This window comes from Pseudomonas sp. TKO26, from assembly GCF_003225665.1.
GTDB classification, from domain to species: domain Bacteria; phylum Pseudomonadota; class Gammaproteobacteria; order Pseudomonadales; family Pseudomonadaceae; genus Aquipseudomonas; species Aquipseudomonas saponiphila.
This window is the reverse complement of sequence record NZ_QKLN01000024.1, coordinates 1-40,795: the sequence shown is the minus strand read 5'-3', so window position 1 is coordinate 40,795 and position 40,795 is coordinate 1. Positions and strand designations below refer to the sequence as shown.

Annotated in this window: 34 protein-coding genes and 2 pseudogenes; 15 read left to right on the top strand and 21 right to left on the bottom strand. The window is 64.2% G+C overall.

What is annotated here, in order from left to right; translation table 11 throughout:
* Positions 1–225: pseudogene (locus DNK59_RS23875) on the top strand (hypothetical protein); the annotation flags it as partial.
* A 15-nt stretch (positions 226–240) separates the two neighbouring features.
* On the opposite strand, the gene DNK59_RS23870 reads toward DNK59_RS23875, so the two are convergent.
* The 3 genes from DNK59_RS23870 to DNK59_RS23860 all read right to left on the bottom strand — a co-directional run bounded on the left by DNK59_RS23870 (position 241) and on the right by DNK59_RS23860 (position 4,609).
* Positions 241–1,998: an FAD-dependent oxidoreductase gene (locus DNK59_RS23870; protein WP_110724868.1), complete on the bottom strand. Its 1,758-nt coding sequence runs from the start codon at positions 1,996–1,998 to the stop codon at positions 241–243.
* 260 nt (positions 1,999–2,258) lie between these two features.
* The gene (gene ppnN / locus DNK59_RS23865; RefSeq protein WP_092315619.1) at positions 2,259–3,632 is read right to left on the bottom strand and encodes a nucleotide 5'-monophosphate nucleosidase PpnN; all 1,374 of its coding nucleotides are present in this window, start codon (positions 3,630–3,632) and stop codon (positions 2,259–2,261) included.
* A 227-nt stretch (positions 3,633–3,859) separates the two neighbouring features.
* Positions 3,860–4,609, bottom strand: coding sequence for an NAD-dependent deacylase (locus DNK59_RS23860; RefSeq protein WP_110724867.1), 750 nt, complete (start codon positions 4,607–4,609; stop codon positions 3,860–3,862).
* A gap of 181 nt (positions 4,610–4,790) precedes the next feature.
* Here DNK59_RS23860 and DNK59_RS23855 point away from each other — a divergent pair, with 181 nt between their 5' ends.
* A complete protein-coding gene (locus DNK59_RS23855) occupies positions 4,791–5,195 on the top strand; it encodes a response regulator (RefSeq protein ID WP_110724866.1) in 405 nt (134 codons plus the stop codon).
* 33 nt (positions 5,196–5,228) lie between these two features.
* Here the strand turns inward: DNK59_RS23855 and DNK59_RS23850 are convergent, their stop codons facing one another.
* Positions 5,229–6,098 carry an oxaloacetate decarboxylase gene (locus tag DNK59_RS23850; RefSeq protein WP_060838771.1) on the bottom strand — a complete coding sequence of 290 codons (870 nt, stop codon included), beginning with the start codon at positions 6,096–6,098 and terminating at the stop codon, positions 5,229–5,231.
* A 405-nt stretch (positions 6,099–6,503) separates the two neighbouring features.
* Here DNK59_RS23850 and DNK59_RS23845 point away from each other — a divergent pair, with 405 nt between their 5' ends.
* The gene (locus DNK59_RS23845) at positions 6,504–7,631 is read left to right on the top strand and encodes a saccharopine dehydrogenase family protein (RefSeq protein WP_110724865.1); all 1,128 of its coding nucleotides are present in this window, start codon (positions 6,504–6,506) and stop codon (positions 7,629–7,631) included.
* A 7-nt stretch (positions 7,632–7,638) separates the two neighbouring features.
* Here the strand turns inward: DNK59_RS23845 and DNK59_RS23840 are convergent, their stop codons facing one another.
* The 3 genes from DNK59_RS23840 to DNK59_RS23830 all read right to left on the bottom strand — a co-directional run bounded on the left by DNK59_RS23840 (position 7,639) and on the right by DNK59_RS23830 (position 11,022).
* Positions 7,639–8,964: a YncE family protein gene (locus DNK59_RS23840; RefSeq protein ID WP_110724864.1), complete on the bottom strand. Its 1,326-nt coding sequence runs from the start codon at positions 8,962–8,964 to the stop codon at positions 7,639–7,641.
* Positions 8,965–9,081: 117 nt separating this feature from the next.
* Positions 9,082–10,029 carry a diguanylate cyclase gene (locus tag DNK59_RS23835; RefSeq protein WP_092315609.1) on the bottom strand — a complete coding sequence of 316 codons (948 nt, stop codon included), beginning with the start codon at positions 10,027–10,029 and terminating at the stop codon, positions 9,082–9,084.
* 3 nt (positions 10,030–10,032) lie between these two features.
* Positions 10,033–11,022, bottom strand: coding sequence for a response regulator (locus DNK59_RS23830; protein WP_092315607.1), 990 nt, complete (start codon positions 11,020–11,022; stop codon positions 10,033–10,035).
* Positions 11,023–11,537: 515 nt separating this feature from the next.
* Between DNK59_RS23830 and DNK59_RS23825 the strand changes: the two genes are divergently transcribed.
* The gene (locus DNK59_RS23825; protein WP_110724863.1) at positions 11,538–12,074 is read left to right on the top strand and encodes a DUF4174 domain-containing protein; all 537 of its coding nucleotides are present in this window, start codon (positions 11,538–11,540) and stop codon (positions 12,072–12,074) included.
* A 42-nt stretch (positions 12,075–12,116) separates the two neighbouring features.
* Here the strand turns inward: DNK59_RS23825 and DNK59_RS23820 are convergent, their stop codons facing one another.
* On the bottom strand, positions 12,117–13,292 hold the full coding sequence (locus tag DNK59_RS23820) for an aspartate aminotransferase family protein (RefSeq protein ID WP_110724862.1): 1,176 nt from the start codon (positions 13,290–13,292) through the stop codon (positions 12,117–12,119).
* A 102-nt stretch (positions 13,293–13,394) separates the two neighbouring features.
* Here DNK59_RS23820 and DNK59_RS23815 point away from each other — a divergent pair, with 102 nt between their 5' ends.
* The gene (locus tag DNK59_RS23815; protein ID WP_110724861.1) at positions 13,395–14,342 is read left to right on the top strand and encodes a LysR family transcriptional regulator; all 948 of its coding nucleotides are present in this window, start codon (positions 13,395–13,397) and stop codon (positions 14,340–14,342) included.
* On the opposite strand, the gene DNK59_RS23810 is transcribed toward DNK59_RS23815, so the two are convergent.
* From DNK59_RS23810 to DNK59_RS23800, 3 genes are read right to left on the bottom strand one after another with little or no spacing between them, the layout of a single operon-like run.
* On the bottom strand, positions 14,294–14,800 hold the full coding sequence (locus DNK59_RS23810) for an NUDIX hydrolase (RefSeq protein WP_060843260.1): 507 nt from the start codon (positions 14,798–14,800) through the stop codon (positions 14,294–14,296). The two genes, DNK59_RS23815 and DNK59_RS23810, sit on opposite strands and share 49 nt — an antisense overlap.
* Positions 14,801–14,808: 8 nt before the next feature.
* The gene (locus tag DNK59_RS23805; protein WP_110724860.1) at positions 14,809–15,516 is read right to left on the bottom strand and encodes an NUDIX hydrolase; all 708 of its coding nucleotides are present in this window, start codon (positions 15,514–15,516) and stop codon (positions 14,809–14,811) included.
* Between the two features lies 1 nt (position 15,517).
* Complete coding sequence (locus DNK59_RS23800) at positions 15,518–16,063, bottom strand: adenylyltransferase/cytidyltransferase family protein (RefSeq protein WP_092315597.1); 546 nt, start codon at positions 16,061–16,063, stop codon at positions 15,518–15,520.
* Between the two features lie 181 nt (positions 16,064–16,244).
* Between DNK59_RS23800 and DNK59_RS23795 the strand changes: the two genes are divergently transcribed.
* From DNK59_RS23795 to nadE, 3 genes are read left to right on the top strand one after another with little or no spacing between them, the layout of a single operon-like run.
* Positions 16,245–16,892 (top strand): nicotinamidase, encoded by a 648-nt coding sequence (locus DNK59_RS23795; RefSeq protein ID WP_110724859.1) that lies wholly within the window; start codon positions 16,245–16,247, stop codon positions 16,890–16,892.
* Positions 16,893–16,901: 9 nt separating this feature from the next.
* The gene (gene pncB / locus DNK59_RS23790) at positions 16,902–18,131 is read left to right on the top strand and encodes a nicotinate phosphoribosyltransferase (protein ID WP_110724858.1); all 1,230 of its coding nucleotides are present in this window, start codon (positions 16,902–16,904) and stop codon (positions 18,129–18,131) included.
* A 1-nt stretch (position 18,132) separates the two neighbouring features.
* A complete protein-coding gene (gene nadE, locus DNK59_RS23785) occupies positions 18,133–18,972 on the top strand; it encodes an ammonia-dependent NAD(+) synthetase (protein ID WP_110724857.1) in 840 nt (279 codons plus the stop codon).
* Positions 18,973–19,191: 219 nt separating this feature from the next.
* Here nadE and DNK59_RS23780 read toward each other — a convergent pair whose 3' ends face one another.
* The 7 genes and pseudogenes from DNK59_RS23780 to DNK59_RS23745 form a co-directional block, all read right to left on the bottom strand.
* A complete protein-coding gene (locus tag DNK59_RS23780; RefSeq protein WP_110724856.1) occupies positions 19,192–19,659 on the bottom strand; it encodes a hypothetical protein in 468 nt (155 codons plus the stop codon).
* Positions 19,652–20,062, bottom strand: coding sequence for a GFA family protein (locus DNK59_RS23775; protein ID WP_110724855.1), 411 nt, complete (start codon positions 20,060–20,062; stop codon positions 19,652–19,654). Before DNK59_RS23775 ends, DNK59_RS23780 begins: the two co-directional genes overlap by 8 nt.
* A 256-nt stretch (positions 20,063–20,318) precedes the next feature.
* Positions 20,319–21,632, bottom strand: coding sequence for an FAD-binding oxidoreductase (locus DNK59_RS23770; RefSeq protein WP_110724854.1), 1,314 nt, complete (start codon positions 21,630–21,632; stop codon positions 20,319–20,321).
* Between the two features lie 137 nt (positions 21,633–21,769).
* Positions 21,770–23,134 (bottom strand): glutamine synthetase family protein, encoded by a 1,365-nt coding sequence (locus DNK59_RS23765; RefSeq protein ID WP_110724853.1) that lies wholly within the window; start codon positions 23,132–23,134, stop codon positions 21,770–21,772.
* A 630-nt stretch (positions 23,135–23,764) separates the two neighbouring features.
* Positions 23,765–24,414 (bottom strand): annotated as a pseudogene (locus DNK59_RS23755) (isoprenylcysteine carboxylmethyltransferase family protein).
* 171 nt (positions 24,415–24,585) lie between these two features.
* Positions 24,586–28,314 carry a calcium-binding protein gene (locus DNK59_RS23750; protein WP_158288761.1) on the bottom strand — a complete coding sequence of 1,243 codons (3,729 nt, stop codon included), beginning with the start codon at positions 28,312–28,314 and terminating at the stop codon, positions 24,586–24,588.
* A gap of 145 nt (positions 28,315–28,459) precedes the next feature.
* The gene (locus tag DNK59_RS23745) at positions 28,460–29,356 is read right to left on the bottom strand and encodes a LysR family transcriptional regulator (protein WP_110724851.1); all 897 of its coding nucleotides are present in this window, start codon (positions 29,354–29,356) and stop codon (positions 28,460–28,462) included.
* A 161-nt stretch (positions 29,357–29,517) separates the two neighbouring features.
* On the opposite strand from DNK59_RS23745, the gene DNK59_RS23740 reads away from it, so the two are divergent.
* The 4 genes from DNK59_RS23740 to DNK59_RS23725 all read left to right on the top strand — a co-directional run bounded on the left by DNK59_RS23740 (position 29,518) and on the right by DNK59_RS23725 (position 33,609).
* Positions 29,518–30,159, top strand: a complete 642-nt coding sequence (locus tag DNK59_RS23740; RefSeq protein WP_092315577.1) for a hydrolase — start codon at positions 29,518–29,520, stop codon at positions 30,157–30,159.
* Between the two features lie 90 nt (positions 30,160–30,249).
* Complete coding sequence (locus DNK59_RS23735; protein WP_110724850.1) at positions 30,250–31,077, top strand: alpha/beta fold hydrolase; 828 nt, start codon at positions 30,250–30,252, stop codon at positions 31,075–31,077.
* Positions 31,078–31,149: 72 nt separating this feature from the next.
* Entirely contained in the window at positions 31,150–31,728 is a 579-nt protein-coding gene (locus DNK59_RS23730; RefSeq protein ID WP_110724849.1) for an antibiotic biosynthesis monooxygenase, read from the top strand.
* Positions 31,729–31,758: 30 nt separating this feature from the next.
* Positions 31,759–33,609, top strand: a complete 1,851-nt coding sequence (locus DNK59_RS23725; protein ID WP_110724848.1) for an amidohydrolase — start codon at positions 31,759–31,761, stop codon at positions 33,607–33,609.
* 147 nt (positions 33,610–33,756) lie between these two features.
* On the opposite strand, the gene DNK59_RS23720 is transcribed toward DNK59_RS23725, so the two are convergent.
* Positions 33,757–34,086 carry a hypothetical protein gene (locus DNK59_RS23720; RefSeq protein WP_092315570.1) on the bottom strand — a complete coding sequence of 110 codons (330 nt, stop codon included), beginning with the start codon at positions 34,084–34,086 and terminating at the stop codon, positions 33,757–33,759.
* Between the two features lie 569 nt (positions 34,087–34,655).
* Between DNK59_RS23720 and DNK59_RS23710 the strand changes: the two genes are divergently transcribed.
* Entirely contained in the window at positions 34,656–37,016 is a 2,361-nt protein-coding gene (locus DNK59_RS23710) for a DNA polymerase II (protein ID WP_177431292.1), read from the top strand.
* Positions 37,017–37,022: 6 nt separating this feature from the next.
* Here DNK59_RS23710 and DNK59_RS23705 read toward each other — a convergent pair whose 3' ends face one another.
* Positions 37,023–37,352: a DHCW motif cupin fold protein gene (locus DNK59_RS23705; protein ID WP_092315566.1), complete on the bottom strand. Its 330-nt coding sequence runs from the start codon at positions 37,350–37,352 to the stop codon at positions 37,023–37,025.
* A 41-nt stretch (positions 37,353–37,393) separates the two neighbouring features.
* Positions 37,394–37,738, bottom strand: coding sequence for a hypothetical protein (locus DNK59_RS23700; RefSeq protein ID WP_256596612.1), 345 nt, complete (start codon positions 37,736–37,738; stop codon positions 37,394–37,396).
* A 233-nt stretch (positions 37,739–37,971) separates the two neighbouring features.
* Between DNK59_RS23700 and DNK59_RS23695 the strand changes: the two genes are divergently transcribed.
* Positions 37,972–39,411, top strand: coding sequence for a serralysin family metalloprotease (locus tag DNK59_RS23695; protein ID WP_110724845.1), 1,440 nt, complete (start codon positions 37,972–37,974; stop codon positions 39,409–39,411).
* 137 nt (positions 39,412–39,548) lie between these two features.
* Positions 39,549–40,163, top strand: coding sequence for an SUKH-3 domain-containing protein (locus DNK59_RS23690; protein ID WP_110724844.1), 615 nt, complete (start codon positions 39,549–39,551; stop codon positions 40,161–40,163).
* Positions 40,164–40,795: the final 632 nt, after the last annotated feature.

Sequence of the window (40,795 nt, the reverse complement as noted above, 5' to 3'; positions counted from 1 at the left end):
TCGGTGGGGGTGGCCGGGGTCCGGGCGCTGGTCCAGGACCATGACCGGGAGGGCTTGCAGGCCCAGACCCGACGGGACCTGGGGGCGGCCTTCGATCAGGCCTGGTCCCGGCAATTGCATGACCCCGAGCATGGGGTCATGGCCGGGGTGTATTACCTCGGCCGGCAGATCGAGAGCCAGCTGCAGGCGCCGGGTGAGGACGCCGCTGGCGTCGAGTCGCCCTGAGCGTAGCGGGGACGATCAGACCGGATCGGCCACGGATGCCAGCGGCACCTCATAGGCATCGACCCCGGCCGCATGGCGCCCGGCGATGTAGCCGAAGGTCATGGCCGGGCCCAGGTTGATGCCGCCGGAGGGATAGAACCCGCCCATCACGCTGGCCATGTCGGTGCCGACGGCATACAGCCCGGGGATCGCCGCGCCGGCCTGATCCAGCACCTGGGCCTGGGCATTGGTCTTGAGCCCGGCAAAGGTGCCGAAGCTGCCGGGCAGCACTTTAACCGCGTAGAACGGCCCCTGTTCGATAGGCGCCACGCAAGGGTTGGGGCCGGGGTGCAGGGCGTCGCCCTGCTTGCGGTTGTAGGGGGTCGAGCCGCGGCCGAACTCGGGGTCCTGGCCGTGGCGGGCGTGCTGGTTGAACTGCTGCACCGTGGCCGCCAGCGCCTGTGGGTCGATGCCGCATTGGCTGGCCAGGGCCTGGATCGAGTCGGCCCGCCGCAGGTAGCCGCTGCGCACCAGCGGGCCAACGGGGAGCGGGAAGGGGCGGGCATAGCCCAGGCCGTAGCGGCGCTGGAAGCGATGGTCGCAGATCAGCCAGGAGGCCACTTCCTCGCCCGCCGGGACTTTTTCGACCATGGCCGCGGTGTAGTCGTAGTAGCCGTCGGCCTCGTTGACGAAGCGCTTGCCGTTGGCCAGCACGCCGATCAGTCCGGGCTTGGCCCGGTCGATGATGTGGGGAAAGTGGCCGACGCTGCCGTCGGCGTGGCGCACCCGCGATACCGGGGCCCAGGCCACCGGGCTGGCGAGGTCCGTGGCCAGGACTGCGCCGGCGGTTTCAGCGAGGCGGATGCCATCTCCGGAGCAGCTCGGGGGCGGCAGCGCCAGATGCTCATCGACACCCGGCGCCCGGGGAAACAGCGCCTGGCGCCGGGCCGGGTCGTTGGCAAACCCGCCGGCGGCCAGCACCACGCCACGCCGGGCGCGGATTTCCCGCCGGCCTTGGGGCGTGTCCACCAGGGCGCCGTGCACCCCCTGTTCATCCCGTAGCAGCGAACGGGCCGGCGATGACTCCAGCAGACGCACTCCCAGGTCCTGGGCCGACTTCGCCAGCCGGCCGATCAGCGCCACGCCGTTGACCAGATGCATGGCTCGGCCATGCAGCGCCAGGTCCCGCAGGTGGCGGGCAAAACGCTTGGCGACATGCAGCAGCGACTTGAACGAACGGGTCATGCTGAGAAAGGCCCCGAGGTCGGCCCCGGCCATGATCGGCATGCCCAGGAACGAGGTTTCGCGCATGGTTCGACGCAGGCGTGCCAACAAGGGGCCGATGGCCCGGGCGTCATAGGGCGCGGCAATGACCTGATGACCCTCGATACCGGCGCCGGGCAACTGGCCGTGGATGTCCGGGATGCCGTTGCCATCGACGAATTGCAGGGCCGTGTGCTGCTCGAAGAAGGCCACCATCTGCGGCCCGTTATCCAGGAAGGCATCGATACGCGCAGGGTCATAGCGTTGGCCCAGCTCATGCTTGAGGTAGGTGCGCGGTTGCTGCGGGTCTTCATGGATGCCGGCGCGGCGTGCCAGGGGATTGCCCGGCACCCACATCCAGCCGCCGGACCAGGCACTGGCGCCACCAAAAGTGGAATCTTTTTCCACTACTATCACTTGCAGGCCGTGCCAGGCGGCGGTCACCGCAGAGGCCAGGCCGGCAGCGCCGGAGCCGATTACCAGCAGGTCACAGTCCAGTGGGGGAAGGAGGGCAGCAGGAGCTTCACTCAAGATGGCAGGCCTTTTTTACGGTATTTTGGAAAAATGGAATTATGTTCCGTTTTGTTGAAAAACTATTCCATAGCGCCAGGGAGGCTGTCAAACCGGTGCGCTTTATTTCGGGCAATGCGTTACGGGGCAATGCATTAGGGGCAAGGGGTGCGGCGCGGTGCGGCCATGCTCCGGCGGCAAGGGCTTCGGCGGGGCAAAAAAAACGCCGCGCTCCCGGCAAAGGGGCGCGGCGTCGTGGGGCCGTCGAAGGCCTCGGTGGGTCAGCTCACCACGCGGTAGCACGGCACATAGGCGGCGCCACCGGGCAGCTTCATGCGGTGCTGCTCGACGAAGGCTTTGAGCAGCTGGTCGAGGGGCTGCATGATCGCCGGGTCACCGTGGATGCTGTACGGGCCTTTCTGTTCGATCAGGCGGATGCCCTGGTCCTTGACGTTGCCGGCGACGATGCCGGAGAACGCCCGGCGCAGGTTGGCTGCCAGCTCGTGGGGCGCCAAGGCGTGGTTCAGTTGCAGGCCGGCCATATTCTCGTGGGTCGGATCGAAGGGGCGCTGGAAGCCCTCGTCGATCTTCAGCAGCCAGTTGAAGTGGAAGGCATCGTTGCGTTCGCGGCGGAACTGCTTGACGGTCTTGAGCCCCTCGGTCATCTGCCGGGCGACCTCCGCCGGGTTGTCGATGATGATCTGGTAGTGCTGCTGCGCTGATTCGCCCAGGGTCGCCAGGACAAAGGCATTGAGCTGTTCCAGATAGGGCGCGGCGCTCTTGGGCCCGGTGAGGATCACCGGGAACGGCAGGTCGCGGTTGTCCGGGTGCATGAGGATGCCCAGCAGGTAGAGGAACTCCTCGGCGGTGCCGGCGCCGCCGGGGAAGATGATGATGCCGTGGCCGACGCGGACGAAGGCCTCCAGGCGCTTCTCGATGTCCGGCAGGATCACCAGTTCGTTGACGATCGGGTTGGGCGCTTCGGCGGCGATGATTCCCGGTTCGGTCAGGCCCAGGTAGCGGCCGCCGCTCATGCGCTGCTTGGCATGGGCGATGGTGGCGCCTTTCATCGGGCCTTTCATCACGCCCGGGCCGCAGCCGGTGCAGATGTCCAGTTTGCGCAGGCCCAGCTCGTGGCCGACCTTCTTGGTGTACTTGTATTCCTCGGTGTTGATCGAGTGACCGCCCCAGCACACCACCATTTTCGGCTCGACGCCGGGGCGCAGGGTGCGGGCGTTGCGCAGCAGGTGGAAGACATAGTCGGTGATGCCCTGGGAGCTCTCCAGGTCGATGCGCTGGCTGTCCAGTTCGTTCTCGGTGTAGACGATGTCGCGCAGGGCGCTGAAGAGCATTTCCCGGGTGCTGGCGATCATTTCGCCGTCGACGAAGGCGTCGGCCGGCGCGTTGAGCAATTCCAGGCGCACGCCGCGATCCTGCTGGTGAATGCGCACTTCGAAGTCGTGGTAGGCGTCGAGGATGGTCTTGGCGTTGTCGACGTGGGCGCCGGTATTGAGAATGGCCAGGGCGCACTGGCGGAACAGGGTGTAGATGCTGCCGGAGCCGGCGGCGCTGAGTTGTTGCACTTCACGTTGCGAGAGGGTCTCCAGGCTGCCTTTCGGGCTCACCGAAGCATTGATCACGTGTCTTTGCGGCATTAATCCATTTCCTGAAATCGGCGCCACCGCGCCCAGTGCGGTCAGTGGCGAAAAAAACGGCGGGGCAGTGAACAGAGCCACCGGTACGGGGCTTGGTTTCCAGCGGCAGGGCAAGAAAGCAAACGTCGTTGCGAGATTGTTCGCTGTCTGAATCTACCTCAAGCGGGCCCGCTGTGGCTGGAAAAATGACGATCCGCGTCGTGAACGGCGTGTCAGCCCCCAGAAAATCAGGCAAAGGCCTGGCGCAGCAGTTCCGGCAGAATCTGTCCGGCCTTGCCCACCAGGCTGAATTCCTCGGGCTTCGTACAGGCCTGGGGCTGCGGATTGATGTGCACCACGCAGGCACCTTGCTCCAGCGCCAGTCGGGGGATCTGCGCCGCCGGCTGCACCAGACCCGAGGTGCCTACCGACAACAGCAGGTCGCATTCGCCTGCCGCTTTGAATGCCTCTTTGAGGATGTGCGGTGGCAGGGCTTCGCCGAACCACACCACCCCAGGGCGGATCTTGCCGTTGCAGCCGGTGCAACGGGGTGGCTCCAGGTTGCAACCCTGCTCCGGCAACAGGGGTTCTGGCAGTTCGCCGCTGAAGGGGCGGTTGCAGGCGAAGCACTTGGGGTGGTGCAGGCTGCCGTGCAGGTGCAGCACCGAGGGGCTGCCGGCGCGCTCGTGCAGGTCATCGACATTCTGGGTGACCAGGGTCAGGCGCGGTACGCGTCGGGCCAGTTCGGCAATCGCCAGGTGGGCCGGGTTGGGGCGGGCCTGGAGCACTTTCATGCGGCGCCATTCATACCAGCCCCAGACTAGCGCCGGGTCCTCGCGAAAGGCTTGGGGCGTGGCCAGCCGCGCCGGGTCGAAGTTCTCCCACAACCCGGTCAGGGCGTCGCGAAAGGTCGGGATGGCGCTTTCGGCCGAGACGCCGGCGCCAGTGAATACCACCAGATGCCGGGCCTGGGCCAGGCGTTGGGGATCGAACTCCATGGATGACCTGTCTCCCTTGTTGCGCTGATATCGGGGTCGCATTATCGCCAGCCGGTTCGGACCTGTCCGAAAAAAACACTGCGGGCGCATCGGGAATGAATTTATCGTCAAGCCGCCGCTCATAACTCTAGTCAGCGGTCCTGTCCGCGCAATGCTCAACTTTCCAGGGAGTGTCAGCCCCATGTGCCCAGCCTCATCCGTCAGCCCCGACGCCACCTCTCGCTTGATCCTGGTGGTGGAGGACGAACCGACGGTGTTGGAGTTCCTGTGCGAGATTCTGCAGGACGAGGGGTTTGCCACCGAGGCCATGGACAGTGCCGACCGGGCCTGGGAATTCCTGCAGCAACATGCCGCGGACGTGGCCCTGTTGCTGACCGATATCAGCATGCCCGGCACGCTCAACGGCGCCAGCCTGAGCAACCTGTGCGCTGAACGCTGGCCGTCGCTGCCGATCGTGGTGATGTCGGGTTTCGAAACCCCTGAGAGTTCCGGGGTGCGCTATCCGGTGTCCTTCATCCGCAAGCCCTGGACCATCGGCCAGATCCTCGACTGCGTGGCAGGCGCGTTGAAATCGGCCCAGGGTTGAGGCGTTGCGCCTCACCCCGGCCAATCGCCGGTGTTACTCCTTGACGCTCATGAACTCCTTGGCCCAGACAATGTAGTCCTCGGGCTGGGTGTAGGTATGGGCCAGTTCGGTGGCACTCAGGTCCGAGGCCTGGGTGAAGATCTGCCGCTGCTCGCGCAGGCAGTCGTAGGTGGCCTTGATCGCGGCGAAGTAGGCGGCATGGCCGTCCACTGCGATCTTCACTCCCAGCTCGGCCAGGCGCGCATCGTCGCGCAGTGCCGGGTTGCCGTAGGTCACCAGCATCAGCGGTACGCTCAGGTGCTCGGAGATCTGTTCCAGTTGCTCGAAATCACGGATGCCGACCATGCAGATGGCGTCGGCGCCTGCACGCTGGTACTGCTGGGTGCGGCTGATGATTTCCTGCACCGGGAGGATTCCGGCGTTGGTCCGGGCGATGATCGCCAGCTCGGTGTCGACCCGGGCTTCCAGGGCGGCGCGGATCTTGCCGACGCCTTCGGCCACGGAAATCAGGTCGGTGGATTTACGCCCGAACTGCGCCGGCAGCAGGGTGTCTTCGATGGTCAGCGCGGCGATGCCGGCCCGTTCCAGTTCCACCACGGTGCGCATCACGTTCAGCGCGTTGCCGTAGCCGTGGTCGGCGTCGGCGATCACCGGTAGCTGGGCCACGCGGCCGATGCGGGTGGCCTGCTCGGCGAATTCGCTGAGGGTGATCAGGGCGAAGTCGGGGGCCGCCAGCACCTGCAGCGAGGCCACGGAACCACCGAGGATGCCCACTTCGAAACCCAGGTCGGCGGCAATGCGCGCGGACATCGGGTCAAACACCGAAGCGGTGTGGTAGCAGGACGAGGAGGCGATCAGTTCACGGAAACCGCGGCGCAAATCTTGATGGGAAAGCCTGGACATAACAGCTCCGAGATAGGATCGAGAGATCGACCTTGGGGTCGAGTCAAATTTTGCAATCAGTTCCCTTGGTGAGCCGATGATCGAAAGGCTCACAGCGAAACGTTAGTTGGGCAGATGAAGGTGAAGCAAAGGGGGATAACAAGGCATCTGGGTCCCGCTCGGTTGGGTAAACCGGCAGGTTTATTATGCGAGGCCGACATAGCAGGACGAGGCTATCACGCTCCAACGCCGCAGTTGATGAGGAATTTGCATAGCATTATGCCGGACCGGCATTGGCATTTTTTTTGTTGACCGAATATTGCAGAGGCGACCGCCCCTTGTCGATCCGCGGCAAATCAACGAAGCTGCCGCGCCTCGAACGGTGCCTTCTGCGCCGGATAACGACTTGGTTCAGGGATGCAGGCAATGACGCTCAGGGTGTTGGTGGTGGGTGGCTATGGCAATTTCGGCAGCATTATCTGCCGCTATCTGATGCACCTGCCAGGGTTGCACCTGGTGCTCTCCGGGCGTGATCCACAAAAGCTTGCGGCCAAGCTCGACGCCTTGCGGGCCGAAGGCGCCCGGGCCTGCTCAGGCTGGTGCGGCGATGCCATGGGCGGGCAATGGGTCGCGGCGCTCAAGGAGCTGAACATCGACTGGGTGATCCATACCGGCGGGCCGTTCCAGGGCCAGTCCTATGCGGTGGCCGAGGGCTGTATCGAAGCCGGCGTCAACTACTGCGATCTGGCGGACTGCCGGCAATTCGTCGGTGGCATCGGCGCCCTCGACGCCCGGGCGCGGGCGGCCGGGGTAACGCTGCTGAGCGGTTGCAGTTCGGTGCCGACCTTGTCGACGGCGATCATCGATGAGCATCGCGGACGCTTTTCCCGCATCGAACGCATCGAGCACGGCATTTCCTCCTCAGCGAAAATGCCCGGCCTGTCGACCATTGAGGGGGTACTGGCCTATGCCGGTCGCCCGATCCTGCAACTCAAGGACGGCCGGCCGCACCCGGTGATCGGCTGGCAGGGCCTGACCCTGCGCACGTTGCCGGGGCTGGGCAGGCGCCTGGTGGCCAATGTCGATGTGCCGGACCTGGACCTGTTCGCCGAGCGTTACGGCGCTCACACCCTGAGCTTCAAGGCCGGTGCCGGGCTGAAGATCGCCGGGCTGGCCAACGCCTTGCTGGCGCAGGCCGTGAAGCTCGGCCTGGTGCGTGATCCGGCGCCCTGGGCCGCGCGCCTGCATCGCTGCGGCACCTGGTTCGAAGGTTTCGGCGACGGCCTCAGTGCGATGTACGTGGACGTGCATGGCCTGGGCCGGGACGGTCAGCCGCTGTCGATGTACGCCCAGCTGACCGCCACCCACGACCACGGCCCGGAGATCCCCAGCTGCGCGGCGGTGGCGGTGGTGCACAAGCTGTTGGCCGGCCACGTGCCGGCCCCGGGTGCCCGCTCCAGCGCCGGTGAGGTCAGCGTGCAGGAGTACCTGCGGGCGATCGATGATCCGGATCACCTGCAACTGCAGGTGAATTTCTCGCGCCCGCCGGTTTAGAGCCCACTCACCACTGCAGGGGCTTGGCGAAGTCCTTCCAGAACAGCCAGCGGCGCACTTCACGGTGTTCGCCGGTGCCGATCTGCCAGTCCGGGCGGCCGGCCTCCAGGTCGATCTTGACGATGATTCCGGCATAGGTCGCGGCCACCAGGGTCTTGCCGTCGGGGCTGATGTCCATGGCGGTGAGGGTCGAGCCGATGTAGTGCTGCCAGCGTTCCTCGCCGGTTTCGCTGAAGGCCCGCAGGTAGCCGTAGGCGTCGCCGATGATGAATTCGTCGCCCCGTGACGCCGCGGCATACACCCGGGCGCCTTCCTGCAGCACCGGGGTGCGCGGATCGTCGCTGTAGAAGTCGGTGGAGAGTCCCGGCAGGTCGGCCACCGCCACCCCCAGGCTGGCGCCGCCATAGAAATGGCAGGCGTTGAGCAGCAGGCGGTCGCCGCGCTGGTTGAAGCAGGCGAAGTGCGGATATTCGCTGGCAGGGCCGATCTGCGCGACCCGCTGCAAGCGGGCATCGAGCACCAGGTGCGAGCTGCTTTGCTCGCCGATGGCGATCCACTGGCCATCGGGAGACACCGCGCCATGCTCCATGCTCAGGCCGGTACTCAGGTCCTCGGGGGCGACGCCTTCGGCCAGCTCTTGCTGCAGGTCTTCCTGGCTCGGCAGCAAACGGGTGGCGCCTTCGGTGTGCAGGACGAAGATGCCGTCGGCGCTCACCAGCAGCACCCGGCGCCCGTCGGGGAAGGGGATCAGGCTGCTGGGGGTGGGGCGCCCACTGTCTTCCAGCTCCACGCCCGCCGGCAGGCCCGCGTGGGGATCGGGCCAGGGGAAGCTCGCCACTTGCGGACCGTTCCAGCCATCGGTGAGCTGGATGCCGTCAGCCCGGCCCCAGGCGAAATAACGCCGCTGCGGGCACATGCCGAAGCACTCCAGCTGTTCCAGGGTCTGGATCTGCTCGTCGCTGAGATGCACCACGAAGCCGCTCTCGTAGGGCGCACCGATGCGGGCCAGCAGGCTGCCGTCGGGCAGCAGTGCCAGGGTCGGAATCATCCGTCCCTGGCTTTCCAGGCGCGGGGTCAGCGGGAAGTGCGCCGGCGGCCAGTCCTGGCGGAAGGCCTGGCGCGCGGCTTCATCGTAAGGGGCCTGGTTGCTCGCTTCCAGGGCCGCCTGCCAGTCCTGCAACAGGTGCTCGGTATCGGGCATGTTGGGCTCCTTCAAGCCTTTCCAGCCCTCGCGGGTACCGGTTTCGACATAGCGGTTGATGTCGCGGGCATAGGTCAGCACGGCTTGCTGCCATTGCTGTTGCGGGGAGAGGTTGGAATTCGACAGGGACATGCGCACGGGACTCCTTGTGGCGCTGGAACAGGCGTAGCAGACCGGTGATGGACCGGAAAAGCGCGCAGTTTATCCCTTGGCGGCGGTTTTTTTTGCAATGGACCCACGTGCCGCTGTTCAAGGCGCGTAGGTGCTGACCCGATTGCGCCCGGCGTGCTTGGAGGCGTACAGCGCCTGGTCGGCCCATTCGATCAGGCAGCGGTGATCCCGGGCCGGGCGGTCGAGGCAGGCGATGCCCAGGCTGATGGTGAAGGCAATGGCCTGGCCGTTGTGGATCACCTCCTGCTGCTCCACCGACTGGCGCAGGCGCTCGGCCAGGGTCTGGGCTCCGGTCAGGTCGGTGTGGGGCAGGAGGATGGCGAATTCCTCGCCGCCATAGCGCCCGGCCACATCGCTGTCGCGCACGTGCTCGTGGATCAGTTGCGAGACACGCTGAATCACCGCGTCCCCGGCCTGGTGCCCATGGCGATCGTTGATCGACTTGAAGTGGTCGATGTCCAGCATCAGCAGGGCGATGGCGCTGCCGTGGCGGCTGTATTCGAATTCCAGGCGCTGCTCCCAGTGACCGCGGTTGAACAGTTGGGTCAGGTGATCGATGCGCGACAGGTGCTGCAACTGCCGGTTGGCCTGCTGCAGCGCCAGGCTGTTGATCGCCACGTCGGTGACGTCGTAGATCACCAGGCAGACGTGGTGGATCTCACTGTTGGACGAACGCAGCGGCAGCAGGGTGGTGTTCTGGTACATGAACTCGCCCTGGCCGGTGATCGGTTGGTAGTTCTTGAAGCGCACCAGGTACGGCCGTTGTTTCCAGATGGTGAAGGCCGGGGTGCCCAGGGCCACCACGCGACTCACCTTGCGGCGGAACCAGGGCCGCTCGACCTCGGGGAACAGCGCGAAGAACGACTGGTCGATGGCCTGTTTGGAGGGCACGCCGGAACGGTTTTCCATGAAGCTGTTCCACACCTGGACCTGGCATTCGAGGTCGAGCACCACGATCCCCACGTCGATGCTCTGGACCACCGCCAGCAACCAGTGCAGCTCACTGAAATCCATTCGCTTGGGCATGGCTCAACTCATCAGGTAGGCGAGTTTCTGTTCCAGGAGGGCCATGGAGTCCTCGGTGAACAGCAGCAACAGGTCGAAGTGGATGTTCTGTTCCTCCAGGCTGTAGCTGATCTCCACTGCCTGGGTCTGGTTCCAGCGTTGCTGGTTGAGCAGGATCAATTCGTCGATGGTGGTGTGCTCCCCCAGAACCTGGGGATGGCCCACGGAAAAGAACACGTCCAGCTGTTCGGCGATGCTGCTCAGGCAGGCACCGATCAACACGCTGGACAGGTCGATCAGCACTTCCATTTCCTGGTAGGGATCGGTGCCTTGTTCCATCAGTTGGGCGATGTCCGCCACTTCCGAGTCGTAGAACATCAGCAAGGCTTCGCCGGCAATGCCGCTGCCGATGTAGCCCTGGCAGATGGCGGTCAATTGCCGGGCACGATTGGCGTCCGCCAGGAGCATCTGCAATTCGCCGGCTTCGAGCACGTTGACGTGGGGAATCGGCAGGTGCACGAACACATCCAGGACCTTGGCGATCAGCGCCGCGGCGTAGCCCATGGAGACGTTGACGGTTTCCCGGAAGGCGTCGCGAAAGGTCACCAGGGGGGCCGGCGAGGGCGCTATCGGGTGCTTGGGCGGCGGGCTGTCCAGCAGTTGCAGTTGCTTGAGCAGGGCGCGCAGTTGCTGGGGGTCGAAGGGTTTCTTGAGAAAGGCCAGGGCGCCCAGCTCGCGGGTGCGGCGCACGGCTTCTTCCTGGACATCGCCGGAGATGACGATGATCTGCGCGTCGATGCCTTCCTCCTGCACCGCGCTCAACACCTGGTAACCGTCCATGACCGGCATGGTCAGGTCCAGCAGCGCCACCTTGCCCAAGCCCCGGCGCAGCGCCTCCAGGCCCTCGCGACCGTTGCAGGCCTGGGTCACGGACACCTGCCACTCGCTGGGCAAGGTCTGCAGCACCTGCTTTCTGGCCATGCTCGAGTCATCGCAGACGAGGAGGGGGATCATCGGGGTCGGACGCTCATTCGAAAAAATCCGTGGCGGGATAGTGTTCGGGAATGTGGCGAGTTGCCGCTTTAATCAGTGTGTTGCCGGGCTGTCCGTGCCGCGCCGCACTATAGTTCGCCGAGCGTCGGCAGAACAAGTAGCGGGTCATTGAGTTATTTGTTCCAGATCATTGTTCGCTGGATTCAAGTGCCAGGTGATGGCCTGGCCTGCGCTTTCGACAGTGAGCCCTGGGCATGAAGGGCTCTCTATCCGCACATCGCTCCAGGGCGCTCGACGTTTGCCCGCGCCCTTGCGCGGGCAGCCCGGTTGCTGGCCCATATATGCAACAAAACCTTACGCGCCAGGCCGTCCGATTCGACTTTAAAAACGCCGCAGCGCGGATTTTGCGCCGCCTGGGGCGCTGGCGGCGCTCACGTGGGGGGGCGGCGCAGAAAAATGTCAGATTTTGAGTCCCGGCCTGGACCTTTTCCGGCAATGCGCAATCATTACTGCGTGGAAAACATAAGGAGAGACGCATGTTCATTCGGTCATTGACCCTCGCTACTCTGCTCGCTGTCGCCGGACCTGTCCTGGCTGCCGACAACGATGGCCCACTGACCCAGGACCTGGGCAAATCACGGCCATTGATCGTGATCGCCCCCAGCACCGTCGACCCGACCCTGGTCAGCCTGAAAAAGTCCCTGGACGAGCCGGCAACCCGTCAAGCCTTCAACGAACGCAATATGGTCCTGTACACGGTGATCAACACCATCGGCCAGCGCGATGGCAAGGACATCGACCCGCAATCCACCATGGCCCTGATCCGCAGCCTCAAGCTCGGCGCCGGGGCGCAGACCAAGGTGATCCTGGTGGGCAAGGACGGCGAGAAGAAGCTGGAGCACTCCGGGGCGATTGAGCTCAAGGAAGTCTTCACCGCCGTCGACCAGTTACCGGCCGCGGAGAAGCAAGCCGCTGCGCCGGCCCCGGCTCCCGAGCCTGAAGCCAAGCCGGCCAACGCCAAAGCCGCCAAAGCCGCCAAGCCCGCCGCCGCTCCCAAGGCCCTGGACGATTGATCCGGGGTGCCGGGGCGGGCCCGGGCCGCGCTCCGGTGTCGTTCAAGCAGCGTTGAGGATCTGCTCCAGGCCCTGAACGATCTGCTCCACGTCAGCTTCATCGATCACCAAGGGCGGCAGCAGGCGAATGGTCTTGCTGCGGGTGACATTGATCAGCAAACCGTGATCCCTCGCGGCGATCTGCACCAGGTCCCGCGGCATGTCGCGCAACTCGATGCCAACCATCAGGCCCCGCCCGCGAATCTCCAGGACCTGGGCATGGCCCTGCAACTCTTCCCGCAGGCGCCGCAACAGCAGCGCACCCTGGCGCTCGGCATTGGCCAGCAGATGTTGCTCCTCGATGATCTCCAGCACGGTGCAGGCCGCCCGACAGGCCAGGGGGTTGCCGCCAAAGGTGCTGCCGTGGCTGCCAGGGGTGAAGAGTTGCGCGGCCTTGCCCCGGGCCAGGCAGGCGCCGATGGGAATACCGTTGCCCAAGCCCTTGGCCAGGGTCATCACATCCGGCACCACGCCTTCGTGCTGGCAGGCGAACCAGCGTCCGGTACGGCCGACGCCACTCTGGATCTCGTCGAGCATCAGCAGCCAGTTGCGCCGGGTGCACAGCTCGCGCACGGCCTTGAGGTAGCCGGCGGGCGCCAGGCGGATGCCGCTCTCGCCCTGGATCGGCTCCAGCAACACGGCGCAGATGCGTGGGCCGTGCTCGGCGGCGAGCGCCTCCAGGGCCTTGAGGTCCGCGAAGGGCACCCGGAGAAAATCCCCTGGCAACCGGCCGTAGTTCAGGCGCACGGCGGGCCCGTCGCTGGCCGCCAGGGTGCCCAGGGTACGACCATGGAAGGCGTCCCCCATGACCACCACCAGGGGCTGTTCGATGCCCTTGTGCCAGCCGTGCAGCCGCGCCAGCTTGAGCGCGGTTTCGTTGGCCTCGGCGCCCGAGTTGTTGAAAAAGGCCCGGTCCATCCCGGCCAGCGCGGTCAGTCTGGCTGCCAGCTGTTGCTGCCAGTGAATGTCGTACAGGTTGGAGCTGTGCAGCAACAGGCCGGCCTGTTCGCTGATGGCCTTGACCAGTTTGGGGTGGGCGTGGCCGATAGCCGTTACCGCGACCCCGGCGATGGCGTCCAGGTATTCGCGACCGGCCTGGTCCCAGAGTCGGCTGCCCAAACCCTTGCAGAAGCTCAGGGCCAGGGGCTGGTAGGTGCTCATCAGGCAGGCGGCGGTCATGGCGGGCGACTCCATCTTGTTGGGGGGTGCGGCCAGTATCGTTAGTCACCCAGGCTAGATAAACTCGCCATTTCTTTAATCATCTTCAAGTCAGGGTTGATAATGGATCTGTTCCAGGCGATGTCGGTGTACGTCAAGGTGGTGGAGGCGGGGAACATGACCGCCGCCGCCCGGGAATGCGGGATGTCCACCACCATGGTGGGCAACCACCTGCGGGCGTTGGAGCAGCGTCTCGGGGTGCGCCTGCTCAACCGCACGACGCGACGCCAGCGCCTCACCGACTTCGGCAGCGACTATTACCAGCGCTGCCTGGCGGTACTGGGGCTGGTGGCGGATTCCGAGCGTCTGGCAGAACAGGCTCAGGGCGAGCCCACCGGCACCTTGCGCATCACCGCGCCGCTGACGTTTGGCACCGAGCGCCTGGCGCCGGCCCTCAGCGAGTTCCGGCAACGCTGTCCCGAGGTCAAGGTGGAACTGACCCTGGCCAACCAGCGCTTCGACTTGACCGACGGCACCTTCGATGTGGCCGTGCGCCTGGGCAACCTGGACAACTCCTCGCTTATCGCCCGGCGCCTGCAGGATTACACCCTGAGTATCTGCGCCGCGCCGGAGTACCTGGAGCGCTGTGGTACGCCGCAAGTCCCGGAAGACCTGCAGCACCACAACTGCCTGGCATTTGCCTACCCGGCCGGTGACGAATGGAGTTCCACCGCCACCCAGTGGCCGTTGCGCGGGCCCGAGGGCGATGTACTGATTCCGGTGTCCGGCTCGCTGCTGACCAACACCTCGTCCGGCCTGCACCACGCAGCCCGGGGCGGCCTGGGGCTGGTGATGATGCCCGATGCGCTGGTGGAGGAGGACCTGCAGCAGGGCCGGCTGGTGCAGGTGCTGCAGGATTATCAATTGCCGTTTCGGACCATGCACCTGCTGTATGCCCAGGACCGCTACCGCCTGCCCAAGCTGCGCAGCTTCGTCGAATTCGCCCTGGAGAAGTGGGGGCGTCAGGCCGATTCGGCGGCCAGCAGCATCATCGCTGCCGACAAGGTATGAGCGTCGGTGATCCGGCCAGCGGCGATCATCGCCAGCAGCTCCTGGCGGCTGACCCACAGCACATGGTCCACCTCGCCGTCGGTGGCGGCGCTCTGCTGCTCGGTGACCTGCACCTGACACACCGCCACCGCGCTGGCGATCAGCGAGGTATTGCTGTGCAGCAAGCCCAGTTGGCGCACGGACGAAGCCTGCCGGCCGGTTTCTTCCAGCAGCTCCCGGACCGCGGCGTCACAGGCGCTTTCCCCGGCATCGATGGCGCCCCGGGGAAACTCGATGGACTGGCCGCCAATGGCCCGGCGCTTGAGCTCGACCAGCATCAGCCGGCCATCGGCCAGGGTTGGCACGGCCACCACGCCGTTGACCGCCTGGGCTTCCTTGATGATGAAGTAGCCGTTTTCGCGGACCACCTTGAAGTAGGGGGTTTGCAGCAGGCATTGGTTGTCGGGGGTGGAACTCATGGGCGCTATTACTCCAGGAAACAACGATCGAACAGGTACAGCTCGGTGGGCTTGAGGCTCTCCACCGTGGCTTGCGGGCGGCCGCCATCGCCGCTTTTCTTGCGCCCGGTTTCCTGCAGGTAACCGGCTTCGCTCATCTTCAGCAGGCGCTGGCGGATGCTGGTCTTGAGCACCGGCCGTTGCAGCACCCGGGAGAAGATGCTCACCGCCTCGGGGGCGCTGAATTCCTGGCCGAGAAACATCAGCGGCAGGCTGCTGTACAGGGATTTGGAAAACAGCCGATCCCTGGTCTGGGCCACCAGGCTGTTGTGGTCGAACGGCAACTTGAAGGCGCCGCTGGCCACCTCGCCAAGGGCAAAGAAACCCTGCTGCGGACCCGGCTGCACCGGGTCGCTGACGATACCCAGGTAGAAGGTCGAGGACGACCAGCAGCGCGGGTCGCGGAAGGCGTCGCCCACGGTGCCCACCTGTTCCAGCCAGGCCAGGGGCATGTCCACTTTGCTTGAGCGGCGCAGGCGTTCCACGGCGTCATTCAGGCTGCGGTCCTCGACATCGCCGTTGACCACGATGCCCGGCAGCGCCCAGTGCCCGGCGAAAGGCTCGCTGTCCCGTTGGTGAAGGAGAATTTCCAGCTCGCAGCGCTCGCGGTTGTAGCGCAGCAGGCACAGGTCGATGGTGTGCAGGTAGGCGCTGGGGAGGGTGGTGCGGTCGTGCATATCAACTTCCGTGGACGGCGTAGAGGCCGTAGTTTAGCGGATTCATGCCCGGCGCCAGCCACTGTTTGGGCGGTGTTTCGCCTCGGGCCAGGCACTGGCGCAACACGCTGCTGCGCACCCCGGGCTGCTCCTCGATACAGAGGATGGAAAAGCGTTGCAGCAGCTCCTTGCCGCGATGGAACCTGGGCAACTGCCGCGCCACGTCTTCACCCACCACCAGGGCGATGCGCTTGCCGTCCAGGGCCAGGTCGTCGGCCAGGCGTTGCAGCAGGTTGAAGCTGTAGACCGGTCCCGGATCGGCCAGGGCCAGCTGGCGCTCCAGGCGGCTGACCGCCAGTTCGGCGCTGCACTCGGGTTGCAGGTGCGCGGTGATCGCCTGCAGCCAGCTGGCCCGTTGCTCGAAATCGGCCATGCGTTTGCCATCCGGGTGGCGAAAGCTGGGCACCACAAGAACCCGGCGAGCGTGGCGCGCGGCTTCGAGCATCACCTGGGCGTGTCCGGCGTGGGGCGGGTTGAAGGCACCGCCATAGAGAGCCAGTTCAAACATCTGCTTTTTCTCGATTGGTACATGACGTGTACCTTAGCATCGCTTCTGTCTGTGGAACATCTTCTTTTTAAGCTGTATTTTTCATGGCTTTGCATCAGGTTAATAAAAATAAAATGCGCGGGGGCTTGCCATGAAAGTACATGACATGTACTTTGTGCTCCATGCAGAGGAGAGACCCAGCATGAACAGCCAAACGATGAAGACCGCTTCCTTCGATGTCGATGCGCAAAAGAGCTTCACCCCGCTGTGCCCGGACGAGCTGCCCGTGGCCGAAGGCGACCGCATCGGTGGCGAACTGAATTTCATGGCGACCCTGGCCAGCCTGCGCATTGGCAGCAAGGACGCCCACAGCCCCCAGGCGCCCTGGGTGGTGGCCGAGCACGCACAGATGCTCCAGCCCACCGGCCTGGAACACGCCGACCTGACCTGGGTCAGCCACTGCGTACCGGGCACCGCGGGCTTCAGCTTGCTGGACGAATTGCCCACGCCCTATGACTACGACTACTTCGTGTGGAAGGGCGTGGAACCGGACCTGCACCCCTACGGCGCCTGCTACCACGACCTGCACGGCAAGCTCTCTACCGGGGTCATCGAGTACCTCAACAGCCAGGGCGTGCAACAGGTCATCGTCGGCGGCCTGGCCCTGGATTTCTGCGTCAAGACCACCGCCCTGCAGCTGGCCGCCGCCGGTTTCAAGGTGATCATCCACCTGCCGGCATGCCGGGCCATCAGCGCCGAGGGCGCTACCCAGGCCATTGCCGACATGCAACAAGCGGGCATCGCGGTTGCCGCGACCCGCGAAGAAACCGCCAGACTGGCCAAGGCTTGAGGAGTCATCATGGAAAGTGCATTCGACCGTAACAACGGCGTGATCCAGAGCCTGCTGGACACCGACTACTACACCTTCACCATGATGCAGGCGGTGCTGCACCAGCACCCCAATGTCGACGTGGAATACCAGTTCATCGTGCGCTCCAGAGAGTCCTTGGTGCACCTGATTCCCGAGATCCGCCAGGAGCTGGAAAAGCTCGCCGGCCTGCAGATGCGCGAAGGCGAACAGCGCTTTCTGTTCAACAAGCGCTTTCGTGAATACCTGACTCCGGATTTCGAGCAGTTTCTCGGCCTGTTCCGCTTCAATCTGCGCTACATCCACGTGGCCGCCGTCGATGGCCAGCTGAGCATCCGCGTCCGTGGCCCGATGCTGCACTGCATCATGTTCGAGCAGCCGGTGCTGGCCATGGTCAGCGAGCTGCGCAACCGTGATAAATACCCCGAGGTGGAGCTGGAGGACGTCACCCGCCGGCTCTACCAGAAGTTCGAATGGCTGGAGAAAAACGCCAGCCGCGAGGAACTCGCCGAGTTCCGCGTCTCGGATTTCTCCACCCGCCGGCGCCTGTCGTTCAAGGCCCAGCGCGAAGTGGTGAAGATCATGCGCAGCGATTTCCCCGGGGTCTTCGTCGGCACCAGCAATGCCCACCTGGCCTATGAGTTCGACCTGCCGCTGATCGGCACCATGGCCCACCAGTGGTTGATGGTGCACCAGCAACTGGGCCGGCTGCGGGAAAGCCAGAACGCCGCCCTGGAGAACTGGGTGCACGAGTACCGCGGGCGCCTGGGCATTGCCTTGACCGACTGCATCAGCACCGATTTCTTCCTCAAGGATTTCGACCTGTACTTCGCCAAGCTCTACGACGGCCTGCGCCAGGATTCCGGCGACCCGATTCTCTGGGCCGACAAGGTCCTGGCCCGCTACCGCGAACTGGGCGTCGACCCGCGGACCAAGGACCTGATGTTCTCCGATGGCCTGAACTTCGAGAAATGCCTGCCGATCCTGCGCCACGTGCGCGGCCAGGCCAGGTTCGGTTTTGGCATGGGCACCAGCCTGGCTTGCGACGTCGAAGGCGTCGAGCCACTGAGCATCGTGATGAAGCTGGTGCGGGTGCACGGTGAGCCGGTGGTGAAGTTTTCCGACGACCCGATCAAGAACGTCTGTGAAGACCCGTCGTTCCTGCGCTACGCGGCCCAGGTGTTCAGCGTCAACCTTGCCCACTCGCCCCTGGAGGCCTGACATGAGCAACCCGACCCAAGAACGTATCGCCCGGGAACTGGGCATCGACCGGCAACTGGTGCGCGGTGGCGAGGCCGCCGAGATCGCCCGGCGCGTGGACTTTATCCAGCAAGTGCTGCGCGAGTCCGGTTGCGGCAGCCTGGTGCTGGGCATCAGCGGCAGGGTGGATTCCCTGACCGCCGGCCGCCTGTGCCAGCTGGCGGTGGAGCAACTGCGTGGGGCAGGGTATGAGGCGCGTTTTATCGCCATGCGCCTGCCCTATAGAAGCCAGGCGGATGAAAGCGATGCCCAGGCGTCCCTGGACTTCATTGGCCCGGACAGCATCAGCACCTGCAACATTGCCGATAGCGTCGATGGAATGATGAGCCAGGTGCGGATCGACGGCTTGCAGCCTTCGCCGGCCCTTACGGATTTTGCCAAGGGCAACGTCAAGGCCCGGGCGCGGATGATCGCCCAGTACGCGGTGGCCAATTTCAGCAACGGCCTGGTGGTGGGCACCGACCATGGCGCCGAGGCGCTGATGGGCTTCTTCACCAAGTATGGGGATGGCGCTTGCGACCTGGCGCCGCTGTCAGGCCTGACCAAGACCCAGGTGCGGCTGCTGGCCGATGCCCTCGGCGCCCCGAAGCATCTGGTGCACAAGGCGCCCACCGCGGACCTTGAGGAACTGGCCCCGGGCAAGCTGGATGAAACGGCCTACGGTTGCAGCTACGAAGAAATTGACGCTTATCTGATGGGCGAGCCCGTCACCGACGCAGTGCGCCACCTGATCGAACGTGCCTACCTGCGCACGGCCCACAAACGCGCCTTGCCACGGGCGCCCGCGTCAACCGGCGCATAGCAACGGACTTGTGTTGTTCGCCGGATCGCCTTCGCCGGCAAGCCGGCTCCTACAGAGCGCGCTACACCGAATCCCGTAGGAGCCAGCTTGCTGGCGAAGGGGCCAGCATGCTCGCCTTCGCCAACCAGCCGGCTCCCAGGTGCTCGCGCCGTACCGATCAGCGTGAGAGCTGGCTGGCCAGCGAAGGGCCCCAGCCAACCACCACCGGCCTTCGGTTGTTCAATCCGGCCATTTGCGCAACGCCGCCCGGCAATCTTCGATCAACTCCGGCATATGCTCGCGCACCTCGGGCCAACCCAGCAGCGCCAGGGCTTCGCGGGCAGCTTCGCGCAGTGGCTGCCATTGCGGATGCTGGAAGCCGTTGTCTTCCAGGGTTACTCCGTAAGCCTCCCGGCACAGCGCTTCACAGCCGCGCAACAGCGCCTGCAAGTGCGACAGCAGATGCGGCGCCAGATTGGCCGGAAAATGCGTCACGAAACCGTCCAGGTATTCCAGGTAGTCGGACCACAGATTGCACTCGGCGCAGCAGCCGATTTCCTCGCGTTGCCGTTCGGCTTCCAGGGCGAGGAACTCCAAGGCCGGGCCCAGCTCTCCCAGCAGGATGATCTTTTGGTACTCGTCCTGGCCGTACCAGCTCCAGACATTCGAGGCGAGGGGCGCGCTGCAGTGGGACGGTGTTTCACTCATGTTGTCTGTCTTTGTCTTGGGTCGTCGGCACAGGCTGCCAGCCCTCGGGCCAGCGGTCGCTGAACGAATGGCTGGTCGGCATCAGGGCCGGGTCACGGTTTTCATCGAAGCAGCCCAGCAGCAGGGCAATGCTCGGCTCGTCATCGACAGCCCCCAGCGTGCTGCCACATTCCCTGCAGAACGCCCGGCTCGAATAGTCCGACGATCTGAAGGTTGCTGGTGCGCCGCCGAGGCCGGTCCAGGTCACCCGCTCGCGGGGGAACTCGACCCACGCCACAGTCAGCGCACCGCTGTGCCGCTGGCACAGTTCGCACGAGCAGGTGTGAGGATTGGCGGCCGGTCCCCGAGCCTCGAAGCGGATCTGCCCGCACAGGCAGCCGCCTTGGTAGATCGTTTCGCTCATGTGCTCTTCCTGAGTGGGGCGGGTGTCGGCGCGAATCTAGCATGCCGGGGGGATGATTGAAGCTCGGCAGCGGCGGGCTTCCATGAGGCTGCTTGCAGCCGCTGGTGGAGGTGGCCCACAACGACGCAGTCGACGCAAACAACCAGGCCTGACTCGCCGGGCAGCCCGCCAGTCAGGCCCGGCATCTTGTTGCGCCGGTATGCCGCCCGAGCCGTTCGCGGGCTGCGTCAGTGGTTGCAGGAGGGTGGTTGGTCCCTCAGCGCAGCTTTTCCAGCATCTGGTAGTACCACATGCCCGCCGCCAGCATCGGGTTGCCCAACTGGTCGCCGAAGGGCACGCGGATGTGCTGGCAGGCGGCGAAGGTGTCGTAGTGGCCGAGGTGGCCGGTCAGGGCCTCGGCCATGATCTCGCCCATGATGTGGCTGGTGGCCACGCCGTGCCCGGAGTAGCCCTGGCAGTACCAGACGTTGTCCGAGAGCTTGCCCAGTTGCGGGATGCGGTTGATCACGATGCCCATGGCGCAGCTCCACTGGAAGTCGATGGCCACGCCCTTGAGCGCCGGGAAGGTGCGTTCGATGCAAGGGCGCAGTTCGCCGGCGATGTCTCGCGAGTCCTTGCCGCTGTAGTTGGCGCCGCCGCCGAACAGCAGGCGGCCGTCGGCGGTCATGCGGTAGTAGTCGAGCACGAAGCGGCAGTCGTAGACCGCCAGGTCCTCGGGGTTCAGGCGCTTGGCCAGGTCGCCCAGCGGCTCGGTGGTGACGATGCCGCCCATGGCCGGGAAGATCTTGCCCTTGAGTTTTTTCGGCTCCAGCTTGTGGTACACGTCGCCGGCCAGCAGCACTTGCTTGGCGTTGATGCGGCCCTGGGCGGTGATCACCGCCGGGTGTTCACCGTGGACGATCTCCAGCACCTGGCTGTGTTCGAAGATCAGTGCTCCCAGGCTTTCGGCGGCCCGGGCTTCGCCGAGGCACAGGTTCAGCGGGTGCAGGTGCAGGTTGCGGGTGTTCTTGATGGCGCCGTGGTAGAGCTGGGTTTCCAGCAGGTCGCACACCTGGGCCCGGTCCAGCAGGCTGACTTCGTCGCCCATGCCGCGGCGCACGGCTTCTTCATAGTCGGCGCGCAGGCCGGGCAGGTGGCTGGGCTTGTAGGCGGCGTGCAGGTGGCCATGCTTGAGGTCGCAGGCGATGGCGTATTTCTCCACCCGTTGCTGGATGATCCGGTGCCCGCGCCAGCGCAGATTCCAGATGAAATCATCGACCTCCTGGCCGAGGCTGCGGCCCATCTGCTTGCGCATGGCCGCGTCGCCGGAAAGGCTGCCGGTGACCTGGCCGCCGTTGCGCCCGCTGGCGCCCCAGCCGATCTTGTGGCTTTCGACGATGGCCACCTTGAGGCCGCGTTCGGCCAGTTCCACCGCGCTGGCGACGCCGGTGAAGCCGCCGCCGATGATCACCACATCCACTTGATGGGTGCCTTGCAGGGTCGGGTAATGGGTTTCCTGATTCAGGGTGGCGCTGTAGTAGCTGGGGCAGCGCTCGGCTGCCGGGGTCCGCGGATCGAAGGCGGCGTTCATGGACAAATCCTCGTAGACAATCAACCGGTCGGCGTGGCGGCGACCGGAGGTTCAGGTGTGTCGGTGATCTGGCGAGCCCGGCTCGGGTCAGGCAAGGCGGCCTGCCGAGCCAGACGCGCAGATCGTCGCTGGGGGGCTCAGGCCTGGGTCAGGTACCAGCGCCAGTCCTGCTCGCCGACTTCGGCCATGAACTGGCGGTACTCGGCGCGCTTGACCGCCAGGTACACCCCGAGGAACTCACTGCCCAGGGCATCTCGGGCCCAGGCCGATTGCTCCAGGGCGGTCAGCGAGGTCAGCCAGTCGGTGGGCAGCAACTCGGTGGCTTGGGCATAGCCGTTGCCTTCTACCGGATCCCCCGGATCGAGGTGTTCGCGCAGGCCGCGGTGCACCCCGGCGAGAATCGCCGCTGCCGCGAGATAAGGGTTGGCATCGGCGCCGCAGATGCGGTGTTCGATGTGCCGACTGTTGGCCGGGCCACCGGGCACTCGCAGGCTCACGGTGCGGTTGTCGACGCCCCAGGTGGGGGCCAGGGGCGCGTAGCTGTTGGCCTGGAAGCGCCGGTAGGAGTTGGCGTTGGGGCAGAACAGCAGCAGGGAGTCGAGCAGGGACGCAAGCATGCCGCCAACGGCCTGACGCAGCAGCGGGGTGCCGGCCGGGTCCTCGGAGGCAAACAGGTTGTGGCCCGCCGCGTCGGCAATGCTCACATGCATGTGCATGCCGGTGCCGGCCAGGTGGTCGAAGGGCTTGGCCATGAAGGTGGCCTGCATTCCGTGTTTGTGGGCTATCGCCTTGACCAGGCGCTTGTAGCGCACGGCCTGGTCCATGGCCTGCAGGGCATCGCCATGTTCCAGAGTGATTTCCACCTGGCCCGGGGCGTATTCGGAAATTGCCGTGCGCGCCGGAATGCCCTGCAGCTTGCAGGCCGCGTAGAGGTCGGCAAGGAACGGCTCGATCTGCTCCAGCTCGCGCAGGCCGTAGACCTGGGTGCTGCGCGGACGACCGCCATCGGCGTCCAGGGCCGGTTGTGGCCGGCCATTGCCGTCGCGCTTGGCGTCCAGCAGGTAGAACTCCAGCTCGCAGGCCATTACCGGGTGGTAGCCCTCGGCCTTGAGCCCGTCGATGACCTTGATCAGCAGGTGGCGCGGATCGGCGATGCTGGCGGGCATGCCCTCCTGCGGGTGCATGCTGACTTGCACCGCGGCAGTGGGAATCTGCCGCCAGGGCAGGCGCACCAGACTGCCGGCCAGCGGGTAGGCGCGGCAGTCGATATCGCCGACGTCCCACACCAGCCCGGAGTTCTCGACATCGTCGCCATTGAGGGTCAGGCCGAGGATGGTGCTGGGCAGCGGCCGGCCGCTTGCATACACCGCCAGCAGTTCTTCGCGGTGCAGCAGCTTGCCCCGGGGCACGCCGTTGGCGTCGAGGATGAAGAGTTCGATCATGTCGATATCGGGGTTGGCGGCCAGGAAGTCACGGGCTTCGTCGAGGGCGGCAAATTTCATCGGGATTCTCGCTTGCGCCATTGGGGCGCGCAGGTTTTCAGGTCCTGCAACGACGCCGCGCACGGCTCGGTTGCAAGGGCAGAAATCAGTTCTGGGGCGTTACGCGCGAGGCGCGCGATCAGGCCGCAAGCGAGTGATCCGGAGGACGTGAGGAGTGGCGCAGACGGGAGCGGCACAGGGCCATGGGCAGGTTGACCAGAAGCTTCATGGGCGCAACCTGTCCAGCAAGTACAAGCCGATAACGGCGGCGCGGTCCTCATGAACCTCATGAGGCATGGCGGGGAGTGAGCGGGGTAGCGAGAGCCGAGCGTCGACGGAGCAACCACGGCCACTGTGCAGGGGCGCGGGCGCTGGTCTGTCGAATCCGTGATACGGGCTCAGGGGGTACATCGCCGGGTGATCTCGCTGTCGAGTTCGTGGTGATTATTCTTGATATGAACCGGGCGCTGGAGGGGGCGGATCAAGGGGCCGCTGCCTCATGGCGGACCAATACTGCAAGAATCCGCCAGCCAATGTAAGGGGGGGGAAGGGGCACTGGGCCCTGGCGAGGGTCCTTCAAGCACGGGCAGAGGTGCGTGCTAGAGCGGTTCATCCTTGCCGACAGAAGTGTCTGATTTTTTTTACAGCGCTTCAGTAGACACCGGGCAGCAGGCGCCAGCTGCGGGCGCAATAGTCTTCATATGCCTGGCCGAAATGATCCAGCAACAGGGCCTCCTCGGCATGAATGCGCGCGATCAGCGCAGCGCCGCCAGCAGCAGTCCCAGCCCCGAGCGAAAGGCCAGGGCCCAGCCCACGGCGTTCACCAGCAAGCCCAGGTAGCTGGGGTTGCGCAGGTGGCGATAGAGGCCGTCCACCACCAACTGGTGGCCGGGCTGGATCGCCACCAAGCCACTGAAGCGTCGGCCGAGGATGAACACCGGCCACAGGCGCAGCACACCGCCGAGGATGAACAGCAAGGCGCCGAGCCAGCGCAGGCCTTCACCGCCAAAGGTCCAGAAGCCGACGCGGTCGCTGTAGGCCGGGACCAAGCCGCTCAACAGACCAATCACCGCGAACACTGGCAGCACCCAGCGGTTGCCCTGATCTTCCCGCACGCCACTGCTCAGGTTGACCTCGCTGGACAGCGAAGCGACCACCATCAGCAGGGTGGCGAAGGTGATCAGAGTCAACTGCGGATGGCCGAAGAAGGCCGCGAAGCCGCCTATGCCCCAGATCGCCAGGCCGAGGTAGGCGAGGGCGCCGAGAAGGCTGGAGATGGCCAGTCGGGGGGAGATTTTCATGGGGGCGCCAGGCTGCTATCGGAGAGGTCTCCATAGTGTAGGAGTCACCTGCAGGCCTGTGCAGGTCAATGCCCTGAGGCGGGTTTCCCTCAGCCATGAAAAAGGGACGAGTTTGTTGCCAGACTCGTCCCTTTCTACTCGCTAGCTCAACGGCTTGAAGATCTCAGCGGTTCAACCGAACAGGGCAAATGCATCACTGTTGGCCGGCAGGTTGATCAACTTTCCATCAGCGGTCTGGATCTGCTCGATGGTGTCGTAACCGGCGAACCAGTCCTTCAGGCGCACGCCCTCCTGTGGCGTCTGGCCACTCGCAAAGCGTGACTGGTGCAGGTAGAGATCATCGCCGACGCGGTCTGCCAGCAAGTCGTTGCTGTAAAGGGTTGACAGCACCAACTTGTCGCCACGGCTGACACCGTCGTCCTGAATGGTGACCAATGCCCGCGTATCGATCGTGTAGGTATCGTCACCCTCGCCACCATTGGCCCAGCCACTGGCGCGCAAGACCAGCTTGTCATCACCAGCCCCGCCGAACAGGGAAAAGCCCAGGCCGGTGCCCGTCAGCAGGTCGTTGCCTTCACCACCGTCGGCCATGCCGTGCACAACGGTGATGACATCGCCCCCCGCTTCACCGTAGGCCCGGCTGCCCTGGTCGTTGCTTGCAGTGACAATGGTGTCGTTGCCATTACCGCCATACAAGGTATCGGCCTGCGGCCCGTTGGTCAGGCCATCGAGGCTGAAAGGTCCGATATCCGATACCAGTCCGCCGTACAGATAATCGTTGCCGTCACCACCATAGAGGACGTCATCGCCCAGACCGCCTTCCAGATAATTGACGCTGGCATCACCTGTCAGGCTGTCGTTGAAGTGACTGCCCACCACACGTTCGATGTTGCGCAGCACATCACCCTCGGCATCGCCACCCTGGTTCAGGTTGGTCTGCAGATTGATCGTGACGCCTGTGGTGCTGGTGATATACCAGACGCTGTCCTGGCCTTCACGACCATCAATGACATCCGCACCGGCGCCACCAATGAAAATGTCACTCAAGCGCGAGCCCGACAGGGTGTCGTTGAAGTTGCTGCCCTGAAAAATCTCGATGTTGGTGTAGGTGTCACCCTGCGCATCTCCGGTATTGACTCCGCTGGACAGATCGATAGTCACGGCACTGTCCGACAGCTCGTAGCTGACCAGATCCTGCCCGGCAGCACCGTCCAGCCCCATGGCCGAGGTTGCCCCATAGAAGATGTCATTCAGGTTGGAGCCCCTGATCGCTTCGATATCGGTATAGGTATCTCCGGCCGCTATGCCGGAATGCAAGCCGGTCTTGAGGTTGATGGTCATGCTCACTTTGCTATCGAGGTAGCCCACCGTGTCGTAACCAGCGCCGCCGAGGAACTGGTCGGCTCCCGCGCCACCGTACAGCGTGTCGTTGCCCGAGCCGCCGGTGATGATGTTGTCGAGATCGTTACCCCAGCCGGTGAAGGCGCCACTGCCGATAAAGGTCAGGCGCTCGATATTGGCTGCCATGTAGGTATGGCTTGGGTTTACCACAGTCACACGCATTTCATCGTCGCCACCACCGGCCTGTTCGACAATGGTCGGCGTGATTCCGTTGCTGATGTAATAGATATCGTCACCCGCGCCGCCTTCCAGGCGGATGGCGGTAGCGGTGTGGTCCCGGCCGGAGGTGAGGATGTCGTTGAATGCCGAACCGATGACGTTCTCGATGCTGGTCAGGGTCGTGCCTTCGGCATCTCCGCCCTTGCCGGCCGGGCCAGTACCGAAACGTACTTCAACGTTCACCCCGGCAGACGAGGTCGAGTAGTCGACGGTGTCGACACCGGCCCCTCCGTCGAAGTGCATGCCCAGGCCGTTGCCGACAAAGGTGTCGTTGTAGCTCGAGCCCTTGATCGTCTCGATATCGGTGTAGGTGTCGCCTGCGGCAATGCCGGTGTTCACACCGGTCTTGAGATTGATCGTCACGCCGGACTTGCTGTCGGTGTAACCGGCGATATCCAGGCCCGCGCCGCCGAAGAACTGATCAGCCCCCGCGCCACCGTACAGCGTGTCGTTACCCGAACCGCCGGTGATGATGTTGTCGCTGTCGTTGCCGTAACCGATAAAGTCCTGGCTGCCGATATAAGTCATGCGCTCGACGTTCGCGGCGAGGATGGTGCCGCTTGGATTGATTACCGACACCCGCACTTCATCGTTACCGCCACCGACCTGTTCGACGATGGTCGGTGTGATTCCGTTGCTGATGTAATAGATATCGTCACCCGCGCCGCCTTCCAGGCGGATGGCGGTAGCGGTGTGATCCCGGCCGGAGGTGAGGATATCGTTGAATGCCGAACCGATAACGTTCTCGATACTGGTCAGGGTCGTGCCTTCGGCATCTCCGCCCTTGCCGGCCGGGCCAGTACCAAAGCGGACTTCAACGTTCACCCCGGCAGACGAGGTCGAGTAGTCGACGGTGTCGACACCGGCGCCACCGTCGAAATGCATGCCCAGGCCGTTGCCGACAAAGGTGTCGTTGTAGTTCGAGCCTCTGATCGTCTCGATGTCGGTGTAGGTGTCGCCTGCGGCAATGCCGGTGTTCACACCGGTCTTGAGATTGATTGTCACGCCGGACTTGCTGTCGGTGTAACCGGCGATATCCAGGCCCGCGCCGCCGAAGAACTGATCAGCCCCCGCGCCACCGTACAGCGTGTCGTTACCTGAACCGCCGGTGATGATGTTGTCGCTGTCGTTGCCATAACCGATAAAGTCCTGGCTGCCGATATAAGTCATGCGCTCGACGTTGGCCGCCAGAGTGGTGCCGCCCGGATAGGTCACTGTCACCCGCACTTCGTCATTGCCGCCGCCGGCCTGTTCGACAATGGTCGGTCGGGCACCGCTGTTGATGTAGTAGATATCGTCACCCGCGCCGCCTTCCAGGCGGATGGCGGTGGCGCTAGCATCCGGACCCGAGATGAGGATGTCATTGAAGGCCGTACCGATGACGTTCTCGATGCTGGTCAGGGTCGTGCCTTCGGCATCTCCACCCTTGCCAGCCGGGCCGGTGCCGAGGCGTACTTCAACGTTCACACCGGCAGACGAGGTCGAGTAGTCGACGGTGTCGACACCGGCGCCACCGTCGAAATGCATGCCCAGGCCGTTGCCGACAAAGGTGTCGTTGTAGTTCGAGCCTCTGATCGTCTCGATGTCGGTGTAGGTGTCGCCTGCGGCAATGCCGGTGTTCACACCGGTCTTGAGATTGATTGTCACGCCGGACTTGCTGTCGGTGTAACCGGCAATGTCCAGGCCCGTGCCGCCGAAGAACTGATCGGCCCCCGCGCCACCGTACAGCGTGTCGTCGCCCGAGCCACCGGTGATGATGTTGTCGCTGTCGTTGCCGTAGCCGATGAAGTTCTTGTTACCGATGAAGGTCAGGCGCTCGACGTTGGCCGCCAGGATGGTGCCGGTTGGATAGACCACCGAGACCCGCACTTCGTCATTGCCGCCACCGGCTTGCTCGCCGATGGTCGGTTGAGCGCCGCTGTTGATGTAGTAGATATCGTCACCCGCGCCGCCTTCCAGGCGGATGGCGGTGGCGCTAGCATCCGGACCCGAGGTGAGGATGTCATTGAAGGCCGAACCGATGACGTTCTCGATGCCGGTCAGGGTGCTGCCTTCGGCATCTCCGCCCTTGCCGGCCGGGCCCGTACCGAGGCGTACTTCCACGTTCACCCCGGCAGGTGAGGCCGAGTAGTCGATCGTGTCGAAACCGGCGCCGCCATCGATCTTGTCTGCTCCCGGACTACTCTTGATTACGTCATTGCCGCCCAGGGCGTTGATTTCGTCATACCCCGCGGTACCTGTCAGCGTGTCAGCACCGTTTGTTCCGTTGATAATTGCCATTGCATCTTCCTTGCTTTGATGTTGAACCAGATACCCTGAGAAAACGTGCTCGCAGCCAATAGTCGAGACGGAAATCGCTTCCATCGATTTCGGCCGCGACGCGCCAAACGTGAAGATAAAAATCAATAACTTATTACGCAGATGATCAAGCTGAGATGATCTTCGTCAGATTCCCCACCAGAAAATCGATAAACACCCGAGTCTTCTGCGGCACCCGCCGCGCCGAGGGGTAGACCACGTTGACGCTGATGGGCGGCGCCTGCCATTCACACAGCACCGGCACCAGGCGTCCGGCCGCCAGGGCCTCTTCGACGATGAAATCCGGCAGCAGGGCGATACCCATGCCGGCCTCGGCGGCCTGGGCCAGCAGGTCGCCGTTGTTGGCGTGCAGCGGCCCGGTGACGTGCACCCGCTGGGTGTCGCTGCCGTTGCTCAGTTGCAGGCTGACGCCGCTTTGCAGGTAGCCGTAGTTGAGGCACTGGTGGCTGCTGAGGTCCTTGGGCTGTAGGGGAGTGCCGGCTCGGGCCAGGTAGGCGGGGGAGGCCACCATGATCCGCGGTGCCGGCGCCAGCTGCCGGGCCACCATCGACGAATCCGGCAGGCTGGCGATGCGCAGGGTGACATCGAAACCGCCGCGCACCGGGTCCACCTGCTGGTCGCTGAGCACCAGTTGCAACTCGATCAGCGGGTGCTGTTCATGGAACAGCGGCACCAGCGGCCCGAGCCGGCGCAGGCCGAAGGACATCGGCGCATTGACCCGCAACACCCCGCGCAGTTCGGCGACGCCGTCCCGGGCCCGTTGTTCGGCCTCGTCCAGGGCTGCCAGTACCTCCCGGGCGTTTTCGTAGTACTCGGCGCCGGCCTCGGTCAGGTGCAGGCTGCGGGTGGTGCGCTGCAGCAGTTGCACGCCGATGGCCTCTTCCAGGGCCTGGATCTGTTTACTGACCTTGGAGCGGGGCACATCCATGGCCCGGGCGGCGGCGGCAAAGCCGTTCTCATCAACGGTGACGACAAAAGCGCGCATGCATTCGATACGGTCCATGATTGTCCCTGATTTGGAATCAATGATTCCCGATTTTAGGGAATTGTTCCGTTTTCGACCAGGGCCTAAATTAGCCACCAAGCCGGACGCAAAGAGGCGCAAGCAGCGCCATCAGCCGGTCATGTTCGACCCTCATTCTCTGACTGCAAAAGGAACGCGCCATGTCCATTCGTGAATTGCTCAACCCAGCCAACTCCGCCCTGATCCTCATCGACCACCAGCCGCAGATGGCCTTCGGCGTGCAATCGATCGATCGCCAGACCCTGAAGAACAACACCGTGGCCCTGGCCAAGGCGGCCAAGATCTTCAACGTGCCGAGCATCCTCACCTCGGTGGAAACCGAGAGCTTCAGCGGCTACATCTGGCCGGAACTGCTGGCGGTGTTTCCCGGCCAGCAACCCATCGAACGCACGTCGATGAACTCCTGGGAGGACCGCAAACTGGTGGAAGCGGTGAAGGCCACCGGGCGCAAGAAGCTGGTGATGGCCGCGCTGTGGACCGAAGTCTGCCTGACCTTCCCGGCCCTGGAAGCCCTGGCCGAAGGCTATGAGGTGTACATCGTCACCGACGCCTCCGGCGGCACCAGCCAGGAAGCCCACGACATGGCCGTGCAGCGGATGATCCAGGCCGGCGCGGTGCCGGTGACCTGGCAGCAGGTGTTGCTGGAGTACCAGCGTGATTGGGCGCACAAGGACACCTACGAGGCGGTCATGGGCCTGGTGCTGGAGCACAGCGGCGCCTACGGCATGGGCGTGGACTACGCCTACAGCATGGTGCACAAGGCGCCGCAACGTCAGCTGTAGGAGCCGGCTTGCCGGCGAAAAAGCCAGGATCTGATGTGCCGGACGCCGTCGGTGTCCGGTGTTTATCTCTCGAACATAAGGACATTTGACATGAGCACCTTCATCACCCGCGACGGCACCGAACTCTATTACAAGGACTGGGGCAGCGGTCAGCCCGTGGTCTTCAGCCACGGCTGGCCCCTGAGCGCCGACAGCTGGGAATCGCAGATGCTGTTCCTGGCCGATCACGGCTACCGCGTCATCGCCCATGACCGACGCGGCCACGGTCGCTCCAGCCAGCCCTGGCACGGCAACGACATGGACACCTACGCCGATGACCTGGCGCAGTTGATCGAGCATCTGGATCTGCGTGAGGCGGTGCTCCTGGGGTTCTCCACCGGCGGTGGCGAAGTGGCGCGCTACATCGGCCGCCATGGAACCGAACGCGTGGCCAAGGCCGGGCTGATCTCGGCGGTGCCGCCGCTGATGCTCAAGACCGAAGCCAACCCCGGGGGCCTGCCGCTGGAAGTGTTCGACGGCATTCGCGCTGGCGCCCTGGCCGATCGTTCGCAGCTGTACAAGGACATCGCCAGCGGCCCGTTCTTCGGCTTCAACCGTCCGGGGGCCAAGGTGTCCCAGGGCATGATCGACAGCTTCTGGCTGCAGGGCATGCAGGCCGGGCACAAGAATGCCTACGACTGCATCAAGGCCTTTTCCGAAACCGACTTCACGCAAGACTTGAAGCGTTTCGATATTCCGACCCTGGTGGTGCATGGCGACGATGATCAGATCGTGCCCATCGACGCCGCAGGCCGGGCTTCGGCCAAGCTGATCGCCAACGCCCGGCTGCTGGTCTATCCCGGTGCGCCCCACGGTCTGACCGACACCCACAAGGAGCGGCTCAACCACGATCTGCTGACGTTCATCCAGCAACCTTGAGCTTAACTGTGACGCGCGGGTGCAGCGCTGCTGCGCCTGGCGCGATCTCCTTCCGGACGCTGGAGCCCTCTGATGAATATCGAACTCACCGACGGTGTCGTGACCTTGCTGGTGCGCCACCGGATCAAGCAGGGCCAGGACCAGGCCTATGAAATCTGGCTGCGGCAGATCATCGCCAAGGCCCGCAGCTACCCGGGGCACCTGGGCATCGACGTGGTCCGTGGCCACAGCGGCGGCCTCGGGCTGTTCACCAGCGTGCTGCGCTTTGCCAGCACCGAGCAGTTGCAGAACTGGCTGGACTCCGCCGACCGCCGCGAGCTGGTGCAACAGGCCCAGCACCTGCTGGCCGACGGCGACCAGACCGAAATCAACGCCGACCGCGAATTCTGGTTCACCCCTCAGGACGGCGCTGCGCCAACCCCGCCACCGCGCTGGAAACAGGCCTGCGTGACCTTCCTGGTGATTTTACCGCTGAGCTTCCTGGTGCCGCAGTTGTGGAAGCCGGTGTTTGCTCAACTGCCCTGGCTTGGCGGCTATGTGCCGGCCACGGTGCTGATCACCCTGAGCATCGTGCTGCTGGTGGTCTACGTCTTCATGCCCCGGGTCACGCGCTTGTTCAGCCGCTGGCTGCAACCGCGCAGCGCGGCCTGATTCCCTCATTCCTTTGTTCGGAGCAATGCCATGCAAGCCAATGCAATTGCCGACCTGATTCTGTTCAATGGCCGCCTGCACACCGTGGACCGGGCCAAGCCCCAAGCCAGCGCGGTGGCGATCAAGGACGGACGCTTCATCGCCGTGGGCAACGACGCCCAGGCCATGGCCCTGCGTGGTGCGTCAACCCAGGTCATCGACCTGATGGGGCGCACGGTGATCCCCGGGCTCAACGACTCGCACCTGCACCTGATCCGCGGCGGACTCAACTACAACCTGGAACTGCGCTGGGAAGGCGTGCCGTCCCTGGCCGATGCCCTGCGCCTGCTCAAGGAACAGGCCCTGCGCACCCCGGCGCCGCAGTGGGTGCGAGTGGTGGGCGGCTGGAACGAATTCCAGTTCGCCGAGAAGCGCATGCCGACCCTGGAGGAACTGAACCAGGCGGCGCCGGACACCCCGGTGTTCGTCCTGCACCTGTATGACCGGGCCTTGCTCAACCGCGCCGCGCTGCGGGTGGTGGGCTACGACCGCAACACGCCGAACCCGCCCGGTGGCGAGATTGTCCGCGACGGCAATGGCAACCCCACGGGCATGCTGATCGCCCGGCCCAACGCGATGATTCTGTATTCGACCCTGGCCAAGGGGCCCAAGCTGCCGCTGGAATACCAAGTCAACTCGACCCGCCAGTTCATGCGTGAGCTCAACCGTCTCGGGGTCACCAGCGCGATCGACGCCGGTGGCGGTTTCCAGAACTACCCGGACGACTACCAGGTGATCAACGAACTGGCGGCCAAGCAGCAATTGACCGTGCGCATCGCCTACAACCTGTTCACCCAGAAGCCCAAGGAAGAGCTGGCGGACTTCAAGCACTGGACCTCCAGTGTCCGCTACGGCCAGGGCGACGACTTCCTGCGGCACAACGGGGCAGGGGAGATGCTGGTGTTCTCCGCCGCCGACTTCGAGGACTTCCTCGAACCGCGTCCCGACTTGCCGCAGACCATGGAGCAGGAGCTGGAACCGGTGGTACGCCACCTGGTGGAGCAGCGCTGGCCGTTCCGCCTGCACGCCACCTACGACGAATCCATCTCGCGGATGCTCGACGTCTTCGAAAAGGTTGATCGCGACATTCCCTTCAACGGCTTGCCGTGGTTCTTCGATCATGCGGAAACCATCAGCCCGAAAAACATCGAGCGGGTCAGGGCCCTGGGCGGTGGTATCGCGATCCAGGACCGCATGGCTTTCCAGGGCGAATACTTCGTCGAACGCTACGGCGCCAAGGCCGCCGAGATGACCCCGCCGATCCAGCGCATGCTCGCCGAAGGCATTCCGGTGGGTGCCGGCACCGACGCCACCCGGGTGTCCAGCTACAACCCCTGGACTTCGCTGTACTGGATGGTCAGCGGCCGCACGGTTGGCGGCCTGGAGCTGTATCCCCAGGGCTTGAGCCGCGACACCGCGCTGGAACTCTACACCCACGGCAGTGCCTGGTTCTCCTCGGAACAGGGCAAGAAGGGCCAGATCAAGGTCGGCCAGCTGGCGGACCTGGTAGCCCTGTCGGCGGACTACTTCAGCGTCGAGGAAGAGGCGATCAAGTGGATCGAACCCCTGCTGACCCTGGTGGACGGCAGGGTGGTTCACGCGGCTGGCGACTTCGAAAACCTGGCCCCGCCGAGCCTGCCGGTAACCCCGGACTGGTCACCGGTGGCCAAGGTGCCAGGGCATTGGAAACCCAACGCACCCTTGCAGAATCAGGTGCACCAGTGCAGCGGACCCTGCGCGGTGCATGCCCACGGACACCAGAAGGCACGCATGTCGAATGTGCCGGTGAGTGACTTCCAGGGGTTCTGGGGGGCGTTTGGGTGTTCGTGCTTTGCGTTCTGAGCAGTAGGAGCCGGCTTGCCGGCGAAGTCGTCCTGAAGGTCAGTTTCGCTGGCAAGTTGGAATGAATAAAAAGGGCGCCCTTCAAGAGCGCCCTTTTTTATGTTGCAGCCACTAGTTATATATTAATTAACGTATTGACCGCACTACTCAGCAAAACCGATCAATAACCCGAACTTCCGATTTGTCCCGCAGCGACTGCCATTCGGTTTTCAGGGTTTCCAGTACCCGGCCGATGAAGTCCTTGTCGGCGGCGGCTTTCTTGCCGACGTAGCCCTGGCCGCGGCGGTACATCTTCAGGCGGGCCGCCAGCTCCCGGTTGTTCTGGTCGAACTCTGCTTCATGGCTATGGGGCGACAGGCAGTCGATGTGCACTTGGCCCGACTTGGCAATCCACAGGATGTGGCTGTCGTGGCTGTCTTTCTGTGCGGCGAACATGCGTGCCAATTCATCAATAGTGGGTTGGTTATTAAGATTCATTTGTAGCCCCCTTGACCATTTGTCGATCTATCTAAGTTGATTCGCTAATTCATCTTGCTACGTCGGTAAGTTGAACCCTGATACCGGAAACAGGGCGACAGAGGGTGTCTGTCGGATACAGATAAGGCCCAGAGCCTGATGCGTGTAGTTGCCTTGATTAACTGCTACGCAATAGCGTCACAACGAAGAGAAGCAGCGTAAACCTGGATGAAGCTGCCGACATTCCCACCATCGGCCACAAGCATCTTGAAGAGTTTTCGCCGGCTTCCAGTCCTTGTTCTGGACGATCAATGCCAGGTCAGTTTCATCAATCTGCCTTGTGGGCAGTACACATCCGGGTCACAGCTCGGCGGTCAGACGAGCTTGCTCATAACACCTTTGCCTCGTCCCCCGATCGGGGAGACGTCTGCATAATGCAAGGGCGAAATCTTCGCGTCAACGGTTTTGTAGTGAATATTTTCAAGCACTACATATTGTCTGACAAAAGCGGCAAAGCCATCATCCAGACACCCCATCGCCGATCGGGGCAGGTAGAATCGGCGCCTTGAAACGGCTCTGAGGTTGCAGTGGTGGATGTACAACAAGGCTTCGTCCTGACCCGGCACTGGCGCGATACGCCGGCGGGCACGGAAGTCGAATTCTGGCTGGCCACCGACCAGGGCCCGCAGCGGATCCGCTTGCCGTTGCAGACTTCCGTGGCCTTTGTTCCGGCGGTGCAGCGTCCTCAGGCCGAACGCTTGCTGGCGGACGACCCGGACGTCGAGCTGCGCCCCCTGCAACTGCGGGACTTCCACCAACGCCCGGTACTGGGCCTGTACTGCCCGCAGCACAATCAGCTGATGCGCCTGGACAAGACCCTGCGCCGCGCCGGCGTCGAGGTGTTCGAGGCCGATATCCGCCCCCCCGAGCGCTACCTGATGGAGCGTTTCATCACCGCCCCGGTTTCTTTCGGCGGCCTGCCCGGGCCCGACGGCCTGTTGCTGGAAGCGCAGATGAAACCGGAGCCGGACTATCGGCCAACCCTCAAGCTGGTGTCCCTGGACATCGAAACCAGCGAGCGCGGCGAGCTCTATTCCATCGCCCTGGAAGGCTGCGGCCAGCGCCAGGTGTACATGCTCGGCAAGGCCCGGGAAGACGACAGCCCGGTGGATTTCGACCTGCAGTTCTGCGCCAGCCGCGAGCAGTTGCTGGAGCAACTCAACCGCTGGCTGGCCGAGCACGACCCCGACGCGATCATCGGCTGGAACCTGGTGCAGTTCGACCTGCGGGTGCTCCACGAACATGCCCGGCGCCTGGCGGTGCCGCTGCGCCTGGGGCGGGGCGGCGAGGAAATGCAGTGGCGCGAGCATGGCAGTCGTACCCACTATTTCGCCTCGGCCGCCGGCCGCTTGATCATCGACGGCATCGAGGCTCTGCGGTCGGCGACCTGGAGCTTTCCCTCCTTCAGCCTGGAAAACGTCGCCCAGACGCTGCTGGGGGAGGGTAAGTCGATCGACAACCCCTACCAGCGCATGGACGAAATCAACCGCATGTTCGCCGAGGACAAGCCGGCCCTGGCCCGCTACAACCTCAAGGACTGCGAGCTGGTAACGCGGATCTTCGCCAAGACCGAGTTGCTGACCTTCCTCCTGGAACGGGCCACGGTCACCGGCCTGCCCGCCGACCGCAGCGGCGGTTCGGTGGCGGCCTTCACCCACCTGTATATGCCGCTGATGCATCGCCAGGGCTTTGTCGCGCCCAATCTGGGCGAGCTGCCGCCCCAGGCCAGCCCCGGCGGCTTTGTCATGGATTCACGGCCCGGGCTCTACGAATCGGTGCTGGTGCTGGATTACAAGAGCCTGTATCCGTCGATCATCCGCAGTTTCCTGATCGACCCGGTGGGGCTGGTGGAAGGCCTGCGCCAGCCGGACGAGGAGCATTCGGTGGCGGGCTTTCGCGGCGCGCGCTTCTCCCGTACCCGGCACTGCCTGCCCGCGATCGTGACCCGGGTCGCCGAGGGCCGTGAGGTGGCCAAGCGCGAGCACAATGCGCCACTGTCTCAGGCCTTGAAGATCATCATGAACGCCTTCTACGGGGTGCTCGGCTCCAGCGGCTGTCGCTTCTTCGACCCGCGCCTGGCCTCATCCATCACCCTGCGTGGCCACGAGATCATGGCCCGCACCCGGCAGTTGATCGAAGCCCAGGGCCATCAGGTGATCTATGGCGACACCGACTCCACCTTCGTCTGGCTCGGCAGCCTGCATGACGAGGCGCAGGCGGCGCTGATCGGCCGGGCCCTGGTGGCCCACGTCAATCAGTGGTGGCGCGAGCATCTGCAGCAGGAGTACGGCCTGGAAAGCGCCTTGGAGCTGCAGTTCGAAACCCACTACAAACGCTTTCTGATGCCCACCATCCGCGGCGCCGAGGAGGGCAGCAAGAAGCGCTACGCCGGCCTGGTGCAGCGCGCCGATGGCAGCCAGGAGATGGTCTACAAGGGCCTGGAAACCGTGCGCACCGACTGGTCGCCCCTGGCCCGGGAATTTCAGCAGGAGCTGTACCGACGGATCTTCCACCGCCAGCCCTATCAGGGGTATGTGCGCGATTACGTGCAACGCACCCTGGCCGGGCAATTGGACGACCTGCTGATCTACCGCAAGCGCCTGCGCCGCCCGCTGGATGACTACGAGCGCAACGTGCCGCCCCATGTCCGCGCCGCGCGCCTGGCCGATGACTATAACCGCGCGCAGGGCCGGCCGTTGCAATACCAGAACGGCGGCTGGATCAGCTACGTGATCACCCTGGCCGGCCCTGAACCCCTGGAAAACCGCCGCGCCGCCATCGACTACGAGCACTACCTGACCCGGCAGCTGCAGCCGGTGGCAGACGCCATCCTGCCGTTCGTGCAGGAAGATTTCAGCACCCTGGTGGGTGGCCAGATGGGGCTGTTCTGAGGCGCCTCAATCGACCACGAACAGCTTGGCCCCCACGGTGCTGAACGAGCGGTGCGGTTCGGCGTTGTCCGCCACCTGGTAGCTCATGCCAGGGGTCAGCACGAAGCGCCGGCCGTCCTCCAGTTCAGTGTGCAACTCGCCTTCCAGGCACAGCAGGATGTGGCCCTTGGAGCACCAGTGGTCGGCCAGGTAGCCGGCGCTGTATTCCACCATGCGCACGCGAATCTCGCCGAACTGCCGGGTGCGCCAGAAGGCGCTGCCGGTTTCGCCGCGATGCTCGGTGGGTTCGATGCTGGACCAATCGGTGGTGGCGAAGGGGAGTGCGTTGATGTGCATGCTCGGCTCTTGAGGTTGAAGGAGAAAGGACTGAGGGCGACTCAATCGTCCACGGCTTCGCATAGACCGCTGGCGCCGTGCTTGTCGGTGTACTTCACGGTCACCGAATCGTCGTCCTCGACGTTGATGGCCAGGGTGATTTCCGCGGTCTTGACCTGGAAATGCCGGTCATCCACGGCGTTGCTCTTGACCACCTTGCCGTTGATGTAAATCGGCCCGCCCTGGTCGGCGCTGACCGCCAGATTGCCCGGGCAGGACACGTTGAACAGCGGAACGCCTTCGGCGTGGGCAGCGCCGCAAAAGATCATCAAAGTGCCCAGCAGCAGGATATTGCGCATCGCGGCCTCCTCATGGAACAGCGGCGGGGCAGGGCTTGGCGTGAGCATTTTCTGCCTCCGATTGCTGCTTAGCCTATCCGCTGTCGCAGCGGCGCGCGAGTGGAATATTGACCCCGGGCCAGAGCGCTTTCGGACGATTGTCGGACAAAAAAAACCGTGGACTGCAAGTTGACGAATGTGTCAGGTTTTCCGCGCCTCAACGGGCGAGTGACAGGACGATCTCGCAGGCGGGGTCGTGTCTGTTCTATCGGAAAATTTTTGTCTTGAACAAGGACGTAGCAATGTCAAAGACACTCTCGCAAATCAACGCAAACGCGATCCTTCCCGACGCAGCGGCCAGCAGTGCCTACCTGCAGGTCCAGACCTTCAGCCACCTGTATGACCGCGGTGGCAGCGCACTGGTGAACGGCAAGCCATCCTTCACCGCCGATCAGGCGGCGGATTCGATCCTGCGCAAGGGGCTGTCCTGGCACGACCAGAATGGCGACGGCAAGATCGACCTGACCTACAGCTTCTTCACAGAAAAACCGGCCAACTACAACCCGGCCCTGGGCAGCTTCAGCGAGTTCAGCGCGCTGCAGAAAGCCCAGGCGCTGTTGTCCCTGCAGTCCTGGTCGGACGTGGCCAACGTCACCTTCAGCGAGGCTGCCAAGGGCGGCGATGGCCACATGACCTTCGGCAACTACAACGTCAGCACCGGCGGCGCGGCCTTTGCCTACCTGCCATCCGGCGGCAGCTATGACGGCCAGTCCTGGTACCTGATCAACGACCAGTACCGGGTCAATGAAACCCCGGGCAATGGCATCTACGGCCGCCAGACCCTGACCCACGAGATCGGCCACACCCTGGGCCTGTCCCATCCGGGCGTGTACAACGCCGGCAACGGCAACCCCACCTACAAGGATGTCACCTACGCCCAGGACACCCGCGGCTACAGCCTGATGAGCTACTGGAGCGAGGGCAACACCGGGCAGAACTTCAGCAAGGACGGCAGTGGCGCCTACGCTTCGGCACCCCTGCTCGACGATATCGTGGCGGTGCAGAAACTCTATGGCGCCAACCATGAAACCCGCGCCGACGACACGGTGTACGGCTTCAACTCCAACACCGGGCGGGATTTCTACAGTGCCCACTCCAATGCCGACAAACTGGTGTTCGCGGTGTGGGACGGTGGCGGCAACGACACCCTGGACTTCTCCGGTTTCACCCAGAACCAGAAGATCAACCTCAACGAGGGTGGTTTCTCCGACGTGGGCGGCCTGGTGGGCAACGTTTCCATCGCCCACGGCGTGACCGTGGAAAACGCCATCGGCGGCTCGGGCAATGACCTGCTGATCGGCAACGCCGTGGCCAATATCCTGGAAGGCGGTGCCGGCAACGACATCCTCTACGGCGGTGGCGGCGGCGATACGCTGTGGGGCGGGGCAGGGGCCGATACCTTCGTGTTCGGCGCGGCCTCGGATTCGACCTTCGACGCGCCGGACTGGATCATGGATTTCGTCAGTGGCGAGGACAAGATCGACCTCAGCGGCCTGTTTGCCTCCACCGGCGCCACTCTGAACTTCGTCAGCGGCTTCACTGGCCACGCCGGCGACGCGATCCTCACCTACTTCGCCGAAACCAACCAGACCAGCCTGATGATCGACCTCACCGGCCATGGCGCGGTGGACTTCGCCGTGGGCACCGTGGGCCAGGCGGCCGTTACCGACATCATCGCCTGATCGATCGGAAACAGTGGAGCGGCGCGCGATGCGCCGCTTCCACATCACTCTTCCCCTATCCCCCCTTGTTCTCCCCGGTCCCGGGCAGGTTTGACCGAGGCAGGCATTGGCTGGCCACGGCGTTGCCGTCGATAGCCGTGGATGTCGAGCTGTTGCGCAGAGCAACGGATAGCGTTCCGGCAGGGGCCGTATCCAGGGCTTTTGCGTTCTTCCTGCACTTTGATTATCTTCGCCGCATGAATCTCCTGACTCCGAACATAGAACCGTTTTTCAGAGCTGCCGGATGGGTCCCTGGCAGGGCCGTTGTGGTTGATAGTCACGTACCCCGCGCACATCCGGCATTTCGCATCCTGCAAGCATTTGGCGAATTGACCGTAGGGCATATCGGTACGGGGGAGGAGTGTGCCTCTAGTGACATCGAGTTTGGCTGTCCGGCGTGCCCCGATGAACAAGTAGATGACTGGCAAGAAGCGCTGCGCACCGACTTTGTTTGCTTGGGTGATGTCCATCATGGTCATGGACAGCTCTGGCTGGACAGCCAAGGCCGTTTGTTCTTGAACGGATTGGTCGCGTCCATGATGCTTTTTGTTGGGCATGATTTTGCCCAAGGTATCGAGGCCCTGCTCAAAGGGTATCGATCACGCCCCATGCTGTTGCCATCGCAGGAGGACGTCATGGTGTGGGGAGAGCGTTTTCGAGCTGGCGATCCGCTTGTTCTAACGCCCAGCTTTTTCCACGCCCGCGCGCTCTGATGTGGGTGCTGGGCATCGCGCCCAGCCGCCGCAACAGTGTTTTCGCTACGTGGTAGCAGATCAGGCGGTGGACTTCGCGGGTACGACAGGCACTGCGTCCACGCCTGACAAATCACCGCTCCAGTACATTGCCTAGGCCACCTGGGCCGCGCGTTTCGACCCGGGTACGAAGAACCACGAATGGACCCTCAGCGTCACGCCGACGGCCCGCGGCAAGACCCCGTGGAACCTGGACCGTTCCGTCCGACGGTATCGCCTGACGCCGCGAAGGCGGCAGGCTGCAATCCATTCTGAGGGCTGTCGGTGGCGCGGCCCCGGGCGATCAGTCGCCACCCCCGCCGCCACCGACAGCCCCGCCCCCAGGGCGCCGCTGTCCGCCTGGGGCAGGCGGCCAAAGACCCAGCTCACCCCCCCCGGCGGCGCCGGCGGGCCGTCCGACCCCGCCGCGGACCAGGGTCGGCACCCTAACTCCCCCTGCAAGTCCCCCGCCGGCCCCAAAGGCCCGTCCCCCCCGGCCCCGGGCCTTGGCCTCCCCCCCCCCGGAGCCCCGCCATTACAGCGTGCCCTGCGTGTTTTCCACCGAGCAACTGCGCTACCCGAAACCGGACGGCAGCATCTGCCTGCAGAAGAGC

Excerpts from the sequence above, each read along its gene's own strand:
- DNK59_RS23855 (WP_110724866.1), top strand. The coding sequence starts at position 4,791 with ATGTGCCCAGCCTCATCCGTCAGCCCCGACGCCACCTCTCGCTTGATC.
- DNK59_RS23730 (WP_110724849.1), top strand. The coding sequence starts at position 31,150 with ATGAATATCGAACTCACCGACGGTGTCGTGACCTTGCTGGTGCGCCAC.
- DNK59_RS23860 (WP_110724867.1), bottom strand. The coding sequence starts at position 4,609 with ATGGAGTTCGATCCCCAACGCCTGGCCCAGGCCCGGCATCTGGTGGTA.
- DNK59_RS23805 (WP_110724860.1), bottom strand. The coding sequence starts at position 15,516 with ATGCACGACCGCACCACCCTCCCCAGCGCCTACCTGCACACCATCGAC.
- DNK59_RS23765 (WP_110724853.1), bottom strand. The coding sequence starts at position 23,134 with ATGAAATTTGCCGCCCTCGACGAAGCCCGTGACTTCCTGGCCGCCAAC.
- DNK59_RS23840 (WP_110724864.1), bottom strand. The coding sequence starts at position 8,964 with ATGTCCCTGTCGAATTCCAACCTCTCCCCGCAACAGCAATGGCAGCAA.
- DNK59_RS23795 (WP_110724859.1), top strand. The coding sequence starts at position 16,245 with ATGAACAGCCAAACGATGAAGACCGCTTCCTTCGATGTCGATGCGCAA.
- DNK59_RS23850 (WP_060838771.1), bottom strand. The coding sequence starts at position 6,098 with ATGTCCAGGCTTTCCCATCAAGATTTGCGCCGCGGTTTCCGTGAACTG.
- DNK59_RS23740 (WP_092315577.1), top strand. The coding sequence starts at position 29,518 with ATGTCCATTCGTGAATTGCTCAACCCAGCCAACTCCGCCCTGATCCTC.
- nadE (WP_110724857.1), top strand. The coding sequence starts at position 18,133 with ATGAGCAACCCGACCCAAGAACGTATCGCCCGGGAACTGGGCATCGAC.
- DNK59_RS23745 (WP_110724851.1), bottom strand. The coding sequence starts at position 29,356 with ATGGACCGTATCGAATGCATGCGCGCTTTTGTCGTCACCGTTGATGAG.
- pncB (WP_110724858.1), top strand. The coding sequence starts at position 16,902 with ATGGAAAGTGCATTCGACCGTAACAACGGCGTGATCCAGAGCCTGCTG.
- DNK59_RS23815 (WP_110724861.1), top strand. The coding sequence starts at position 13,395 with ATGGATCTGTTCCAGGCGATGTCGGTGTACGTCAAGGTGGTGGAGGCG.
- DNK59_RS23835 (WP_092315609.1), bottom strand. The coding sequence starts at position 10,029 with ATGCCCAAGCGAATGGATTTCAGTGAGCTGCACTGGTTGCTGGCGGTG.
- DNK59_RS23845 (WP_110724865.1), top strand. The coding sequence starts at position 6,504 with ATGACGCTCAGGGTGTTGGTGGTGGGTGGCTATGGCAATTTCGGCAGC.
- DNK59_RS23750 (WP_158288761.1), bottom strand. The coding sequence starts at position 28,314 with ATGGCAATTATCAACGGAACAAACGGTGCTGACACGCTGACAGGTACC.
- DNK59_RS23830 (WP_092315607.1), bottom strand. The coding sequence starts at position 11,022 with ATGATCCCCCTCCTCGTCTGCGATGACTCGAGCATGGCCAGAAAGCAG.
- DNK59_RS23725 (WP_110724848.1), top strand. The coding sequence starts at position 31,759 with ATGCAAGCCAATGCAATTGCCGACCTGATTCTGTTCAATGGCCGCCTG.
- DNK59_RS23800 (WP_092315597.1), bottom strand. The coding sequence starts at position 16,063 with ATGTTTGAACTGGCTCTCTATGGCGGTGCCTTCAACCCGCCCCACGCC.
- DNK59_RS23770 (WP_110724854.1), bottom strand. The coding sequence starts at position 21,632 with ATGAACGCCGCCTTCGATCCGCGGACCCCGGCAGCCGAGCGCTGCCCC.
- DNK59_RS23775 (WP_110724855.1), bottom strand. The coding sequence starts at position 20,062 with ATGAGCGAAACGATCTACCAAGGCGGCTGCCTGTGCGGGCAGATCCGC.
- DNK59_RS23810 (WP_060843260.1), bottom strand. The coding sequence starts at position 14,800 with ATGAGTTCCACCCCCGACAACCAATGCCTGCTGCAAACCCCCTACTTC.
- DNK59_RS23735 (WP_110724850.1), top strand. The coding sequence starts at position 30,250 with ATGAGCACCTTCATCACCCGCGACGGCACCGAACTCTATTACAAGGAC.
- ppnN (WP_092315619.1), bottom strand. The coding sequence starts at position 3,632 with ATGCCGCAAAGACACGTGATCAATGCTTCGGTGAGCCCGAAAGGCAGC.
- DNK59_RS23720 (WP_092315570.1), bottom strand. The coding sequence starts at position 34,086 with ATGAATCTTAATAACCAACCCACTATTGATGAATTGGCACGCATGTTC.
- DNK59_RS23700 (WP_256596612.1), bottom strand. The coding sequence starts at position 37,738 with ATGCTCACGCCAAGCCCTGCCCCGCCGCTGTTCCATGAGGAGGCCGCG.
- DNK59_RS23825 (WP_110724863.1), top strand. The coding sequence starts at position 11,538 with ATGTTCATTCGGTCATTGACCCTCGCTACTCTGCTCGCTGTCGCCGGA.
- DNK59_RS23705 (WP_092315566.1), bottom strand. The coding sequence starts at position 37,352 with ATGCACATCAACGCACTCCCCTTCGCCACCACCGATTGGTCCAGCATC.
- DNK59_RS23780 (WP_110724856.1), bottom strand. The coding sequence starts at position 19,659 with ATGAGTGAAACACCGTCCCACTGCAGCGCGCCCCTCGCCTCGAATGTC.
- DNK59_RS23695 (WP_110724845.1), top strand. The coding sequence starts at position 37,972 with ATGTCAAAGACACTCTCGCAAATCAACGCAAACGCGATCCTTCCCGAC.
- DNK59_RS23820 (WP_110724862.1), bottom strand. The coding sequence starts at position 13,292 with ATGACCGCCGCCTGCCTGATGAGCACCTACCAGCCCCTGGCCCTGAGC.